52 protein-coding genes, 11 tRNA genes, 1 rRNA gene, 1 riboswitch and 1 other annotated feature (1 of these 66 running past the window's edge) are annotated in these 57,179 nt (G+C 45.2%); of the genes, 47 read left to right on the top strand and 17 right to left on the bottom strand.

What is annotated here, in order from left to right; all coding sequences use genetic code 11:
- Window positions 1–14: 14 nt before the first annotated feature.
- The 10 genes from rrf (at window position 15) to CZ502_RS01000 (ending at window position 1,027) form a co-directional block, all read left to right on the top strand.
- Window positions 15–131: ribosomal RNA gene (gene rrf, locus CZ502_RS00955) — 5S ribosomal RNA — on the top strand.
- Window positions 132–183: 52 nt separating this feature from the next.
- Window positions 184–275: transfer RNA gene (locus CZ502_RS00960), tRNA-Ser, on the top strand.
- A 7-nt stretch (window positions 276–282) separates the two neighbouring features.
- Window positions 283–354: transfer RNA gene (locus CZ502_RS00965), tRNA-Glu, on the top strand.
- Between the two features lie 7 nt (window positions 355–361).
- Window positions 362–434: transfer RNA gene (locus tag CZ502_RS00970), tRNA-Val, on the top strand.
- A 55-nt stretch (window positions 435–489) separates the two neighbouring features.
- Window positions 490–562: transfer RNA gene (locus tag CZ502_RS00975), tRNA-Phe, on the top strand.
- A 5-nt stretch (window positions 563–567) separates the two neighbouring features.
- A tRNA-Tyr gene (locus CZ502_RS00980) sits at window positions 568–650 on the top strand.
- Window positions 651–656: 6 nt separating this feature from the next.
- Window positions 657–727 (top strand) — tRNA-Trp (locus CZ502_RS00985).
- 17 nt (window positions 728–744) lie between these two features.
- Window positions 745–819: transfer RNA gene (locus CZ502_RS00990), tRNA-His, on the top strand.
- 36 nt (window positions 820–855) lie between these two features.
- Window positions 856–926: transfer RNA gene (locus CZ502_RS00995), tRNA-Cys, on the top strand.
- Window positions 927–942: 16 nt separating this feature from the next.
- Window positions 943–1,027 (top strand) — tRNA-Leu (locus CZ502_RS01000).
- Window positions 1,028–1,639: 612 nt separating this feature from the next.
- Here the strand turns inward: CZ502_RS01000 and CZ502_RS01005 are convergent.
- The 3 genes from CZ502_RS01005 to CZ502_RS01015 form a co-directional block, all read right to left on the bottom strand.
- Complete coding sequence (locus CZ502_RS01005; RefSeq protein ID WP_076459252.1) at window positions 1,640–3,007, bottom strand: APC family permease; 1,368 nt, start codon at window positions 3,005–3,007, stop codon at window positions 1,640–1,642.
- Entirely contained in the window at window positions 3,000–4,112 is a 1,113-nt protein-coding gene (ald, locus tag CZ502_RS01010) for an alanine dehydrogenase (protein WP_076459253.1), read from the bottom strand. The genes CZ502_RS01005 and ald overlap by 8 nt, the downstream gene beginning before the upstream one ends.
- 357 nt (window positions 4,113–4,469) lie before the next feature.
- Window positions 4,470–5,879, bottom strand: a complete 1,410-nt coding sequence (locus CZ502_RS01015; protein WP_076459254.1) for a DHA2 family efflux MFS transporter permease subunit — start codon at window positions 5,877–5,879, stop codon at window positions 4,470–4,472.
- A gap of 349 nt (window positions 5,880–6,228) precedes the next feature.
- On the opposite strand from CZ502_RS01015, the gene nrdD reads away from it, so the two are divergent.
- The 3 genes from nrdD to apf (CZ502_RS01030) all read left to right on the top strand — a co-directional run bounded on the left by nrdD (window position 6,229) and on the right by apf (CZ502_RS01030) (window position 10,185).
- Complete coding sequence (gene nrdD / locus CZ502_RS01020) at window positions 6,229–8,463, top strand: anaerobic ribonucleoside-triphosphate reductase (RefSeq protein ID WP_076459255.1); 2,235 nt, start codon at window positions 6,229–6,231, stop codon at window positions 8,461–8,463.
- 55 nt (window positions 8,464–8,518) lie between these two features.
- Complete coding sequence (nrdG, locus tag CZ502_RS01025) at window positions 8,519–9,097, top strand: anaerobic ribonucleoside-triphosphate reductase activating protein (protein ID WP_076459256.1); 579 nt, start codon at window positions 8,519–8,521, stop codon at window positions 9,095–9,097.
- Between the two features lie 377 nt (window positions 9,098–9,474).
- Window positions 9,475–10,185, top strand: coding sequence for an aggregation-promoting factor (gene apf / locus CZ502_RS01030; protein ID WP_076459257.1), 711 nt, complete (start codon window positions 9,475–9,477; stop codon window positions 10,183–10,185).
- 310 nt (window positions 10,186–10,495) lie between these two features.
- Here the strand turns inward: apf (CZ502_RS01030) and CZ502_RS01035 are convergent, their stop codons facing one another.
- Window positions 10,496–12,199 (bottom strand): phosphoenolpyruvate carboxykinase (ATP), encoded by a 1,704-nt coding sequence (locus CZ502_RS01035; RefSeq protein WP_076459258.1) that lies wholly within the window; start codon window positions 12,197–12,199, stop codon window positions 10,496–10,498.
- A 171-nt stretch (window positions 12,200–12,370) separates the two neighbouring features.
- On the opposite strand from CZ502_RS01035, the gene CZ502_RS01040 reads away from it, so the two are divergent.
- The 4 genes from CZ502_RS01040 (at window position 12,371) to preA (ending at window position 16,862) form a co-directional block, all read left to right on the top strand.
- Window positions 12,371–12,874 carry an acyl-CoA thioesterase gene (locus CZ502_RS01040; protein ID WP_076459259.1) on the top strand — a complete coding sequence of 168 codons (504 nt, stop codon included), beginning with the start codon at window positions 12,371–12,373 and terminating at the stop codon, window positions 12,872–12,874.
- Window positions 12,875–13,005: 131 nt separating this feature from the next.
- Entirely contained in the window at window positions 13,006–13,671 is a 666-nt protein-coding gene (gene apf, locus CZ502_RS01045) for an aggregation-promoting factor (protein ID WP_076459260.1), read from the top strand.
- A gap of 658 nt (window positions 13,672–14,329) precedes the next feature.
- A complete protein-coding gene (locus CZ502_RS01050) occupies window positions 14,330–15,571 on the top strand; it encodes an FAD-dependent oxidoreductase (RefSeq protein WP_076459261.1) in 1,242 nt (413 codons plus the stop codon).
- A complete protein-coding gene (gene preA, locus CZ502_RS01055) occupies window positions 15,564–16,862 on the top strand; it encodes an NAD-dependent dihydropyrimidine dehydrogenase subunit PreA (RefSeq protein ID WP_076459262.1) in 1,299 nt (432 codons plus the stop codon). The genes CZ502_RS01050 and preA overlap by 8 nt, the downstream gene beginning before the upstream one ends.
- Before the next feature lie 259 nt (window positions 16,863–17,121).
- Here the strand turns inward: preA and CZ502_RS01060 are convergent, their stop codons facing one another.
- Entirely contained in the window at window positions 17,122–17,970 is an 849-nt protein-coding gene (locus tag CZ502_RS01060) for an aldo/keto reductase (protein WP_076459263.1), read from the bottom strand.
- 152 nt (window positions 17,971–18,122) lie between these two features.
- On the opposite strand from CZ502_RS01060, the gene CZ502_RS01065 reads away from it, so the two are divergent.
- From CZ502_RS01065 to CZ502_RS01075, 3 genes are all read left to right on the top strand, one after another.
- Complete coding sequence (locus CZ502_RS01065) at window positions 18,123–18,551, top strand: Hsp20/alpha crystallin family protein (RefSeq protein WP_076459264.1); 429 nt, start codon at window positions 18,123–18,125, stop codon at window positions 18,549–18,551.
- 133 nt (window positions 18,552–18,684) lie between these two features.
- Entirely contained in the window at window positions 18,685–20,199 is a 1,515-nt protein-coding gene (locus CZ502_RS01070) for a Y-family DNA polymerase (RefSeq protein WP_076459265.1), read from the top strand.
- Complete coding sequence (locus CZ502_RS01075) at window positions 20,199–20,630, top strand: hypothetical protein (RefSeq protein ID WP_076459266.1); 432 nt, start codon at window positions 20,199–20,201, stop codon at window positions 20,628–20,630. The genes CZ502_RS01070 and CZ502_RS01075 overlap by 1 nt, the downstream gene beginning before the upstream one ends.
- 21 nt (window positions 20,631–20,651) lie before the next feature.
- Here CZ502_RS01075 and CZ502_RS01080 read toward each other — a convergent pair whose 3' ends face one another.
- From CZ502_RS01080 to CZ502_RS01085, 3 genes are all read right to left on the bottom strand, one after another.
- Window positions 20,652–21,176, bottom strand: coding sequence for an HdeD family acid-resistance protein (locus CZ502_RS01080; protein WP_076459267.1), 525 nt, complete (start codon window positions 21,174–21,176; stop codon window positions 20,652–20,654).
- A 145-nt stretch (window positions 21,177–21,321) separates the two neighbouring features.
- Window positions 21,322–21,489 (bottom strand): hypothetical protein, encoded by a 168-nt coding sequence (locus CZ502_RS10740; RefSeq protein ID WP_200804207.1) that lies wholly within the window; start codon window positions 21,487–21,489, stop codon window positions 21,322–21,324.
- A gap of 11 nt (window positions 21,490–21,500) precedes the next feature.
- Window positions 21,501–22,067: a VanZ family protein gene (locus CZ502_RS01085; protein WP_076459268.1), complete on the bottom strand. Its 567-nt coding sequence runs from the start codon at window positions 22,065–22,067 to the stop codon at window positions 21,501–21,503.
- A gap of 142 nt (window positions 22,068–22,209) precedes the next feature.
- On the opposite strand from CZ502_RS01085, the gene CZ502_RS01090 reads away from it, so the two are divergent.
- On the top strand, window positions 22,210–23,544 hold the full coding sequence (locus tag CZ502_RS01090; RefSeq protein WP_076459269.1) for an amino acid permease: 1,335 nt from the start codon (window positions 22,210–22,212) through the stop codon (window positions 23,542–23,544).
- A gap of 63 nt (window positions 23,545–23,607) precedes the next feature.
- On the opposite strand, the gene CZ502_RS01095 is transcribed toward CZ502_RS01090, so the two are convergent.
- On the bottom strand, window positions 23,608–24,063 hold the full coding sequence (locus CZ502_RS01095; protein WP_076459270.1) for a Fur family transcriptional regulator: 456 nt from the start codon (window positions 24,061–24,063) through the stop codon (window positions 23,608–23,610).
- A gap of 125 nt (window positions 24,064–24,188) precedes the next feature.
- On the opposite strand from CZ502_RS01095, the gene CZ502_RS01100 reads away from it, so the two are divergent.
- The 6 genes from CZ502_RS01100 to CZ502_RS01125 all read left to right on the top strand — a co-directional run bounded on the left by CZ502_RS01100 (window position 24,189) and on the right by CZ502_RS01125 (window position 32,625).
- On the top strand, window positions 24,189–25,628 hold the full coding sequence (locus tag CZ502_RS01100) for an MFS transporter (RefSeq protein WP_076459271.1): 1,440 nt from the start codon (window positions 24,189–24,191) through the stop codon (window positions 25,626–25,628).
- 112 nt (window positions 25,629–25,740) lie between these two features.
- Window positions 25,741–26,274: a DNA-3-methyladenine glycosylase I gene (locus CZ502_RS01105; RefSeq protein WP_076459272.1), complete on the top strand. Its 534-nt coding sequence runs from the start codon at window positions 25,741–25,743 to the stop codon at window positions 26,272–26,274.
- Window positions 26,275–26,343: 69 nt separating this feature from the next.
- Window positions 26,344–26,450: riboswitch (SMK box riboswitch) on the top strand.
- The gene (metK, locus tag CZ502_RS01110) at window positions 26,448–27,635 is read left to right on the top strand and encodes a methionine adenosyltransferase (protein ID WP_076459273.1); all 1,188 of its coding nucleotides are present in this window, start codon (window positions 26,448–26,450) and stop codon (window positions 27,633–27,635) included. (Overlaps the previous riboswitch by 3 nt.)
- A 50-nt stretch (window positions 27,636–27,685) precedes the next feature.
- Window positions 27,686–27,893, top strand: a binding site (T-box leader).
- Window positions 27,894–27,959: 66 nt separating this feature from the next.
- The gene (gene leuS / locus CZ502_RS01115; protein ID WP_076459274.1) at window positions 27,960–30,380 is read left to right on the top strand and encodes a leucine--tRNA ligase; all 2,421 of its coding nucleotides are present in this window, start codon (window positions 27,960–27,962) and stop codon (window positions 30,378–30,380) included.
- Between the two features lie 221 nt (window positions 30,381–30,601).
- Window positions 30,602–30,865, top strand: a complete 264-nt coding sequence (locus tag CZ502_RS01120; protein WP_076459275.1) for a type II toxin-antitoxin system HicB family antitoxin — start codon at window positions 30,602–30,604, stop codon at window positions 30,863–30,865.
- Window positions 30,866–30,975: 110 nt separating this feature from the next.
- Window positions 30,976–32,625, top strand: coding sequence for a putative polysaccharide biosynthesis protein (locus tag CZ502_RS01125; protein ID WP_076459276.1), 1,650 nt, complete (start codon window positions 30,976–30,978; stop codon window positions 32,623–32,625).
- Window positions 32,626–32,663: 38 nt separating this feature from the next.
- Here the strand turns inward: CZ502_RS01125 and CZ502_RS01130 are convergent, their stop codons facing one another.
- A complete protein-coding gene (locus tag CZ502_RS01130) occupies window positions 32,664–33,524 on the bottom strand; it encodes an NAD(P)H-hydrate dehydratase (protein WP_076459277.1) in 861 nt (286 codons plus the stop codon).
- An 87-nt stretch (window positions 33,525–33,611) separates the two neighbouring features.
- On the opposite strand from CZ502_RS01130, the gene pepV reads away from it, so the two are divergent.
- The 3 genes from pepV to CZ502_RS01145 all read left to right on the top strand — a co-directional run bounded on the left by pepV (window position 33,612) and on the right by CZ502_RS01145 (window position 36,805).
- Window positions 33,612–35,015 (top strand): dipeptidase PepV, encoded by a 1,404-nt coding sequence (gene pepV / locus CZ502_RS01135; protein WP_076459278.1) that lies wholly within the window; start codon window positions 33,612–33,614, stop codon window positions 35,013–35,015.
- A gap of 43 nt (window positions 35,016–35,058) precedes the next feature.
- A complete protein-coding gene (locus tag CZ502_RS01140; RefSeq protein ID WP_083673293.1) occupies window positions 35,059–35,571 on the top strand; it encodes a universal stress protein in 513 nt (170 codons plus the stop codon).
- A 106-nt stretch (window positions 35,572–35,677) separates the two neighbouring features.
- Complete coding sequence (locus CZ502_RS01145; RefSeq protein WP_076459280.1) at window positions 35,678–36,805, top strand: glycoside hydrolase family 73 protein; 1,128 nt, start codon at window positions 35,678–35,680, stop codon at window positions 36,803–36,805.
- A 50-nt stretch (window positions 36,806–36,855) separates the two neighbouring features.
- Here CZ502_RS01145 and CZ502_RS01150 read toward each other — a convergent pair whose 3' ends face one another.
- Entirely contained in the window at window positions 36,856–37,488 is a 633-nt protein-coding gene (locus CZ502_RS01150) for a deoxynucleoside kinase (RefSeq protein WP_076459281.1), read from the bottom strand.
- A gap of 183 nt (window positions 37,489–37,671) precedes the next feature.
- On the opposite strand from CZ502_RS01150, the gene CZ502_RS01155 reads away from it, so the two are divergent.
- From CZ502_RS01155 to CZ502_RS01180, 6 genes are all read left to right on the top strand, one after another.
- Complete coding sequence (locus tag CZ502_RS01155) at window positions 37,672–38,280, top strand: hypothetical protein (protein WP_076459282.1); 609 nt, start codon at window positions 37,672–37,674, stop codon at window positions 38,278–38,280.
- A gap of 81 nt (window positions 38,281–38,361) precedes the next feature.
- Window positions 38,362–39,378 (top strand): ribose utilization transcriptional repressor RbsR, encoded by a 1,017-nt coding sequence (rbsR, locus tag CZ502_RS01160; protein ID WP_076459283.1) that lies wholly within the window; start codon window positions 38,362–38,364, stop codon window positions 39,376–39,378.
- 55 nt (window positions 39,379–39,433) lie between these two features.
- Window positions 39,434–40,354, top strand: a complete 921-nt coding sequence (gene rbsK, locus CZ502_RS01165) for a ribokinase (protein ID WP_076459284.1) — start codon at window positions 39,434–39,436, stop codon at window positions 40,352–40,354.
- 115 nt (window positions 40,355–40,469) lie between these two features.
- Window positions 40,470–40,703, top strand: a complete 234-nt coding sequence (locus CZ502_RS01170; RefSeq protein ID WP_076459285.1) for a hypothetical protein — start codon at window positions 40,470–40,472, stop codon at window positions 40,701–40,703.
- Window positions 40,687–41,364, top strand: a complete 678-nt coding sequence (locus tag CZ502_RS01175) for a type II CAAX endopeptidase family protein (protein WP_076459286.1) — start codon at window positions 40,687–40,689, stop codon at window positions 41,362–41,364. The genes CZ502_RS01170 and CZ502_RS01175 overlap by 17 nt, the downstream gene beginning before the upstream one ends.
- 372 nt (window positions 41,365–41,736) lie before the next feature.
- Complete coding sequence (locus CZ502_RS01180) at window positions 41,737–42,015, top strand: YbjQ family protein (protein WP_076459287.1); 279 nt, start codon at window positions 41,737–41,739, stop codon at window positions 42,013–42,015.
- 24 nt (window positions 42,016–42,039) lie between these two features.
- Here CZ502_RS01180 and CZ502_RS01185 read toward each other — a convergent pair whose 3' ends face one another.
- Entirely contained in the window at window positions 42,040–42,756 is a 717-nt protein-coding gene (locus tag CZ502_RS01185) for an ion transporter (protein WP_076459288.1), read from the bottom strand.
- Window positions 42,757–42,891: 135 nt separating this feature from the next.
- Here CZ502_RS01185 and CZ502_RS01190 point away from each other — a divergent pair.
- The 3 genes from CZ502_RS01190 to CZ502_RS01200 all read left to right on the top strand — a co-directional run bounded on the left by CZ502_RS01190 (window position 42,892) and on the right by CZ502_RS01200 (window position 44,070).
- A tRNA-Leu gene (locus CZ502_RS01190) sits at window positions 42,892–42,975 on the top strand.
- Between the two features lie 92 nt (window positions 42,976–43,067).
- On the top strand, window positions 43,068–43,466 hold the full coding sequence (locus tag CZ502_RS01195; RefSeq protein ID WP_076459289.1) for an ASCH domain-containing protein: 399 nt from the start codon (window positions 43,068–43,070) through the stop codon (window positions 43,464–43,466).
- A gap of 19 nt (window positions 43,467–43,485) precedes the next feature.
- A complete protein-coding gene (locus CZ502_RS01200; RefSeq protein WP_076459290.1) occupies window positions 43,486–44,070 on the top strand; it encodes a non-canonical purine NTP pyrophosphatase in 585 nt (194 codons plus the stop codon).
- A gap of 40 nt (window positions 44,071–44,110) precedes the next feature.
- Here the strand turns inward: CZ502_RS01200 and CZ502_RS01205 are convergent, their stop codons facing one another.
- Window positions 44,111–44,446 carry a hypothetical protein gene (locus CZ502_RS01205; protein ID WP_076459291.1) on the bottom strand — a complete coding sequence of 112 codons (336 nt, stop codon included), beginning with the start codon at window positions 44,444–44,446 and terminating at the stop codon, window positions 44,111–44,113.
- Window positions 44,447–44,588: 142 nt separating this feature from the next.
- On the opposite strand from CZ502_RS01205, the gene CZ502_RS01210 reads away from it, so the two are divergent.
- Window positions 44,589–44,891 carry a hypothetical protein gene (locus CZ502_RS01210; protein WP_076459292.1) on the top strand — a complete coding sequence of 101 codons (303 nt, stop codon included), beginning with the start codon at window positions 44,589–44,591 and terminating at the stop codon, window positions 44,889–44,891.
- A gap of 43 nt (window positions 44,892–44,934) precedes the next feature.
- Window positions 44,935–45,005 (top strand) — tRNA-Gly (locus tag CZ502_RS01215).
- 43 nt (window positions 45,006–45,048) lie between these two features.
- Here CZ502_RS01215 and CZ502_RS01220 read toward each other — a convergent pair.
- The gene (locus CZ502_RS01220; protein ID WP_076459293.1) at window positions 45,049–45,987 is read right to left on the bottom strand and encodes an L-lactate dehydrogenase; all 939 of its coding nucleotides are present in this window, start codon (window positions 45,985–45,987) and stop codon (window positions 45,049–45,051) included.
- A 2-nt stretch (window positions 45,988–45,989) separates the two neighbouring features.
- Window positions 45,990–46,817, bottom strand: coding sequence for a bifunctional hydroxymethylpyrimidine kinase/phosphomethylpyrimidine kinase (gene thiD / locus CZ502_RS01225; RefSeq protein ID WP_076459294.1), 828 nt, complete (start codon window positions 46,815–46,817; stop codon window positions 45,990–45,992).
- Window positions 46,818–47,150: 333 nt separating this feature from the next.
- Between thiD and argS the strand changes: the two genes are divergently transcribed.
- From argS to CZ502_RS01255, 6 genes are all read left to right on the top strand, one after another.
- Window positions 47,151–48,839, top strand: coding sequence for an arginine--tRNA ligase (gene argS / locus CZ502_RS01230; protein ID WP_076459295.1), 1,689 nt, complete (start codon window positions 47,151–47,153; stop codon window positions 48,837–48,839).
- 147 nt (window positions 48,840–48,986) lie between these two features.
- The gene (locus CZ502_RS01235; RefSeq protein WP_076459296.1) at window positions 48,987–51,152 is read left to right on the top strand and encodes a PBP1A family penicillin-binding protein; all 2,166 of its coding nucleotides are present in this window, start codon (window positions 48,987–48,989) and stop codon (window positions 51,150–51,152) included.
- Between the two features lie 48 nt (window positions 51,153–51,200).
- A complete protein-coding gene (locus tag CZ502_RS01240) occupies window positions 51,201–51,572 on the top strand; it encodes a YlbF family regulator (RefSeq protein ID WP_076459297.1) in 372 nt (123 codons plus the stop codon).
- Window positions 51,573–51,665: 93 nt separating this feature from the next.
- On the top strand, window positions 51,666–52,868 hold the full coding sequence (locus CZ502_RS01245; protein ID WP_076459298.1) for a metallophosphoesterase family protein: 1,203 nt from the start codon (window positions 51,666–51,668) through the stop codon (window positions 52,866–52,868).
- Window positions 52,858–55,323 (top strand): ATP-binding protein, encoded by a 2,466-nt coding sequence (locus CZ502_RS01250; RefSeq protein ID WP_076459299.1) that lies wholly within the window; start codon window positions 52,858–52,860, stop codon window positions 55,321–55,323. Before CZ502_RS01245 ends, CZ502_RS01250 begins: the two co-directional genes overlap by 11 nt.
- Window positions 55,324–55,434: 111 nt before the next feature.
- Window positions 55,435–56,373, top strand: a complete 939-nt coding sequence (locus tag CZ502_RS01255; RefSeq protein WP_076459300.1) for a peptidylprolyl isomerase — start codon at window positions 55,435–55,437, stop codon at window positions 56,371–56,373.
- Window positions 56,374–56,616: 243 nt separating this feature from the next.
- Here CZ502_RS01255 and CZ502_RS01260 read toward each other — a convergent pair whose 3' ends face one another.
- Together CZ502_RS01260 and CZ502_RS01265 are read right to left on the bottom strand one after the other, a co-directional pair.
- Window positions 56,617–56,844 carry a hypothetical protein gene (locus tag CZ502_RS01260; RefSeq protein ID WP_076459301.1) on the bottom strand — a complete coding sequence of 76 codons (228 nt, stop codon included), beginning with the start codon at window positions 56,842–56,844 and terminating at the stop codon, window positions 56,617–56,619.
- A 1-nt stretch (window position 56,845) separates the two neighbouring features.
- A protein-coding gene (locus CZ502_RS01265; protein WP_200804208.1) for an HIT family protein crosses the window boundary here: on the bottom strand, window positions 56,846–57,179 show its 3' portion. Its footprint extends 101 nt past the window's final position; 334 of the gene's 435 nt are visible here — the last part of the coding sequence; the start codon falls outside the window, past its right edge — the gene reads right to left on this strand; the stop codon is at window positions 56,846–56,848.

Raw genomic sequence — 57,179 nt, forward strand, 5'->3', positions numbered from 1 at the left:
GAGAGGACAAGTAGTGTGGTGATGATGGCTTGAAGGATACACCTGTTCCCATGCCGAACACAGAAGTTAAGCTTCAACACGCCGAAAGTAGTTGGGGGATCGCTCCCTGCGAGGATAGGACGTTGCCGCGCGAATAACAAGCTTTGGCACCTGGTTCATATTATGTGCCAGGGCTTGGATACTGGAGAGTTGTCCGAGCTGGCCGAAGGAGCATCATTGGAAATGATGTATACGGGTTAAAGCCTGTATCAAGGGTTCGAATCCCTTACTCTCCGCTTCTATGACCCGTTAGTCAAGTGGTTAAGACACCAGCCTTTCACGCTGGTATCGTGGGTTCGAATCCCGCACGGGTCACTTTTTTGGAGGATTAGCTCAGTTGGGAGAGCATCTGCCTTACAAGCAGAGGGTCACAGGTTCGAGCCCTGTATCCTCCATCGCAGCGCCATTATTGTTATGGTTGTTGCAATTTAATTACCCATGAAACACGATGGCTCGGTAGCTCAGTTGGTAGAGCAACGGATTGAAGCTCCGTGTGTCGGCGGTTCGATTCCGTCCCGCGCCATTTATGGGGGAGTAGCGAAGTCTGGCTAAACGCGACGGTCTGTAAAACCGTTCCTTCGGGTTCGGTGGTTCGAATCCACTCTCCCCCACTTTATAGGGATATAGTTAAACGGTATAACTACGGTCTCCAAAACCGTCATTGTGGGTTCGATTCCTACTATCCCTGCTTAACTGAATATTTTGGCGGTATTGGTGAAGTTTGGTTAACACACCGGTTTGTGGGTCCGGCACGCGTGGGTTCAAATCCCACATACCGCCCTTTAATTAAGTTAATATACTTAATTGTAACTATTTGGTGGTATAGCCAAGTGGTAAGGCAGAGGTCTGCAAAACCTTTATCATCGGTTCAAATCCGATTACCACCTTTTAGTTAGCTGTTATGCCTCTGTGGCGGAATTGGCAGACGCGCTGGACTCAAAATCCAGTTCCCGTTGAGGGAGTGTGGGTTCGACCCCCACCGGAGGCATATTACAAAATAGTCAGCTAAGCTAATGAACAAACTCTAATCCTTGCTATAACAGGGGTTGGAGTTTGTTTTTTTATTTTAAGTTTTCGGTTGATTTTAGTTTTTGTGCATCACTTTTTGAATGTAAGGTAAGCAGTCAATATCCATACGTGTTGAAAAATAAGGATCATGAGCACCGGTATTTTTGTACTTCATGATCATAAGCAGTCAATATCCATACGGCTAGTCTAGCTGGCAAAGATCACCTATACTGAGAGGATCAAATCAGTGAGGAGACTTTTCTTATGGAAGAACAACGTGAAATTATTACTCCACTTTTCAAAAGCAAGTCAAGCAATTTAAAAAAGCATGCATTTGTGACCCGGCCAGCAGTTAAAGTCCAACTTAATATGATCTAATTAACTAGCTTTAAGGTAGTCGACGAGAATAACGAAAAGGACAGGATCATTTATAAATTAGTACGCTAGCCACTCTGTATTAACTAAATATTATGCCATAAATCACCTTTGCCAATATAAAACCGGGTGATGAACCAGTTGCTAGTTCATCACCCGGCGACCTTATTTAACTCGAAGAGGTTGATTCATAGTTCTTTAGTAGGGCTAATCGTTACTAAACAATGACGTGGTGCCGTGAGTAGACGACGTAGATCAAGCAACCAAAAATTAGCCAGGCAATATAGGAAAGCCATGCTTCTCTTGAGATGGTAATCAAGAGGACAACACAGATAACCATTGCAAGGATTGGAATTGTCTTTCCACCGGGGACAATAAATGGTCGCGGTAGGTCTGGATATTGTTTTCTTAACAAGATTACCGTTACGGCAACCAGGAAGAAGACAAGAAGCGAACCAACATTTGCGATTAATGCCAGGTAGTGGAGGTCAAATTCACCAGCAAGAAAGGCTGCCAAGCAACCGTTCAATAACAGGGCACGGTTAGGACTACCACTTCGTTTGTTGATCTTTGACCAGGAAGATGGTAGGAAACCACCACGGCTCATCGCTTTCATAATGTTTGACCCTGCGTAAATAAAGGCATAAACAACAGCGATGATCCCTAAAATGGCACCTGCAGAGACAATTTGTGAAACCATCTTATGACCATGAACAATTAGGACATAGGACATAGCTTCCGATACATCAAGCTTTGGATACTTGACCGTGCCAGTCATTAGCAAACCAACGATGATATACAAGCTGGTTGATAGGAGCAACGAATAGACAATTGCCCGTGGAATATTGTGCTGAACATTTTTAGCATCTTCTGCAGAAGTTGCTAAGGCGTCAAACCCAAGGAAGGAGAAGAAGACTGCTCCTGCTCCGGTTACAACGCCTTGGGCACCGTATGGGAAGAATGGGTGCCAGTTAGCAGGGTTAACGTCGCGGACACTGACAACGATGAAAAGGATAATTACTGCTAGCTTGACACAGACCAGACAGTCGTTAACAAACTTACTCTGGCCAGTCCCTTGCATTAACAGCAGGGTAATTAGTAACACCATAATCACTGCCGGTAAGTTAACAATCCCGCCTTTTCCTGCTGGAACTAAGAGGTTATTGGGGAGGTGGATATTAAGTTCGTACAAAAATGATTTTACATATCCAGTCCACCCATTGGCAACAGTAGCAGTTGTGGCAACATATACTCCGAGGAGCGTCCAGCCAGTAAAGAAGGCTGGTAGCCGGCCGATTGAGACCCAGCTATAAATATAAGCACCCCCGGAGTTCGGAATACTCGTTGTCAATTCTGCGTAACATAAACCGATTAAGCAACTTGCCGTCGCAGCAATTAAGAACGAGAGCGTAACTGCCGGCCCAGCATCCTGGGCAGCAACAATTCCAGTTAATACGAGAATCCCCGTCCCGATAATCGCCCCGACACCTAAAATCGTTAGATCAAACAGGCCGAGGGTTCGATCTTTTTCAGCCTTTTGTGCGTTTCGCAAGACCAGGCTAGGGTCTATTCGATTTTTACCCAATTAACTCGTCCAAGGAAGTGTAATCTAACTTAAGGCTATCGGCCACCGCCTTGGAAGTCATTTTCCCGTTGTAAGTGTTAATTCCAGTTGCAATTTCATTATCAGCCTTAGCAGCAGCATCGATTCCCATGTTGGCAATCTTCAATGCAGGGGCTGTAGTTGCGCTAGTCAATGCTTCAGTCGATGTCCGCGGTACCGCGCCAGGGATATTAGCAACGGTATAGTGGACAACGCCGTGCGATACATAGATTGGGTCATCGTGAGTTGTTGCGTGGGTGGTAGTTTCGAAAATCCCCCCTTGGTCGATTGGAACATCAACGACCACGGAGCCATCTTCCATACTGTCAATCATTTCAGTCGTAACAAGGGTAGGCGCCTTTGCACCAGGAATCAAAACGGCACCGATTACTAAGTCAGATTCCTTAACTGCTTGAGCAATGTTATGTGGTGTCGACATCAACGTTTGTACCTTGCCATCAAAGATGTTGTCGATGTATTCAAGACGAGCGGCATTGATATCCAAGATCGTTACTTGGGCACCGAGGCCAACGGCAATCTTTGCGGCGTTGAACCCGACAGTACCACCACCGATTACGGCAACCTTCCCGCGAGCAACGCCGGTAGTCCCGGAGAGCAGGAGGCCTTTTCCGCCGTGGGGTCCTTCAAGGAAATGGGTACCAACTTGAGCAGCCATTCGGCCAGCAATTTCACTCATTGGGGCCAGTAATGGTAGGTCACCGTTACGGCCAACCATTGTTTCGTAGGCAACACCAATAACCTTCTTTTCGAGCATTGCTGCCGTTAACTTCGGATCAGCAGCCAGGTGAAGGTAAGTGTAAATAATCATTCCTGGACGGAAGAAGTGGTATTCGGCTTCAAGTGGTTCTTTAACCTTGATTACCATTTCGGCTTGCCATGCTTCATCGACCGAACCGATCTTGGCACCGACCGCGGTATATTCGTCATCTGCAAAACCACTTCCGACACCGGCGTCATGTTCGACGATTACGTCATGACCACCAGAAATTAAACTAGCAACCATACTTGGAGTCGCACCGACACGCTCTTCTTGGTTCTTGATTTCCTTTGGAATACCGATTAACATAACTAAGATGCTCCTTTCGTTAGGCGTCTCCCTTTTGCCATCTTTAAGATAATATAACTTTGTGAATTTCACAAGCCCATTAATAGTAAGTGCTTCCATAATTGGCGTGTCTCTACCTATTTAAATTGCTCGGGAGTAATCATTTCACAAGCGAGGAGTTTGTGAATTCACCTTAGCGAAGGCGACCATCTTTCTCGATTCGCCATTCCATCACGAACGAGTTATTTAAGTATTGATGTCTTGTCTTGCGACTATATCGACGAAGTGGTTCTTTAAATAGAAACTGATTAACGAAGCCGCCTATTGACAATAAAAAAGCCGTCACCCATTAAGGTAACGGCTTTTTTTTATTAGTGATTAATCAAGCTTTTCATTACGCTGATCTTGCATTTTAAAGGTTAATAAGATTGCAATTACAATTAACACGATTGCAAAGTAAATTCCGTAATGGAAACCATTGGTAAAGCGAACGGCTGAAGAGCCAGTAGCAGCTTTACTACCTAAGGCCAAGCAGCTCGTAGCAAGGGCAGTTGATAGGGCACCGACTACTTGTTGCATGGTGTTCATGATGGTACTACCATCACCTGACTCCATTCCTGACAAGGCATTTAGGGCACTTGTTTGTGAAGGGGACATTGCAAGAGGACAACCGATCATTAAAATGATGTGTGCAATTACAACGTAAACGATTGAACTTTCCGCACTCGTGAAGGCTAACATTAAGCCACCGACTAGCGCGATGATAAAACCAAGCATCGCTGGTCGTTTTGCCCCGACACTATCGTATAGGCGGCCGGCAAAGGCAGAAGTGATTGCGTTAATCACCCCACCTGGCAACATTACCAACCCGGTTAAGGCAACAGGTAAGAGCAACCCATTTTGGTAGTACATTGGTAATAGGTACATTGTGGAAAGGATGATCCCAAAATCAAGCATCACAAGTGAAGAGCCAACTGCAAATGCTGGAATCTTGAAGATTTTTAGGTTTAGAATTGGCGTTGCAATATTTAATTGCCGGTGAACGTACAGAATTAAGACTACAATCCCGATAATCAAGGCACCTAAAACTGGTACTGATAACCAGCCGTCACGGCTTGAAAGGGAAGCCCCGATAACAATTCCTGAACAACCAACGGCTGATTCAATGATCGAAAGAACATCGACGTGCGGCCGGGTAACGTCCCCCACGTTCTCCAGTGATGTAATGGCGAAAATCAACGCGATGGCGAGGAAGGGAACAAATAACCAGAAGATCCACCGCCAAGAAAGCTTGGCCAGTACCAGCCCGGTTAGGGTAGGACCGATTGCGGGGGCAAACATAATGACGAGGGCACACATTCCCATTACCGCCCCGATTTTCTTTGGTGAGAAAATTTGCATAACGACCGCGAACATTAATGGAAGAATTAAGCCAGTACCAATCCCCTGGATCATCCGCCCAACCAAAAGAATTGCAAAGCTACCTGCCATTGCGGAGATACATGCACCAACAATGAAGTCGATTAGGGCAAAAATAATCACCTGGCGAGTAGTAAACCATTTAGTAATGATACTTGATAGCGGGAGAATAATCCCGATAATTAACATGTAACCAGTAACCAGCCATTGAACGGTTGCAGTATTAATTTGAAATGCGGCCATCAATTTTGGCAGGGCGATGTTTAGTGATGTTTCACTAAACATGCCGACAAAGGCACCGAGTAACATGCTGACCATCGCTAGTTTTGGATGGGCAACATGCTTACGGGCCTGCATTTTATTATCCATATATAAACACTCCTTCTTTCTTATACACAATTGCTTAGTTTAGCAAAATCGCGAGCCCTTCATAAGTTATTTTTTAAATAAATAATAATCTTAATTTAAACACTTAATAATATTAAGCAGGACCGCAAAATCGGTGATTTGAGCTGGCATTAAAAGATTGCCAGTGGTCGATTCTTACATATAAAAGAATAAATTTTATAAAAGGAGATAATGCTGTAGAGGTCGATAGGGTAAAGATGGAACTGATTCCAACAAACCACAATATATAGTATTTTTAAAGTCAACCCTTTCTATAAGTTGTATTTTGAGCTATGATTAAATACGTTAAATTCGAGAGGGGAAATGAAAGATGAAAGTGCAACTAATCAACGAAAATGATCTTAACACCTTAGCTGACCTTCAGGTTATTAAGCGTGACGGGACGGTTACGCCTTTTTACTCATATAAGATCAACCTAGTATTAAAATCATTGGGTGCTGATGATGCGACTAAGCGTGCGGTATACATGGCATTGCTGGACGGTTTAATAAAGCAGTCAGCAGTTGATACGACGATGATCGCGGATCTTTTTGCGGCGGGCTTAAAGCAGGCCGGTCATGAGGAACTTGCACAAATCTTTCGCGATTACCGGCGGCGGGATGAGGAATCATTTGCGGAAGCGACGAATCCCCAGCATAAGCTAGAGCAGCTATTTGACCGTAATTCGCGGGTGGTTCATGAGAATGCTAATAAGGATAGCCATGTTTTCAACACCCAGCGGGACTTAGAAGCCGGGGTAGTGAGTCGTGCCCTTGGTTTGCGGATGCTTCCTGGCATCGTTGCCAAAGCGCATTTGCGGGGAGACATTCACTGGCATGACCTTGATTATTCACCAGTTACGCCAGAGACCAATTGCTGCTTAATTGACTTTGACGAGATGCTCAAGCACGGCTTTAAGATTGGTAATGCCTGGGTGGCTTCACCGCGGTCTATCCAGACTGCCACTGCCCAGATGTCGCAAATCATTGCGAATGTTGCCTCTTTACAGTACGGTGGTTGTTCTGCTAACCGGGTGGACCAGTTACTTGAACCATACGCAAAGCTCAACTATGAAAAGCACCTGGAAGATGCTAAAAAGTGGATTGCTCCTGATAAGCAAGACGAGTTTGCAAGGGAAAAGACCAAGAAGGATATCTATGATGCGATGCAGGCCTTAGAATATGAGATCAACACCTTGTACTCCAGCCAGGGACAGACCCCATTTACCACTGTGAACTTTGGCCTAGGAATCAGCTGGATCTCACGGGAAATTCAAAAGGCAATCTTGCAGATCCGGATTAAGGGATTAGGCAAGGAACACCGGACGGCAATTTTCCCTAAGTTGATCTTTACCGTTAAGCGGGGACTAAATTTAGCGCCAGAAGACCCTAATTACGATATCAAACAACTAGCACTTGAATGTTCTACTAAGCGGATGTACCCCGACTTATTGATGTACGATAAGATTAAGGAAATTACGGGGAGCTTTAAGACACCGATGGGCTGCCGGTCGTTCTTGCAGGGCTGGACGGACCCGGAGACCGGCAAAGAAGTTAATTCTGGCCGGATGAACCTGGGAGTAGTAACGGTCAACCTGCCACGGATTGCCCTCGAAGCTAGTGGTAATAAGCAACTCTTCTGGGAAATTTTCCAGGAAAAGATGAATATTTGTAAGATTGCCTTAGACTACCGGATTAAGCGGACAAAGGAAGCTAGGCCGGAAAACGCCCCATTGTTATACATGTATGGTGCGTTCGGTAAACGGTTAAAGAAGGACGATAGTGTTGATGAAGTCTTTAAGAATAGCCGGGCAACCGTCTCCCTTGGTTACATTGGCTTGTATGAAGTTTGTTCCACATTTTATGGCCCTAACTGGGAACATAATAAGGAAGCCCATGACTTCGCCCTTTCAATTACCAAGGCAATGCACGACCTTTGTGCCAAGTGGGAAGACGAAGAAGGTTACCACTTTAGTCTATACTCAACGCCTGCGGAATCACTGACTGATACATTCTGCCAGGACGATTTGAAGAAGTTTGGGCGGATCGAGGATGTTACTGATAAGGAATACTATACTAATAGCTTCCATTATGATGTTCGGAAGCACCCGACCCCATTTGAGAAGTTAACGTTTGAAGAGGACTTCCCACAGTATGCTGCCGGGGGCTTTATCCACTATTGTGAATACCCCAACCTGCGGCAGAACCCGAAGGCGCTTGAAGCAGTCTGGGATTGGGCTTATGACCATGTTGGCTATCTCGGCACAAACACTTCGATTGACCAATGCTTTAAGTGCGGATTCAAGGGCGAATTTGAAGCAACTGCCCAGGGCTTTAAGTGTCCACAGTGTGGCAACCATGATCCGGCAACCTGCGACGTGGTTAAGCGGACTTGTGGCTACCTTGGTAACCCCCAACAGCGGCCAATGGTTCATGGACGGCATGAGGAAATCATCCACCGGGCCAAGCACATGGATCCGGGGATGATTAGGAATGCCGCCGCCTTTGAACGAGACCGGCAGCTGGATGCGAAGGCGCACGCCAACATTACTGGCGACCAGATTTAGTGAAGTTATTTAAGGAGATGACAATGAGCGTCCCCTTTTGTTATGGAGGGAAATCATGCCAAAACAACGTTTACCAAAAAATCCCCAGCCAAAAGAGTGGTTGGCCAAGGATCATTCGTTACAATACATTGCGGACTACAAGCCATTTAATTTTGTGGATGGTGAGGGGGTCCGGTGCAGTATTTATGTTAGTGGTTGTTTGTTTAACTGTCCGGGTTGTTACAACAAGGCGGCACAAAACTTCCACTATGGTCAGCCGTATACCCAGGAGTTAGAAGACCAAATAATTACTGATCTTTCGCAGTCCTATGTTCAGGGACTGACCCTTCTTGGTGGGGAGCCCTTCTTAAATACCCAGGTTTGTTTGAAGTTAGTGCGGCGTATCCGCCAAGAGTTTGGCGATGACAAAGACATTTGGTCGTGGACAGGTTACACTTGGGAAGAATTAATGAAGGAATCTGCGGATAAGAAGGAATTACTGCAAAATCTTGATATCCTGGTCGATGGTCGCTTCCTTCTTGCTAAAAAGGACCTGACGTTGCAATTCCGCGGAAGTTCAAACCAACGGATCATCGATGTGCAAAAATCGCTAGCGGAGAATGATGTTGTAATCTGGGATAAGCTTGTCCACTAGCAGCTTTTCATTACAGAAAGGTTACAAAAAAGAAGCAGAATCATGAAAGAAGACCGTAAATTGGCCCACGCAGGGTTTAATTTACGGTCTTCTTTGTTCTTATATTACAAGTTTCGGTAATTGTGCGGGGAAAGTTCGTGGTCCCGAAATTGCCCTAAGGTCGGCAATGCAAACGGGTGTTTCTTAGTTAAGTTACTTTCTTTATTACAATCTGTTACGTTTAAGGCGGGAAATGATATTTACGGGTAACCACCGTGTAATTTTCAAGGAGTATATTAATAACTGTTGATTGAGTTGATTAATCAACGCCTTAACAAACAAGATAATAATTAATTAACTAAAATATGAATTTATAAAAAAGGATGGGACTTATCTCTATGAAGTTATCGAAGAACATCGCTAAAGTTACCGCTGCAGTAGCAGGTGCCGTTGCAATGGGAACCATTGCTACTGCAACTACTGCTAACGCCGACACAATTTACACGGTGCAAAGCGGTGACACATTATCAGGAATCTCATATAAGTTAGGCCATGATTTAACTTATGTTGATTCATTAGCTTCTAACAACCAAATTGCCAACAAGAACTTAATCTTCGTTGGTCAAAAGTTAGTGATTAAGGACGACGGTGAAGTTGCCCCAGCGACTGCCCAACAAGCAGCCACTCTACCAGCAACCAGTGCTGCCGGACAAGAATCAGCTGCTAGTCAAACAAGCCAGGCACCAGCAGTCAGCCAAGCACCACAATCATCAGCTAGCCAAACTGGTGCTAACCAGGCCCAAGCAGTAGCCCCAGCGGCTGCTAGCCAAGCCACGACACAAACGACAGCCCCAGCTACTTCTAACTACACTTCTGCAGTAAGCGGTGGTGAAGCAGCAGCGAAGGCATGGATCGCCGGTCGCGAATCTGGTGGCAACTATGGTGCCCGGAATGGCCAATACGTTGGTAAGTACCAGTTGTCAGCATCATACCTTAACGGTGACTACTCTGCTGCCAACCAGGAACGGGTAGCGGACCAATACGTACAAAGTCGCTATGGTTCATGGAGTGCTGCCCAATCATTCTGGCAATCACATGGTTGGTACTAAAATTTAATGAAAAATACGAAGGGAGAAAAAAGTCCAAAATCTTGATTTTGGACTTTGTCTTTCGACGCGAAGCTAGCCTTTAGGGAACCCCCGCGAGGATGGCTAGGTGTTCTGGGCGTTGATTTATCAACGTTCAGACTAGCTTCGCGTCGCAGCCCGGCTACCGCGCTGTAACATTAATATTTTTTAAAATAGTAAAGAGGCTGAGTTTATTCCCAGCCTCTTTTTGCTTTAAACTAGCACTTGCTAGCAAAATCAGCAGCGGAGATTTTAAAATAGAAAAGGGGCCACATTAGCAGCCTCTTCATAATTATTTGTCATTCATTAACAAGTCAAGTAATTCAGTTGCGGATTCCTTCAAGGCATCCTTGGACTTGTCATTACCCAGGTGGGTATAAATTTCACCAACGTAAACGCCCTTGTCGAATAGGTTAGTAAATACCTTATCAATAACGGGCTTCGTCTTTTCTGGTTCTTGAACAGGGCCAAATGGGTTGGCGAAGAAGGTGGTACTCATACCTACTTCATCGGTTGTCCCGAGGGCCTTCCGCTTACCAGCAACAAAGACTTCTTCCGCTTCTTCCTTGGTGGCAAAGCGGTGGATCCCAACTTCATCGCTGTAATTGTTAGCATACAGCCACATGTCAACTGGGTGGTGTTCAATAACCCGGTCGTAGGTGTCAGCGGGGATAATAACCCGGGCGTTCTTACGTTCAGGGTTCAGGTAAACACCCCGGTCCATGTTATTGAAGGCTACTGCACTAGAAAGGTCATCAAGACGGACAAATGCCCCGGTTTCTGTCCCTTGAGCATATAGTTCACCGTTATCTGCAATCGTGAAGCTTCCCATATCGTCAAAGATCGTTTCCATTTCAACAATCTTATCATCGGCAAGTTCTTGCAGGGCTTCAATTGATTCTGACTTTCCGGCACCGGAGTCACCGAAGAAGACAACGTTCTTTTCCGTCCCGTTAGTGAAACGGATCCGCAGCATGGAACCGTGGATTGGTAAGTGACCGTTGTAAATTTGGTGAAGGTTGTGGACAGTTAAGCACATCTTCTTCATGTAGCCAAAGTAAGTGGTCTTGTCAGTGTATGGAACTTCCCCGATCCAGATATCATTAGCTTCGTCGTGGTAGTAGTGAGAAACCATGCCTTCAGTCTTTTCCAGACCAAAGAAGATGATTAAGTCTGGCTTTTGGTCCTTGTAGTCTTCAGGGGATGCCAATTCAAACAGGTTGGAGAGGGCAATTCCGTTAACAAGGTAATCAACGTTAAAGTAGATAAAGGCTAAGCTTTCACCAATCCGGGCAGGGTAGCAGTACCACTGGCCCTTTTCACCGTGGAATCGCTTGACGGGGTTCTCATTAACTGCGGAGAAGACACCTTCCCGCTTGTTACTCTTGGTGTGCATCATCATTGGTGGCCGTAACATCACGGTGTCAATAAATTGGATGTCTTTTAATTGTTCGTAGCCGGCAGGAATCTTCCAGTCTTCGTTTTGAACGAGCATTGAAGCATTAGTCGCAGCGTTAACTTGCCGGTATGTCCGGTTAGTAAAGCCCTGGAGCTTTTCTTCGATGATCCGGTAAGTCTTCCGCACTAATTCATTAAAGCTAGTATCGACGGTCTTGAATTCACTACCAACGATTTTGTTGTCATTATAATTGAGAACAGAGACCCGGAGAAGGGAACGGTAGAATGAGTAGAGGTCTTCGAAACTTGCGAGGATATCTTTTGGATCAAAGTCATCGTAAGCACTGGCATCGTTGACCAGAATCTTTTTAAGGGTTTCTACGTATTCTTCGGGGCTAGCATTGTCAAACGCATCTTCATCGGTATCATGGTTTAATGAGCCGAGGTACAGCTTGACAATACTTAACACTTCGTCACTGTTAATTAAAGAATAGATGTCTGTAAAGTAATCTTGACTCAGATTAAGGGTTGCAACTCCCCGGTCGAGGTTTACATATAGGGAGTCAGTTTTAATAATCTGACTGTCTTTGCTTGTCATATAGTTCTCAATCCTTTCTTATATCCGTTGGCTTTTATTATAGTCTATTTTAAAAGAAAAATGAAAAGAAAATTAAAAAGATATTATATCCATTTCAAAGCATATCTAAATGCGAATAAATCCTTATATGGTAAAATGCTATTAGATTAATAATGTAAGGGGTTTAATACTATGGATATTAAATGTAATGATACGCTATCGGTATCAATGCACCGGGTGTTCAATGCGCATTTAAATGAGCATGGGACAGTCTTTGGTGGTGAGATTTTGAAAATCGTTGATGGGGAAGCGTCAGTAACTGCAATGCGGGTTGCCCGGACAACCGTTGTTACTGCGGCGATGGACCACGTGCAATTTTTACACCCCTTCAGACTACAAGATTCAATGTGCATGGAATCCTATGTCACAGGGGTCGGGACCCGTTCGCTGGAGGTGTTTGTGAAGGTCATTGGCGAGCACCTGATGACTAATGAACGTTTTCTAGGCTTTACTTGCTTCTTAACCTTTGTGATTGAAGACCCACAGAAAAAGCTCAAATATGACCGGGTGGTTCCACAAACGAAGGAGCAAGCGTCACTACTGGCAGGGTATGAGAAGCGCCGGCAACAACGGCGGCAAAACATTGCCCACCAACAGGAAATATTGGAATCAATCACCGTCGATAAGCCGTGGTAATTATTACAGTTTATTACAGACATGACGAAAAATGATAAGTGCTGGTAACCCATCCGTAACGGTAATCTTGTATAGTATTAATCGTTGAAAGAGAAAAACGATTAATTAAGAAAAGGATGGATTAATTTATAATGAAGTTATCTAAGAAAGCAGCCAAGATTACAGCAGCGATTACCGGTGCAGTTGCACTGGGGACAGTTGCTACTGCAACCACTGCCAACGCCGATACTGTCTATACGGTGCAAGCGGGCGACACCCTTTCTGGAATTTCTTACAAATTAGGTCATGACTTAAGCTTTGTGGATACCTTAGCAAACCACAACCAAATTGCTGATAAAAACGTAATCTACGTTGGCCAGCAATTAGTAATTAAGGATGATGGTGAAGTCGCTCCGGCAACTGCCGAACAAGCAGCTACTTTACCAGCTGCCGTTACTAATGAGCAGCAAACAGCGCCAGCAGCTAGCCAGGCACCGGTTGCTAATGCCCAAAGCACTACCCAACAAGGCACTTACACTGCGCCAGCACCGCAGCCACAACAAAGCACCCCAAGTTATTCTTCTGGTGTTGCTGGTAACGATGCTGCTGCTAAGGCATGGATTGCTGGCCGGGAATCCGGTGGTAACTACGGTGCACGTAACGGCCAATACATTGGTAAGTACCAATTATCAGCATCATACTTAAATGGTGACTACTCTGCTGCCAACCAAGAACGGGTAGCAGACCAATATGTTGCTAACCGCTATGGTTCATGGAGTGCTGCCCAAGCATTCTGGCAATCACACGGTTGGTACTAAGAACTAGCAAAAGCTGAAGATAGATAATCAACCACTAACGGTCGGGAAAGATTCCCGGTCGTTTTTTATTTGGCTGGAAAAGAGGGACAAGGATAGCAAAATTAAGTAAGAAAACTGTGAGAATTGCGGTGCCTAATGGCTTTTAACTTATTCTAGGTAAGCTGGATGGGCTGGGGATAATAATTTGTAAAAAAGGAATATTATTAATCAAAAATTATCTTAGCGCGATGTTTACCCCGATAATCCACCAAAGTAGATCGGTTATCCGGTGACTAGCGGACTGGAGCGGTGAGAACCGTGTTGCTGGGGGCTTCTCGCTGAATCAAAGGAAAAACCGTTAGTGCGATGTGGAAATACAGGTTATCTGTTACGGCAAGTGATTAATATTCCTCTTAAGAATAATACTAATCGCTTATGAAAACGCATTCATAAAGTGATTGTGAACGGAATAACAAAAACGGTGAAAGATAGATGGAATAGAACTATTCCAAAAGTATATAACCAGCTATTAATATTAATGATAAATGGTTGAGAATAGCTGAAATATTGCCACTTGTACTATAAAAATTTAAATTGTACTATTGGAGTGTAGAAAAAGTGATATTCATCACTAAGTTGTTAATTATGAAGTAAGCATAACTTAGAGGAGGTTACCTTGATGACTTCAAAGTATGAAACAGAGCCAAAGGGCTACACAATGTCAACGGTAATGCAAGAAGCTGCACGTTGCCTTTTGTGTCATGACGCCCCATGCTCACAAGCATGTCCAGCCCACACTAACCCAGCAGAGTTTATCCGTAGTGTTCGTTTCCGTAACATTAAAGGTGCGGCGGAGACTATCCGGGAAAACAATGCGCTAGGCTCAATTTGTGCCCGTGTATGTCCTACCGAGCGGTACTGTGAATCAGCATGTACCCGGGCAAAGATTGACGGGCCAATTGATATTGGTGGGATTCAGCGCTACGTTACCGATATGGAACGTAAGCTCAACATGAAGATTTTGAAGGCTGGCAAGCCAAACGGCATGAGCGTTGCAATTGTTGGTAGTGGTCCTTCTGCTTTACAAGCTGCGACGACCTTACTTGAAAAGGGTTATGCTGTTGATATTTACGAAAAGAATGCCAAGGCCGGTGGTTACCTAACTTATGGGATTCCAGAATATCGTTTGCCGCAAGAAATCGTGGATTATGAAGTACAACGGATTGTTGACCTTGGTGCCAAGATTACTTACAACACCACTGTTGGTAAGGACATCACGATGGATGAATTAAAGGCAAACCACAATGCCGTGATTGTTGCCATTGGGACTAGTGATGCCAAGATGTTGCCAATGTTTGAACACAACATTTGCACTGAATCTGCTATCTCATTCCTCGCCCGTGCTAAGGAAGCGAAGGGCAAGCTTGATGACTTACCTGATAATGTTCTTGTTATTGGTGGTGGGGATGTTGCAATGGACGTTGTTACAACCCTCAAGAAACTTGATGTGCCTTACGTAACCGATGTTGTTTATGAACAATTTGCAGAATTCAAGGCTTCCAAGAAGGAACTTGCAGGGGCACAAAAAGAAGGAGTTACCATCATCGATGGCTACGAACCGAAGGAAGTACACCAAAACCGGGCTACTTTCGCCCACCGGAAGATTGACAGTGAAATTACCATTACTGCCGATAAGATTATCCTCGCCGTTGGACAAAAAGCTGATGCGGAAGGCTTGGATATTGATATTCAGCACAATGAAATTCCATTCCGTGACGCTCGTTTCCACACTAAGGATCCAAAGGTATTTGCTACCGGTGATATCGTTGACGGTGACAAGACGGTTGTCGTTGCGGTTCAAAAAGGTAAGGAAGTTGCGGAAGAGATTGACCGGGTGTTAGGAGGACAAGATAATGATTAAGAAAGACTTATCAGTAGACTTTTTAGGAGTTCATTTTGAAAACCCATTCTGCTTGTCATCTTCACCAGTTGGCAACTGTTATGAGATGTGTAAGAATGCGTACGACGCTGGGTGGGGTGGAATTGTTTATAAGACTCTTTCACCAGAACACTTCAAGATTGATGAAGTTTCACCACGGTTTGATGAATTAACCAAGGAAGACACACCATTTGTCGCCTTCAAGAACATGGAGCAATTGTCTGAACACCCATTAGAACAAGACTTAGCTGACATGCGGCGCTTGAAGAAGGAATACCCTAACAAGGTTTTGATTGCTTCGATCATGGGGGAAACCTTTGATGATTGGACATATCTGGCTAAGCGGGTAACAGAAGCTGGCGCTGACATGATCGAATTAAACTTCTCATGTCCGCAAATGACTTCCCACACGATGGGTTCAGATGTTGGGACCAACGCTGAATTATGTAAGAACAACTGTATCGCGGTTAAGAAGGGGACTGACTTACCAGTCCTTGCCAAGATGACCCCTAATATCACGACGATGGTGCCGGTTGTAAAGGCTTGTCTTGAAGGTGGCGCTGACGGTTTCTCCTCAATTAACACCGTGAAGTCTGTTACTGACGTGGACCTTGAAAAGAAGGTTGCTTTACCAAACATTGATGGTAAGTCATCCGTTTCTGGTTTATCAGGGAAGGCTGTTAAGCCAATTGCCTTGCGGTTCTTACAACAATTACGGACTGCCTCAGGGCTTGAACAATTACCAATCTCAGGTATCGGTGGGATCGAAACCTGGGAAGATGCGGCTGAATTTATCTTGATGGGTGCTACAACCCTCCAAGTTACGACCGCTATTATGCAGTATGGTTACCGGATCATTGATGACTTGACCAATGGGTTGATGCACTACATGGACGAACAAAATGTTGACCACTTGCAAGACCTCGTTGGCCTCGCAAACAAGAACATTATCCCAACTAACGAATTAAACCGGAACTACAAGGTTTACCCGAAGATTGACTGGGATAAGTGTATCGGTTGTGGACGTTGTTTCGTATCATGTCAAGATGGTGCTCACCAAGCTTTAACGTGGGATGATGAAAAACGCCTGCCTGTCTTTAACAAGGACAAGTGTGTCGGCTGTCAGTTATGTGCCCTTGTTTGCCCAGTTGGCGCAATCAAGCTCGGGGTAGTTGAAATGAAGCCAGGCCGGGAAGGTGACCCAAGTAAGATTGATGTTGCCTCACAACGGCTGCACACCTACCACCCCGAAGAAGCAAAAGCGGGAAATTAACAGGATAACAATCTAAATAAAAAGAGGCTGGGAATTAACTCAGCCTCTTCGCTATTTTAAAGATATTAATGTTACAGCGCGGTAGCTGGGCTGCGACGCGAAGCTAGTCTGAACGTTGATAAATCAACGCCCAGAACGCCTAGCCATCCTCCCAAATAGGCTAGCTTCGCGTCGGCGGGGGTTCCCTAAAGGCTAGCTTCGCGTCGAAAAACAAAGTTCAAAATCTTGATTTTGGACTTTTGTCTCACGCTCTTTTTATTTAAATCACTGCTAATGGTTCCTTTTTAGTTGGTGTTGGGAATTCCTTTTGCAATGCTAAAATTTCATCATCGCTTAGGTCAATTTCACCAGCGTTGAAATTAGCCATTGCGTGCTCTGGATTACCACTCTTTGGAATCGCTAGGACGTTCTCAATTCGCAGGACCCAGGCTAACATGATCTGTTGGACACCTACTTGGTGATTTGCGGCGATTTCCTTGATGACCGGGTTGGTATAAAGGGTGCCAGAAAGAGTATCTGCTTCAGCCAGTGGTGAATATGCAATCAGCGGTAGTTGGTGCTGTTTCATTAGTGGGAGCAGGTCATATTCAATTCCGCGGCGGTCAAGGTTGTAGAGATCTTCATTAGCAACACAGTTAGTACCATCTTGGAGCTTCCACAGTTCTTCCATATCAGCAACATCGAAGTTTGATACTCCCCAAGCCTTAATCTTGCCCGCCTTTTTAACCCGTTCAAGTTCATTAACGGTTTCTGCCAGCGGAATACTTCCCCGCCAGTGAAGCAGGTAAAGGTCAAAGTAATCAGTGCCTACAGCTTTAAGACTTTGATCGAGACTGTGTTCCAATTTAGCTTTTCCAGCATTAGAAGGAAGGACCTTATCAATCAGGAAAAGGTCATGCCGGTCAAACGGCTTGATTGCTTCGCCAACGAGCCGTTCTGACCGGCCGTTGCCATACATTTCAGCAGTGTCGATCGCCCGTGCACCAGCGTTGATTTCGTCTTGAATCGCTTTGATTTCTGCCGAACGCTTCACTGCGACATCCCCCATGTTCCAGGTGCCGATCCCGATTGCTGGCATTGTAATGTTATTAATTGTTACTTTTTTCATTCCGATGGCTCCTTTCAATGCGTCTGCGCTTCTCTTTTATTATATCGTTTTTAATGAAAATTTTTAGCAAAAAAATTAGCACTCCCCTTGCACGAGTGCTAAAAATGATTACAATAGAAGGTGAATCAAGGAAATGAAAGGAAGCATTATTTATGGCTAACGAATTACAAAACCGTAACTTATTTGATAATTTGATGAACATGCGTAATTGGATGAATGATGACTTCTTCTCTGATTTGACTCCAGCAGCCGACCACATGAAGACAGACGTTGCTGAAAATGATAAGAACTACAGCGTTAAGATTGACATGCCGGGCTTTGATAAGAAGGATATTCATATTAGCTATGCCAATAATATCTTGACAGTTACCGGAAAGCGGGACACTGTTGATGACGAAGCTGATAGGGATGGCAATATTCTTCACAGCGAGCGGCGCTATGGTCAAATGAGCCGGCAATACCGCTTGCCTGATGTTGAGCGGAAGAACATTAAGGCCCACTATGATAACGGGGTCTTAGCAATTACGCTACCAAAGCGGGTAGAGAGCGTTGAAGACGACGGTCATATTGAAATTGACTAATTTAGCAGAAACAAGGATTGAAGAGCCGTGAAAGTTCACGGTTCTTTTTTATCGTTTTCACAGAACAAACGTTTGATTAACCTGTTAGATTAAAGTATAATGATGCTACTAATTAATCGGAAGGGGCGTCACCATGTCAGCAGAAAAAACTTATTTAGCGATTGATCTAAAGTCATTTTACGCTTCGGTTGAGTGCGCAGCACGAAATTTGGACCCGCTAAATGCTAACTTGGTAGTAGCAGACCAGACGCGGACGAATAAGACAATTTGCCTGGCGGTTTCACCCGCGCTAAAGCAGTTTGGCGTTCCTGGGCGGCCACGGTTGTATGAAGTGGAGCAACGAGTGGCCCAACTTAACCGTGCACGAGCTAAAAAGGCATCCTACCACCACCTTGCTAAACATGGCTCAATTTTTCGTGGCAAATTGTTGAAATCGCCCAACCTGCCAATTGAGTATCGGGTAGCCAAGCCACGGATGAATTTTTACCTACAAAAGAGCGCAGAGATATATGAGATCTACCTGCGTTACCTTCCGCCGTCGAAAATTCACGTTTATTCAATTGACGAGGTAATGATGGATGTCACCGATTATTTACGTGAATACCAGGTGACAGCGCGGGCACTGGCAAAGGAGATAATTCAAACAATCAGTGCGGAGACACGGATCACTGCCACGGCGGGAATTGGGACGAACTTATACCTAGCCAAAGTTGCGATGGATATCGTGGCCAAGCGAATTCCGGGAGACGAGGATGGTGTCCGGATTGCAGCGATGGACGAAATGACCTACCGCAAGTATCTCTGGGCCCACCAACCATTAACAGATTTTTGGCGGGTCGGCCGGGGATACGCAAAACGACTTGAAAAGTTAGGGTTGTCGACGATGGGCGACATTGCCCGTTGTTCGATGGGAACATTGTCTGACAAGCTGAATGAAGAAGTATTATACCGCGAGTTTGGTAAAAATGCAGAGATCCTGATTGACCATGCCTGGGGGTACGAGTCAGCGACGATTGAAGATATTAAAAACTATCGCTCCGCGGAGCACGGAATTTATTCGGGCCAGGTGTTGATGAAGCCGTATACGTATTCTCAAGCACGGCTAGTTGTGAAAGAGATGGTCAACTCCTTGGCCTTGCAGTTAACTAAGCGGCAAGTGGTGACGGACCAAGTCGGGCTGACGATTGCTTATGATATTTCTAACGTCACGAAGGGGTATGGCGGCGCAACAACGACGGATTTTTATGGTCGCCGAGTGCCAAAGCCACTGCATAAAACGCTGCGCTTTGACCTCCCCACGGCTTCCTTTACAGAATTAAGTCACTACTTTCTACAGCTATATGATGGGCAAGTGAATCGTCGGTTGACTATCCGTAAGATTACGGTTATTGCTAACCACCTTGTTTCTGCTGAGGAGGCCCAGCAGGTTGCTCATAGTGAGCAGCTTGACTTGTTTTCCGACCCAACGCGCCATGAGCGTCAGCTGTCAGTAAAGAAAGCGATCCAGGAAAAAGACCAACGAATTCAGCAGTTGATTCTCAATCTGCAAAAGAATTTTGGGAAGAACGTAATCATTCGCGCGGCTGATCTTAAGCAGGGGGCCACGTTAAAGGAACGGAACAACCAGATTGGGGGGCACCAGGCCTAATGAAGGATAAGGAACGAATCGAACAGGCGTTATTTAGTGACACTTCGCGTTATGATGACATAATGGCTGCCCCACGGCATGTTTCGCGGGCGCACTTACCAATGCCGCGGGAAGACCGGGCGGCCCAATTTGCCCCATTTGCAGCATTAACCGGTTATCATAAGCTACTGGCAGAAACAGCGAGCCGCTACCAACGGAAGCATTATTTGAACCAGGCAGAGAAAAGGGTAATTGAAAAGCAGGTTGCTGAGATGCAAGACCACCTCCCACTTGAAGTTAAACTAGAGTATTTTGATGGGCAAAGTGGCTATTACCAGGAATATTCTGGTGAACTACGGCACGTTGACCGTGACCGCCATAAACTAGTCTTTACTGATGGGCTGGCAGTTGCGGTTGCTAACCTAAGAAAAATAAGGGTTCAAGAATCGTAAAAATTCTTGAACCCTTATTTTTTAGAATGCTTGGATAACTTTCATTACCCCAAAGATAATTAAGAATGCTGAGATCAACCAAACAACAGTCATTGCTGAAAGCAGTGGACTGAAGAGAAGGACTACCCCCAGGATCAAACTGATGATTGATAAAATCAAGATGAACCAGTAGTAGCCACGGTGGAAGGCCTTGAAGAACTTAGCACTCATCAATTCAATGATTGAGTCAATGATGAACCAGATGGCGAATAGGATTGCGATAAAGATAACGCCCAAGTCTGGTTGAAAAATGAAGATAACCCCAAGAATAATATCTAAAATTGCTGAAAAAATAAGCCAACCAGATTTTTCATTGAGCAGTTGGTTAATCCGTTGCCGGAACCATAACTCGTAAATCCCCCGAAAGATAAATGAAATCCCGGTGACAATTGCTAAGAAATGCAAGGTCTTGTCGGGATGCTTGATTGAAGCAAAGCCGGCAATCAAGAAAAGAAGGCCAACAATCAGACTAAACCAATCGAAACGCTTCTTTGTTCCTTCAAACATATATAAATTCCTCCTTAATCAGTGCTCCTTATTTTAAAGGTACTAGCTAATAATAACACAATCAGCGCTAAAAAAAGCAAAGGTGGGGAAATAAGCTAATTGCTGAGCTTGATTCCTCACCCTTGCTAAATTATTACCCGGGAAATTAAATGTGTTCTTTGATTCCGTTTGGAAAATCTTTGTCAATTTCCTTTAGAATCGGTAATAGTGAATTGACGTATTCGTGATAAGCGGCAATTGGTTTTAAATCCTTTGCCCGCGCCTGTAGTAATGTTAAGGCAATATCATGTGCCCGCTGTTCATTTGAAATCATCTTTTACCACCTCAATTACATAGTTTATCAGATTTCTCCTTTTTGAGCATGAATTGTTTAATCACCTGGTGGAGAATTGTCTGATCAAGGATAATCATCAAGGCAAAGCCAATCATTGTTCCCAGCGTGTTGCTGATTAAATCATCGACATCTGCGACTCGGCCGATGTGGAAAATGATGTCGCAGACAAACTGGTTAACTTCGATAAATAGGCTGAAGCAAAAACCAATCAGGCTAGCTTTAGCAAATGAAATTTCGTGGTTTGCTAAGTATAGATAAATGCCAAGCGGGAAGGTCATGATGATATTGAGGAAGAATTCTTGGCTGAATCCCTGGAGGGGGATTAGGTTATAGGGGGCACCGTGAAAATAGAAAAGCAACTTATCCGCCGAGGAAAAGTTGAACATTGTTGGGGTTAAGCATAGCCAGTTGATGGCGATGATATAGCAAAAGAAGGTCGCAATGGTAACCCGTTGGGCCGGTGCAGAAAAGCGGGACCATAGGCGGTTGTGGGTGATGAGGAGGGTATTAGCAAAAAAATAGACAAAAAATGGTATCCAGTGAGTTAAAAGTCGCAAAAGTTAGCACTCCTTATTTGCAAAAAGGTATACAATATAATTTCGATGCAATTATATATCATAGTTGAATTATTAATTAATGACTAGGGCTAATCTCCGACATTAAGAAAATGTTCAACTATTTTAACAGGAGAAAGAGATTATGGCAGAAAAACAAAGAAGACTGAAGAGTCGTCACATTCAGTTGTTAGCACTTGGTGGAACGATTGGGACCGGTCTATTCTTGGGGGCAGGGAAAGCAATCCACGTAGCTGGCCCGGCCATTTTGTTTGCGTATCTGATTACCGGAATTGTTTGCTTTGGGATCATGCGAGCGTTAGGCGAACTGCTACTGTCGGACTTGCATTACCAGTCGTTTATGGACGCAATTCAAGACTACCTCGGCAAGCGGGTTAGCTTCGTGGTAGGCTGGGCTTATTGGGCCTGCTGGTTAGCATTAGCGATGGCTGAAGTTACCGCGATCGGTCTTTATTTTCAGCTATGGCTACCACACGTTCCGCAGTGGGTGCCAGGTTTATTAACCCTGGTGGTATTACTATGTTTAAATTTGATGACTGTTAGTACTTTTGGTGAGCTGGAATTTTGGTTTGCGTTAATTAAGGTATTAGCAATAATCATTTTAATCGCTGTTGGGATTATCATGGTGGTTGTTCGCTTCCATTCAGCTAGCGGTTACCTAGCGACGCCAACGAACCTAGTAAGATACGGTGGCTTTTTTGCTACGGGCGTTAAAGGGTTTATGCTATCGTTTCAGATGGTGGTCTTTGCCTTTGTCGGGATTGAAATGGTCGGCGTCACAGCAGCAGAAGCGGAAAAGCCGAAGCTAGTTATCCCCAAAGCAATTAACGGCATTCCCTTACTGATAATGCTTTTTTACCTAGGGGCATTGGCGGTAATCATGTGCATTTACCCCTGGACGAAGTTATCGCCGAACAACAGTCCATTTGTCCTTGTCTTTCGGGATATCGGTTTACCAGGAGCGGCTAGTATTGTAAACTTTATCGTGATTACAGCTGCGGCTTCAGCTTGCAATAGCTCTCTCTATACGACCGGGCGGATGTTGGCAGAATTAACAGCCAATGCCCACCGGCCGGCAATCCGGCAAATCAGTAAGCTATCAAAACACGCCGTACCAGCAACGGCAGTTATCATTTCCGCCTTAATTATTGGGATTGCAGCAGTCTTAAACTTAGTAATGCCAGCGGGGGTGTTCACCTTTGTTTCAAGCATTGCGACGACGAGCTTCTTATTTATCTGGGCGGCAATTATCTTTGCTCACTTGCGTTATCTTAAGGGGCGGCCAGGTGAGCGACCATTTAAAATGCCAGGAGCGCCAGTTAGCGATTACCTGATTTTGTTATTCTTGGCAGTTATCTTTGGTGTCCTCTGTATGGAAACCCAAACCTTGACCGCGCTACTGCTGACCCTATGCTGGTTCGCGGTTCTTGCCATTGTATCCATAACCCAGCGTAGCTAAAAACTGCTAATTTAGATCAAAGAAGCGACCATGGAGAAATTTCCACGGCCGCTTCTTTATTGGTTAACGATTTAAATGTAATTTGCGCTGACAATCCGGACAGAGCCCATGGACTTCGATGTTGTTACCAGTCACGAGGTAGCCTGTCTTTTCACGGGTCATGACTTCCATCTCTTTGGTGATTTCAGTGAAATGGTCATCAAAGACATCGGAAATCTTGCCGCAGTTGTCGCAGACGACATGGTAATGAGGGTGGCCAAAGTAGTCAAAGTGGGTACTCCCGTCACCATTCTTAAGTTCAATTACCAGGTTGTAATCGACTAAGAGCTTTAGGGTATTGTAAACAGTTGCCATACTGATATTATCAACGCTGTCTTTTAAATCTTCATAAATCATTTCGACACTAGGGTGCGTGTGGTGGTTGATCAGGTAGTTAAGGATGACCTTCCGCTGGGGAGTTAGCCGGACCTTGTTCTTCCGTAGCTGTTCAAGCGCACGATCAAATTCTGCCTCTGCCATAAGCCGTCTCCTTCCTTTTTAAAATTGTTATAATCTAATAGTATTATATCATTTACAACCGTGATTTCAAAACCTATAATGAGTAACGCATAGATAATAACAGTTCTAAAGAGGGAGAGACGAATATGGAACAAAATATTGACCAACACGGTAAAACTTATAGCCGTTTTTGGTTTATCTTCACGTTACTTGTGGGGACGTTTACGATGTCAATTAGTCAGTCGTCGCTGTCAACGGCGTACCCAACATTAATGAACGCGTTTGGCATTTCAGCATCAACTGTTCAGTGGTTAACGACTGGTTTTATGCTGGTGATGTGCGTCAGTATGCCGATTAGCCCGTGGATGCTAAACAATTTGAGCTTTAAGACGATGTTTGTCGGTGCGTTAGCACTTTTTGATATTGGGTCGTTAATGATAATTTTGACCCCGTCGTCATGGGGGACGAGTGGCTTCTGGTTTATGATGATCGGTCGAGCAATGGAAGCATTTGCTGTGGGGGTTTTATTCCCGTCCTACCAGACCGTCTTGCTAGAGATCACCCCTAAGTCCAACCGGGGGACGACGATGGGTATCGCCGGGCTGGTAATGGGCTCGGCGCTTGCTTGTGGGCCAATCGTTTCTGGAATTGTCCTTAAGTTCTTCGACTGGAAGAGCTTGTTTATCCTATTTATGATTATCATCACCCTGATAATTGTAATGGCTGCTAGTGGCTTAATTCGGGACGTTATGCAGCGCCATGAAAATAATCTGGACTGGCTTTCCGTTATCTTATTAGTGGGCTTGATCGGGATTATGTATGTCGTTGACCAGACGGGGAAAAAGAATCCCGACTGGTTGACCAATGGGGTTATCCTATTGGTTAGCGTCATCGCAGTTATTTGGTTCTGTGTCCGCCAGCTTCACCTAAAGCAGCCCCTGTTGGAATTGCGGGTAATGAAGACCTTTAACTACGATTTAGCAATCCTTCTTACCTCAATTTCATACATTGCCTTGATTGTTACCACGATCATTTTCCCACTGTACTATCAGGGGGTCTTGAAGGTAAGCCCGTTTGTGTCGGGGATGTCACTAGTTCCCGGAGCCGTATTTTTAAGTATTTTAAACCCACTGTCAGGAAAATTAGCTGATAAAATCGGCTTTAAGCCAACGATGCTTGTTGGGATGGTAATGATTATTGTCGGCTGGACTGCTGGTACGTTAATGCTTAGTCACCTGAGCTTAGTAGCGATGATCCTATGTGCAATGGTCATCGAAGGGGGGAATGCCTTCGTAATGATGCCGGCCGTTACCCTTGGTGCGAATGCATTGCCGGACGAATTGGTTCCACACGGGACGGCCGTTATTACGACTGTTCGGCAGGTCCTCGGCTCGGCGGGGGTAACAATCTCCACATTGATTTTGACGGTTGCCACAGCTAACGCTATCGCCGGTGGGGCAAGTCAACAGGCTGCTTCACTGCACGGCTACCAACTGGTGTTTGGCGGAATGATTATCGTTGAAATTATTGGCTTAATCTTAGCCCTAATGCTAAAAAATACGAAAAAAGAAAGTGCAAAAGCATAAAAAATACGTATATATTAAATAGGGGCCTGGTGGCAATCTAAAAGATATGTACGAATTGGCCCGGCGGTAGATAGTTTGTTTACTGCCGGGCTTTTATTAAGGAGTGAAGCTAATGATGAAAAGACCAGCGTGGGCAGAAAAGACGCCGTTAATGCAAGACTATTACGACCACTACTGGGGGATTCCGGTTCATGATGACCGCCAGCTATTTGAGATGTTATCGCTCGAGTTGTTCCAGGCGGGGTTAACCTGGCAAACGATCTGGCAGCGCCGGGCGGCCTTTCTCACCGCTTTTGCTAATTTTGATATCGGAACGGTCGCTGCTTTTGGGGCCGCAGATATTGAGCGCTTATGTGAGAACAAGGAGATCATTCGCAATCGCCAAAAGATCAACGCAGTGGTTAATAACGCCCAGGTAATCATCCGGATTAGGGAAAATAAAATGTCGTTTGATGAGTACATTTGGCAATTTGTTGATTACACCCCCCAACGCCTGATTTTAAAAGCTGGTGAGAAGTTACCGGCGCAGACGACAGCGTCACAGGCGATGGCCAAGCAATTGAAAAAAGATGGCTTTAAATTTATGGGGCCGACGATTGCCTACTCTTTTATGACGGCCGTTGGCTTAGTTAACGCGCGTCTTTAAGGGAAAGTTTAGTTAGTGAAGTGGTTGGTCATTGATTGTTAGGCGAAAATTATGCTATGATGGTTCTCGTTATGAAGCAAATTCCCGATAGGATTCACGTCTAAACGTGAAGATGCCTTGTAACCGCAACTACGAACTCAAAAAGTTTCAATAGAATATGGGGGAATTAGAAAATGGCAGAACGACATTTATTTACATCCGAATCAGTTTCAGAAGGGCACCCAGATAAGATCGCGGACCAAATTAGTGATGCAATCTTAGATGCCCTTTTAGAAAAAGATCCAGACTCACGGGTTGCTGTAGAAACATCGGTAACGACCGGCTTGGTATTAGTCTTTGGTGAAGTTTCCACGAAGGCTTACGTAAACATCCAACAAATCGTGCGTGACACGATTCGCCAAATTGGTTACACCGATGGTAAGTATGGCTTTGACGCTGACAATTGCGCTGTGATTACCGCCATTGATGAACAATCAGCTGATATTGCACAAGGGGTTGATGACTCCTTAGAGACCCGTGAAGGGGACGCAGATCCGCTTGACCAGATTGGCGCAGGTGACCAAGGACTGATGTTTGGTTATGCAACTGATGAGACACCAGAATACATGCCACTTACACTGGTATTGAGTCACAAGTTGATGCGGAAAATCGCCCAATTGCGAAAGGATGGGACGATTTCATACCTGCGTCCTGACGCTAAGGCAGAAGTTACCGTGGAATATGACGAAAATGATAAGCCATTGCGCGTTGATACAGTTGTATTGAGTACCCAACATGATCCGGAAGTATCATTAGACCAGATCAAAAAGGACGTGATGGAGCAAGTTATCAAGGCGGTTATCCCAGCCGAATACCTTGATGACAAGACCAAGTACTTTATTAACCCCACGGGTCGTTTTGTAATCGGTGGACCACAAGGGGATGCTGGTTTGACCGGTCGGAAGATCATCGTTGACACTTACGGTGGTGCTGCTCACCACGGTGGTGGGGCCTTCTCTGGTAAGGACGCGACAAAGGTTGACCGTTCAGCCTCATACGCTGCCCGTTACATTGCCAAGAACTTGGTTGCTGCTGGCTACGCGAAGAAGGCAGAAATCCAAGTTGCTTATGCGATTGGGGTTGCTGAGCCGGTATCAATCATGGTCAACACCTTTGGCACCGGTACTAAGAGTGAAGAAGAGTTAATTGCTGCCGTTCGCCAGGTATTTGATTTGCGGCCAGCAGGAATTATTAAGATGCTTGATTTAAAGCGGCCAATTTATAAGCAGACGGCTGCATATGGTCACTTTGGCCGCACAGACATCGACCTTCCGTGGGAACATCTTGATAAGGTCGATGAATTAAAGAAAATCTTAGGTTAATTTAATTAACGCTTGCAATCTAGAATTGAGGTTGCTAGAATAGGCGTTAAATATTTGATCGTAATAGAAATAGTAGCTGTTAACCCAGTGTGCAGAGATCTTGTGGCGGTGCAAACAAGAGACTGGTTAGTAGTGAACTCATCTAGGATGATTGCCATTGAATTGAGTAGGTGGTGACGTCTTACCGCGTTAAGGTATCAAGTGCCATGATATCTCATGGAACACGGGTGGTACCGCGGATTAGATTTCGTCTCGTAGAATTATTTCTACGGGACTTTTTTATTACGATTTATGCAAGTGATTTAAGGATAAGGAGCGAAAATAATGGCTTACGATCATACGACGATTGAAAATAGATGGCAAAAATTCTGGAAAAAGAATAAGACTTTTAAGGCCGACCTTAACAAGGACCAAAAGAAGTACTATGCCTTAGACATGTTCCCATACCCTTCTGGACAAGGCCTTCACGTCGGTCACCCGGAAGGTTATACCGCCACCGATGTAATGTCACGGATGAAGCGGATGCAAGGTTACAATGTTTTACACCCGATGGGTTGGGATGCCTTCGGTTTACCTGCAGAACAATATGCTTTGAAGACGGGAAACAACCCCAAGAGTTTTACTAACAAGAATATTGACCACTTCCGCAAGCAAATCCAGTCATTAGGCTTCTCCTATGATTGGGACCGCGAAGTTAACACGACAGACCCTGAGTACTACAAGTGGACGCAGTGGATCTTTGAACAACTCTATAAAAAGGGATTAGCCTACGAAAGTGAAATTATGGTTAACTGGGCACCTGACTTTATGGGCGGGACAGTTGTTGCCAACGAAGAAGTTGAAGACGGGAAGACTAAACGGGGCGGTTACCCGGTTTATCGTAAGCCAATGAAGCAATGGGTCTTAAAGATCACTGCTTACGCTGACCGCTTGATTGATGACCTTGACCTGGTTGATTGGCCAGAAAGCGTTAAGGAAATGCAACGTAACTGGATTGGTCGTTCTGAAGGGGCCGCTGTCTTCTTCCCAGTTGCTGGTGATGAAGATACGAAGATTGAAGTCTTCACGACCCGTGCTGATACCTTGTTTGGGGCTTCATACGTTGTCTTAGCCCCTGAACAAGACCTAGTTGACCAATTGACGACCCCTGAACATCAAGAAGAAGTGGCTAAGTACAAGGAAGAAGCTTCCCGGCGTTCAGACCTGGAACGGACCGACCTCAATAAGGATAAGACTGGTGTCTTCACTGGTTCTTACGTGATTAACCCAGTTAATGGTGAGAAGCTCCCAATCTGGATTAGTGACTACGTGCTTGCTTCATACGGGACTGGTGCCGTGATGGCCGTTCCATCAGGTGACCAACGGGACTATGACTTTGCCAAGAAGTTTGACTTGCCAATTAAGCCCGTGATTGAAGGGACTGACCTTGACAAGGGTGCCTTTGATGGTGACGGAAAGCACATCAATTCTGGTTTCCTTGATGGCTTAAACAATGCTGATGCGAAGAAGAAAATGATCGACTGGCTTGATGAACACAATGCTGGTCACAAGAAGGTTAACTACCGCTTGCGGGACTGGATCTTCAGCCGGCAACGTTACTGGGGTGAACCAATTCCAGTTATTCACTGGGATGATGGGACGACTTCATTAGTTCCGGAAGACGAATTACCATTGCAACTACCAGACACTGATAACATTGAACCATCAGGGACTGGTGAAAGCCCACTTGCAAATGTTGAAGACTGGGTAAATGTTTACGACGAAAACGGCCGTCACGGTCTGCGGGAAACCAACACGATGCCACAATGGGCCGGCTCATCATGGTACTGGTTGCGTTACACTGATCCGCACAATGATAAGGCCTTTGCTTCTAAGGAAGCCTTAGACTACTGGTCACCAGTTGACCTTTATGTTGGGGGCGCAGAACACGCGGTCTTACACTTGCTGTACGCTCGTTTCTGGCATAAGGTCCTCTACGACCTGGGCCTTGTTCCGACAAAGGAACCATTCATGAAACTAGTTAACCAGGGGATGATCCTCGGGGCAAACCATGAAAAGATGTCGAAGTCAAAGGGGAACGTTGTTAACCCTGATGAAATCGTCGATAAGTATGGTGCTGATACTCTGCGGCTCTATGAAATGTTCATGGGTCCACTGACCGAATCAGTTCCGTGGGATGAAAAGGGCCTTCATGGTTCATACAAGTGGATCCAACGGGTATGGCGGTTGTTAATGGATGATAACAACCACCTTCGTGACCGGATTTCAAACTATAACGATGGTAAGCTGACAAAGGTTTACAATGAAACAGTAAAGAAGGTTACCGAAGACTTTGAACGGATGCACTTTAACACGGCCATTTCCCAATTGATGGTCTTTGTCAACGAAGCATATAAGGTTGATGACCTGCCCGTTGAATACATGGAAGGCTTCGTAAAGATGATTTCACCAATCATGCCCCACATGGCAGAAGAATTGTGGAGCCAATTTGGCATTAGTGACACAATCGCTTACCAACCATGGCCAGAGTATGATCCACAGGCACTGGTTGAAAGCAACGTTGAAATGATCGTTCAGGTTAACGGCAAAGTGCGGGCAAAGGTTAAGATGGCTAAGGATACTGACCGTGAAGAAGCACAAAAGATTGCCTTGGCAAACGAGCATGTGCAAAAGTTCACCGAAGGAAAAGACATCAAGAAGGTCATCGTTGTTCCAAATAAGATTGTTAACATTGTTGCTAAGTAAGCAGTAAAAATTGATTGCTGAATTAAGGGTTAAATAATAGTGAGGCTGGGAAGAAACTTTGGTTCTCCTCAGCCTCTAGTTTTATCTCCGAATATTACACAGTAATCGCTGGAAAATGCGCGCCCTCAAAGGTAACTATGGACAAATGTCGTCCGATACCGTGCCACGTCCGTCCTCGATTACCCACCGGGGCGCCGAAAAACTTTTTTGGAGGTAGTTAAATGGAAATCGTAAAGTACCCCGCCTTTTTTACCCCAACCGCAAGTGAAATCCAAGTTGACTTTCCTGACTTGCCGGAAGCGTTCACCCAGGGGAAAACGATGGAAGAGGCGTTAGATTTTGCTAAGCTGGGCCTAGCAATTACTATCAATGATAAGCTTGGTCACTTTGAACCAGCCCCCGTCGCTAGTGATCTTAAAAAGCTTAGAGAAGAAAATCCAACTAAAATTATTAAGATGGTAACGGTTGACCTCGACCAATACTAAGTTAAGGAAAACTTAAAAAGTTTAAATCAAATTGCACGGGCGCTTTATTCACGATAAAATGATTAGGATTGTTTATACGAATAAGAAAAAAGGTAGGGTTATCACAAATCATGGATGAAAACAAGACAAGTGATTTGAATAGTACCGTTACCAATAAGGATTCAAAATCAAAAATGATTACCGGGTCCGCTTGGATGACCGCTGGTAGTATCACTTCACGAATCTTAGGCGCTATTTATATCATTCCCTGGGTTACCTGGCTGGGAGCTTACAGTAATGAAGCCAATGCCTTGTATGCTCAAGGGTACAATATCTATAACCTGTTTTTGGTGATTGCAACGGCGGGAATACCATCGGCAATCTCTAAACTGGTGGCCCACTATAATGGGATCAACCAGTATGGTGTTAGTCGCCGGCTATACCATTCGGGGATGTACGTGGCGATGGCGATGGGGATTATCTGTACCACGGTGATGATGTTTGGGGCTCGGCTGATGGATAACGGGGACCCCAACATGATCCCGGTCATTCGCTCACTGGCCTGGGCAATCCTAATTATTCCGGGAATGTCGATTACCCGCGGCTTTTTACAGGGATATAACTGGATGGCCCCCTCGGCAATCTCCCAGTTCATCGAACAACTTTTCCGGGTGATTTACATGTTAGCGGCGACTTATTTTGTCATGAAGATTCAAAAGGGGAGCTGGGTAACCGCTGTTTCGCAGTCAACCTTTGCTGCCTTTATCGGGGCGATTGGTGCCGTCCTTGTCCTGGGGATTGCCTGGATGCGGCACCAGCGGGAGATGAATATGCTGGTCGCCCAGGGAGAGGTTAATGAGGAGGTTTCGACGCGGTCATTAATTTTTAAGATTATTTACCAATCGATTCCGTTCATCATTATTGAATCAGGGGTCACAATCTTCCAATTGATTGACCAGTATACTTTTAAGCGGATGATGCCACTTGTCGGTCACTTTACTAAGTACCAGATGGACGTCACCTACGCTCTGTTTGCGTTTAACGCTAATAAGCTCTACATGATCGTTATTTCGCTAGCGTCGGCATTAGCTGCAACGGTTATTCCATTGCTGGCAACCGCACGGGCGCAAAATGACCAGGAGGATATGCGGAAACAAATCCAAAACGTTCTTTTACTGTTTTACTTTGTGATGATTCCGGCAGCCCTTGGCTTATCAGCCGTTGCCCAGCAAATTTACACGGTCTTTTACCGTTATGATGCGGCGGGAGTCGTTGTCTTACAGTTTGCGGCCTTTATTTCAATTCCCCTGGGCCTTTACACTGTCGCTGCGGCGATGATGCAGGGGATCTCAGAAAATAAGCGAATGATGAAGTTTTTGGGGATTGGGCTGCTTGTCAAGCTAATTATTCAGTTCCCATGTATTTGGGCCTTCCAGGGGTTGGGTCCCCTGATTGCGACGGGGATTGCAATGTTTGTAATTAATTACTTGATTTTGCACTCCTTTAACATGGAATTTACCCTGCGCTTTGATAAGATGGCAGTTCCGACTAACCAGATCCTGGCATATTCACTGGTCATGTTTGTCGGGACAAAGCTAGTGATGCTGCTAATTGGCCACTTTGTGAGTCCGTATGGCCGTTATACTGCTTTCTTTTCATTGATTCCTGGCGTGATTGTTGGGGTGGTAATTTACCTCTACCTAATTCTTAAATCCCGCTTGGCGGACCGCTTGCTCGGCCCCCGGGTGGAGCGCTTGCGGACAATAATGCATATTAAGTAAAAAAACAAGGTCGAGAAAATTTTCTCTGACCTTGTTTTTTAATTTAAGAAGCCAATTTGGTGTTCGACGTCTGCCTTTTCCATCTTCTTCATGAAAGCCGGGAGGGCACGACTGATCTGGTGTGGTAAGACGATGTACTGGGTTTCAGCAATCTTTTCGGCAATTGCACTGTGCGCGTAGACTGCTGCTAACACTGCCTTTTCTGGGATCTTGCTAAATTCGGCAGTAAAGCCACCGACCATCCCAGCAAGGGTGTCACCCATGCCACCAACTGCTTGAGCGGGGGTCCCAATCGGTAGCTGGTAGACCTGGTCGTTGGTATAAATTTCGGTGTGGTGCTTCTTTAAGACAACCGTTGCCCCGAGCTCTTTTTGCACCGTAATATTATTTTCGACGGTTTGTTCACCCATCTTAATGCCTGATAGCCGTTGCCATTCCATCTCGTGGGGGGTATAGATGATGTTCCCGGCAGGTTGCTTGAGTCCTTCCCTTGCCATCAAAGTGATTGCAGAACCATCAATGATGACATTTTGCTGTTCGTTAGTGTTTGCAAAAACGTTTTCGAGAATTTGCAGGCTAATCCCGTCATCGCCGAGGCCAGGGCCAACGACAACACTTGTCGCTGCACTGACTAATGGTGCTACTTGTTGTTCAGCGGTGAAGTCAGCAAACATTGCTTCTGGTAGTTGTGAATGTAAAGCGCTAGCGTTGCTTTTATCTGTTGCCGTGGTGACGAGGCCGGCGCCGGCGCATACCGCGGCCGTCGAGGCCATGATGATGGCTCCACCAAAATTCCGGTTACCGCCAACTAATGTTACTTTTCCATAAGTTCCCTTGAAACTGTTGTCCGGCCGGGGAGTAATGACTTCTTTTAAGATTTTATCTGTGAGCTTTTCCACGTTAAAGACTCCTTATTATTTTATTTAATGGTCACTTTAATGGTATCATTAATTCTAAGTGAAGTAGAAACAAATGGAGGGATAAACTTGACTGATTGGTTAAAGGCTGCAGAAGCCCAAAAAGAAAATTATTTAAACGACTTAATTGCACTGATGAAGATTCCGAGTGTTCGTGATGACTCAGCAGCTAGTGATGAATACCCCCTTGGCCCTCGTCCCGCTCAAGCATTAAAGGCATTTTTAGAAATGGCGGAACAAGACGGGTTTAAGACAAAAAACATTGATAACCTCGTTGGTTATGCTGAATGGGGCGAAGGGGATGAGACCCTCGCAATTCTTGCCCACTTGGATGTGATGCCAGCAGGAAAGGGCTGGGATACTGACCCGTTTGACCCGGTAATTAAGGACGGTAACTTGTATGGTCGGGGTGCTTCTGATGATAAGGGCCCAGGAATGGCGGCCTACTACGCTTTGAAGTACTTGAAGGACCAGGGCGTTAAGTTTAATAAGAAGGTTCGCTTTATCGTCGGAACTGATGAGGAAAGCGATTGGACGGGGATGCACCGTTACTTTGAAGTTGAACCGGCACCGACTTTTGGTTTCTCACCGGATGCGGAGTTCCCGGTAATCAATGGTGAAAAGGGACAGGTTTCCTTACTACTCGATGTGCCAGCAGGCAACGGCGATGCTGCCTTGCAGTTGCTAAGCTTTAAGTCGGGATTACGGTTTAACATGGTTCCGCGCGAAGCTGAAGCCGTAGTTAAGACAGATGATGCTGACCAATTAGCCGCGGATTTTGCGAAGTATATTGAAGCTAACCCGGTTACGGGGACGGCAGAAGAAACTGCTCAGGGCTTGCAACTCACGGTGATCGGTAAGGCGGCGCACGGAATGGAACCAGAACAAGGAATTAATGCTGGTACTTATCTAGCAAAGTTCCTTAACCAGTATTCGTTTGCTGGTGGTGCAAAGAGCTTTATTAAGTTCTTAGCAGAATACCTTCACCTCGACACTCGGATGCAAGGCTTTGACAGTGCATACACTGATTCAGTGATGGGTGAATTGACGATGAACTGCGGGATCTTAAACTTTGATGCAGAAGCCGGCGGCAACATTGATATGAATTTCCGTTTTCCAAAGGGAATCACCCCGGATGAACTAGAAGCAAATGTTAAGCAGGTCGCGGAAAAGTTGAATATCAACGTTAAACAAGGTTCTTCGCAAGCGCCACACTATGTTGACCCTGAGGACCCAATCGTTAAAACACTGATGAATGCTTATATTGACCAAACTGGCGATCAAAATGCTAAGCCAGAAGTAGTCGGTGGTGGTACTTATGGCCGCCTGATGAAGCGGGGCGTTGCCTTTGGGGCGTTGATGCCGGCAACACCAAATACAATGCACCAGGCCAACGAATTCCAGCCAGTTGATGACTTAATCAAGTCGATGGCAATTTACATGGAAGCAATTAATGGGCTGGTAACGGACTAATAAGCGGTTGCATGTCTATTTTATGGTAAAATAAAGGTAGGATATGGAGGTGTTAAGGATGAGTTATCAAAAGATCTTAGTTGGTATTGATGGTTCTAAGCAGTCAGCAATGGCCTTTGAAAAGGCGGTTGAGGTTGCAAAGCAAAATAAGGCGAAGCTATATCTCCTTAGTGTAATTAACGGTGAACGTTATCCAACGACTAGCCCTGGTGGCTATGGCTTTGTCAGTCACAGTGTTTATGATTCGGCAGTTGAGACGATGAATGCTAAGTTAACGGACTACAAAAAGAAGGCGATTGCCGCGGGAGTTAGTGATGTTGAGACGACCGTTGAGATTGGTAATGCGAAGGTTGAATTAGCTGAACGATTCCCGAAAGAAAATAACATTGATCTGATTGTTATGGGGGCCACGGGATTAAACGTTGTTGGCCGGTTGATTGTTGGTTCAACGGCGGCATACACCATCCGGGAGGCACCTTGTGATGTAACCGTAGTCAAGACGGATCAAGATAATAAGAAGCTTGAGATTAAAGAATCTAGTTATCCGGAAATCTAGTTTTAAAGGACTGGGGAAGTTTTTCTCCAGTTTTTTTATTTTTAAAAGTGCAATTTCGCAAATTTTACGTATATAAATAATAGGGAGTTTGCGAAGGAGCGAAAAAATGATAAAGAAAAAAGTAATTGTCGGAACAATCATTATGCTGGCCTCAACTAGTAATAGTATTACAGCGATGGCTGATAATACGGTTCAAGAGCAGGCACGCGAGGATGCAAAAGCATTAGTACTAGGTCAGCAGCAAATTGACGAGGAGCAGTTGCACCGTAGAAGTCCAGACTATGTTAATGCCTTTCTCGCTGCATTTGAAGAAGAGGCGCAGTGCTTTGCGGCTGCTTTTCAACAAGGGCTAGCAGATGCAAAGCAACGACAGGTTCATAAGTATTCGAGCGCAATTGCTTGTGCAGGTTATCAACGGGGCTATGACCAGGGACAACGGTTAATGGCTGCACTGGCGCCAGATAAAGGGGCCGTACAAGCGCCAAGCAACATTTTACCAGTGGCCCCTCCTGATCCTACTGGTCAGCCACCGCTGTTAGATGATCAACAGACTTATCCAGTCCAGACCCCGACAGGTCGCCAGGCAGCATTTATTAACCGCCTAGCAGGGGCAGCACAACAGATTGGTAAAGAGTACGATCTATTCCCGTCAATTATTATTGCGCAAGCCGCTCTTGAAAGTGACTGGGGGACCAGCACATTAGGCCGAGCACCATACTTTAATATTTTTGGGGTTAAGGGTTACTTTGCTGGGCGGACGGTCAACCAGCCAACGAGCGAGTATGATGCAACTGGTAAAAAGTATCAGATAAGCAGTAATTTCCGCCGCTATTCGAGCGATTACGAGGCACTGAAAGACTATGCAGAAACATTACAAGCTCCCTTATATAATGGTGTCCACCGACGAATGGCAAAGGACTACCGGGCCGCTACCCGGGCATTGGTGGGGAAGTATGCGACTGATCCGCACTATAACCAAAAGCTTAACCAGCTAATTGATAGTTATCAGTTAACAAAGTATGACCATCCAGACCAGCCGGGAACAAAAAAGGCACAATGGGCAGAGAAAACGGTCCAGCCGCCGTTATCGACAGAAGATGACATTGTTAATCATTCAGAAAAAGTTGTCAAGGAAAAGCACGGAACGAGTCCGTGGATTAAGTGTTTACCGGTTGTCGGTGGGGTGGGTTCGGTTGGGATTATTGAAGTGATTAAGCGGTTATTGTTAAGATGATTAATATTTAAAATATAAAAACGACCAGGAAAATCCCAGTCGTTTGTCGATTAGCGTAAGGTCTTTAATCGTTCGTCGATCATTGCTAAAACAGTGTCGACATTTTGGGGGTTCTCAAGGTCGTAAGTCTCAAGATCAATCTTCATCTTTGGACTTGCATCGTAGTCCTTGTACCATTGCTTGTAGGCACTCCACATCTTGTAGTAGTAATCCTTAAGCTCAGGATTTGTGTCGATTTGTTCGTAATCCCGTCCCCGTTTTTTGATCCGGTAAAGGATTGTTTCGAAGTCGGTCTCAGAATAAACCATTAAGTCCGGTGCCCGCTTCGGCAGTTGCTGGAGATCGTTCATCATGTTGTCCAGTAACTTGAGGTAGACTTCAAGTTCGGTATCACTAATGTTCCCTTCAGCGTTGTTTTCCCGAGTAAATAATGCATCCTCATAGATCGAGCGGTCGAGCACATTATTATCATCAGTTAGTGCCTGCTTGATCATTGAGAAACGCTTATTTAGAAAGTAGATTTGAAGTAAGAACCCGTATTGCTTCGGATTCTTATAGTAGAGCGGTAAAACTGGATTTTCACCGACTGGTTCAAAAAATGCTTTTGTATGTAAGTGTTCAGCAATTTTTCCGGTTAGGGTAGTCTTGCCGACACCGATCATCCCTGCTGTAATAATCACCATAATGGCCCCTCTTTACTTTTTTGTCACAGAGACCATCTTACTACAAAATATTGGGGAATAACATACCTATTTTCCCAGATTTGGTGGTTGCTACTTTTATTTCGGAAGTAAAATGGTATCATTTTGCGGATCAGAACGATTATAATAAATAAAAAGATAATTTTAAAATTTAAGGATAGTAGCATGAAAAAAGAACAAGAAAAAGACATTCGCGTCCAGTTGACGATTGCTAAGCAGCAGGGAACGTTGATTGAGGTTCATAACTTGCCAGATGACGAGTACTTTAACGTTGGCTTTGTCGTTGCCCTTGACCCCGTTTTTTGTTTAATGATCAGCATTGATTGGGATGGTAAAATCAATGGTTTAATCGCTATTCGGATTAGCAGTATTTACGATACGCAACGACGGAGCGATTATTTGACGACGATTTCGGAAAAGACAAAGGTCGCTCATGATTATCATTACTTTGACATTTGGCAGGTTCAGCAATTTTTAGATGACCACCCCCAATTGATGGTGGGTGATCTCCTGGACAACGTCTTGCAAGATTCGTTTACCAACCAACTGCCGGTGGTCATTGGAACGCAGAAATACAAGGGGAAGGATGATTTTGAAGGGTTGCTTACCCGGCTAGATAAGATTCAGCTAACCCTGCATTACTTTAACGATCATGACCTGTCTTCACTATGGGAGTACCGAGTTTTACGGGCACAAATTGACTATGTCCGGGTAAGGGGGACCCAGATGGCGACGAGTAAACAAATCCTTCAAGATATTTTTAATGAAATGTGATTGCAAAGAGGGACGTTTTAGTTTATGGTATGTAAAAGGAAAAGTTCAAGTAAAACTGTTTACTAAAGGGGCCTGGTCAAGATGAAAAAGAAATTTACGATTCGTGATTTAGCAAAAGAGGCAGGGGTTTCCGTAACGACTGTTTCCCAGATTCTTAATAATAAGGGTGACCGTTTTAGCAAGGCGACCCAGGAAAAGGTGCTGGCTTTACGGGATAAGTACAAGTACGTTCCTGACTTCAATGCCCGTAACTTAATCTTGCGAAGTGCTAAGACGATCGGCGTATTGGTACCCAACATTGCTAATCCGTTCTTTGGTACCTTTATCGAAGGGGTGCAAAGTGTCGCCAGAAAGGAAAAATTTATCCCCCTTGTCTTTAGTGCAAACCGTGATCCTAATTTGGAGAAGTACTACCTTTCGCAGATGATTGAGCGGTCAATCAGTGGCTTGGTAATTGCGAGTGCGACGATGACGACGGATACGATTAATGAGGTAATTTCTTTTAATGACATTCCATATATCCTTTTTGATCAAAACCATACTCAACAGGGGGATCGTGTGCAAACCAGCGACTTTTTAGGTGGTCAACTAGCGGCTAACCACTTGTTAGATTTAGGCCACCGTCATATTGCTATTTTGACATCAGATAACCCCTCAGAAAATTTGAATCACCGGATGAATGGGTTTAAAAAAGCAATTGCGGACCACCAATTAAACTTTGATGAAGTTAGGGATGTTATCCAAGCCCCATTAACAACAACTGGTGGCTACCAGGCAACTGACCAAGTGTTAAAGACCGGTGCCTCGGCGGTTTTTGCGGCTAATGATGAGATGGCGATTGGTCTGTTGCGGGGATTGCATGAGCGCGGCGTGAAAGTTCCTGCAGAGATTTCCGTAATGGGTTACGATAACATTTACCTTGATGACTATGTATATCCCCGGTTGACGACAGTTCAACAACCAATCTTTGACTTGGGGGTTGGGGCAACCGAGATGTTGATTGAATTGATCAATAGTGATAATAACGAAGACCATGTCCAAAGTTTCCCAGTAAAATTAATTAAACGAGACAGTACAGCTCCCTATAAGGGGAACTAATATGGTATTATATTATTATCAAATAACGACGATCATTTAAGGAGGAATCGGATAGATGACAAATCGTGTAACAATCGTTGGGAGTTTAAATGTTGATACTACAATGCGGATTAAGCGGATGCCATTGCCCGGAGAAACAATTTCTGCTTTAGATAAGACCAATGCTGCGGGTGGTAAAGGTGCCAACCAAGCAGTTGCGGCCGCTCGGTCTGGTGCTGCGACAGCGTTTGTCGGCCAAGTTGGTGATGATGCCAATGGTAAGATGATGATTAAGTCATTAAATGAAGACAAGGTTGACACGACAGGGATTAACGTTGACGGTAAGGCAGGGACTGGTTCAGCAGCTATCTTGCTTGACGATGATGGTCAAAACAGTATCTTAGTATACGGTGGTGCTAATCAAGAATTAAGTGTTAAAGAAGTCGAAGCTGCCAAGGAACAAATTGCTAATGCCGACTTCGTAATTGCCCAGTTTGAGACCCCGCAAGATGCCACCTTACGGGCTTTCCAAATTGCGAAGGAAAACGGTGTAAAGACAATCTTAAATCCAGCACCAGCTCACGAAATTAACCCTGAGTTATTAAAGTTGACTGACTTGATTATTCCTAATGAAACGGAAAGTGCATCATTAACCGGGATCATCATTACCGATGAGACTTCAATGTTAATGTCCGCTGCGAAATTTGCCCAGATGGGTGTTCGCAACTTAATCATCACGGTTGGTGCTAAGGGAGCCTTCTACTGCACTCAAGATGGTTACAACTTTGTTCCAGCATTTAAGGTTAAAGCAGTTGATACTACCGCTGCCGGTGATACTTTTATCGGTGCTTTATCTTCTCAATTAAAGCCGGACATGAGCAACATTGAAAAGGCCTTATCTTACGCCCAGCGGGCCAGTTCATTAGCTGTTCAAAAGCTTGGGGCAATGCCATCAATTCCAACTCATGATGAAGTAATTGCTGCTTCCAAAAACTAATTAACTAACTTCAAAATCGCAATGAGCTAGGAGACCGGTCGACGGTTATCAGCTTTCATTGCGGTTTTTGCGTTTATTTAGTAAACTATGAAAAAAACAGTGGAGGTTTTGGTACGTGAAAGCAGAATTTATTCTAAAAGTAACTATTCCACCGCTTATCATCTTTGCGGTTCTCGTCTGGCTGACGATTGCAAATTATATCTCTGGCTGGACAATGTACGTCTTATGGATCATTGGTTTTATCGTCGCCAACGTTATTGTGACAAAGGTGTCAACCAAGTGGAGTATCCAACGAGTACGCGAAAAAAGGGCAAAAGAGGAACAGCAGAAGAATGAAAATAATCAATAAAAGTTCTTGGCTGTACCGGGTGCTAGTAATCGCCTTATTTTTTATCGCAATTCAAGTTCCGCCGGTTGCCGTCCAGTTGGCGAACCACTATTCTGCCAACGAGGTAATTGTAGCTGCGTTTGTCGCGTTGTTCTTAGGATTAATGTTAGCGATTATTTGGTTAGCTAGCCATACCTACCAGGAGTACAACCAACTAGGGAAACCAGCAGGGATTAAACTACGGTGGATTATCGGGGGCTTTTTAGTAATTATCCTCGGTACTGATATATTAAGTGTTCTTAATAAGGTGATTTATCACCAGACAGAGACGGCTAATAATGCGGCACTCGGCAATCTGCTGGGGCATAACCAGCTTGTAACAATCGCCTTTATGTTTTCCGCAATTGTCCTCAGTCCCATCGCGGAAGAGTTCATCTTTCGCGGTAGCCTTACCAATATGTTCTTCAAAGTGACGAATATTTGGCCAAAAGTGTTCCTATCAGGGCTGGTCTTTTCGGCGGGGCACATGAGTACAAACCCCGTTAGTTTCCTGATCTATGCATTCATGGGGATGACATTGGCCTACGTCTATTTGCAAACACGTGATATTCGCAATTCAATGGCGATCCATATGCTGAATAACTTGATAGCGATGTTTGTATTATTTACACAAATAAGTTAGAAAAGGTTCTTGTAATCGCTTTCAAAAAATGGTATATTATTAGTGAGGAAGGATAGCGAATGAGGACATGATGAGTCATGAGGATCCTCCTACTAGGTTAAGCGCCGAAGAGAGTTATAGAGTAGGCTAGAAGCAACATAAGAGTGACTAGAAACCTCGAGTTAAGTAATCTTTGTAATATCAAGCATGGAGTCACCAGGGTGCACTTAACCAGTAGTTTAATATAAATGCGACTTTGCGGAAGTTTAGAATCAAAAGTAGTTAATCATAATTAGTTCCAGAGCAAAGTGGCAAGATTCCTTCCGTAAGAAAAGAGACTGGAAATCCACCAGTCTCTTTGTTATTTTAAAGTGAAGAGGGGAGGAGGAAAAGATGTTTTTATCAACCGAAGGATTTCCGCAAGCACACCAAATTTTAGGGATTGTAAATGCGACGAGTCATTTAGCGATGCCGAGTGAAGCAATTGATTCATTTGAATCGATGGATCAGTTGTTTAGTGACGTGCAAGAAAAGATGAAATTAAGGGCAAGTGAAAAGGGCGCTGACGGAATTGTTGAAGTCCGTTTTACTACTGATGTCGCTAATATGCAGGTTGCACCAAAATTCTTAGTTTTAACGGGATACGGTACAATGATTAAGTTTATCAAATAAAAAGATTGGAGCCCGTGAAAAGCTTCAATCTTTTTTTGCGGTTTGTTCTGCTGTTAATTTCTTTATTTCTTCTTTTAATTCTGCATTTGATTCTTCAAGCTTGGTCAATTTATCAAGAACCTCTTGCATCCGGTCGCTTGTATGGTCCTGGATAAAGAAGTTTGTAATCGAGCTGGTCAAGACCCCAACAAAGCCAATCCCGATGAACATTAACAGGATGGCGGCGAGTTTACCAATGAAGGTGTGGGGGGAGATGTCACCGTAGCCGATTGTCGTGGCGGTTGCGATTGCCCACCATAAGGAATGACCAAAGGTAGCGTGTTCACTGATTGAATACATCGATGCTGAGACGACAAGGATGCAGAGGCTGGTGTACATCACGTAGATAAGCCCACTTGTCTGTAAGAGGCGGTTTAATTTACCGGTAAGCCCAATCAGGCGCACAATCCGGAGAACACTGACAAATCGTGCAATCCGGGCCATCCGGAAGATTCCCAAAGTGGTGCTGACCGGAATAATAGAAATCAAATCAAAAATATTATTCTTAAAAAAAGTTTTTTTATCCTTAGCAAGGTAAAAGCGAACAAAGTAATCGATTGTAAAGACGATTAGGATCGCATTATTCAGTAGTTCTGGATATCCCTTGTTGAGGTTGATTATGGACCCGTAGTCAAGGATAATCAACAGGATTGAAATGATCGCCAAGATGACCATACATGCTTCGTAGATTTTCTTTTTCATTTGTATCAATGTCCCCGATTTTTGTTAATCTTAATTAAAGTATAATAAGGATTTAAATTGATCGCAATTAGTGGGTGAAAAATACTTGTAATTTTGTCAACTTTCGGTATACTTAATAGTGTTGTAAATATCTATGCCCAAGTGGCGGAATTGGCAGACGCGCAACGTTCAGGTCGTTGTATGGGTTTCCATGTACAGGTTCGAATCCTGCCTTGGGCATTTTGAAAGCTCGGTAATCGTTGATTTACCGGGCTTTTTGCTTATTCTATACATCAAATTGACCACCAATAATCAAGAAATGGAGGGATATGATGCGAGCCCTATCGATTCATCCGGAATATGCGATGGCAATTTTAACCGGAACAAAGACAGAGGAATATCGTACATGGACGACGAAACACCGTGGCGACTTATTGATCTGTAACTCAGCAAAGAAGACACATGGTGCAGTGGCAGGATATGCCTTATGTGTCGCCAAAATTACGGGGATCCGAGAAATTAATGATGCTGGTGGCGACTACTATGGCTGGCAAATTGCCCCTTTTGGTCCGCATGGTTCTTATTGGATTGAACCACTGGCGGTAAAGGGTCAATTACGGCTCTTTAACGTTGATGACGATTTGATCCATCCCGCACCATTTACGGATATCCAATCGCCCGCTGCCAAAAAGTGGTATCAAGAAAAAATTAGCCCTTTAATTTATCCATAGGGAGAGAAGGCAGACATTGATGGAGAAACAGTTTATCATTGCGACCCATAACCAGAAAAAGGGGCAAGAAATTATTGATATTCTTAATTATTACGGACAAGCAGGGGTCCTTTACACTGACAAGATTGCCCAGGTAAATTTTCCAGTAGAGACAACGACCAGTTACTTAACCAATGCCACGGTTAAGGCAGAATTTATTAGCCAACGCCTGCCCAGTTTACCAGTCATTGCTGATGATTCGGGCCTTGAACTAGCCGCTTACCCCCACCATTATGGCGTACAGACTGCCCGGGAGTTAAGAGCAGAGTTGCCGACGGGGAACTTAAACACGTACTTGATTGACCTGGTCCGGGACAAAGACCGCCAGTTCACGATGAAGACCACCGTTGTTTTGGCCCGTGGTGGTCAACTAGTTAACGTTGGTCATGGTCAATTAGAAGGAGAAATTGCCATGAGTGAGCGGGGCAATAATTCAACGGGCTTTGATCGGATTTTTATTCCCACTGGTCAAGAAAAGACCCTGGCAGAAATGGACCGGGCAGGACGATTTTCTTACCTTCATCGCGCGCGGGCAGTTAAAGATCTCCTGACTAAGCTCAACTAAAAAGACCTCACAAGCAGTAAAACTTGTGAGGCATAATTATTTATAACCAACAATAGCCGATGACCAGGATAATGACCAAGCAGGCAAATAGTAAATGGGTTAGGTGGGGGTTACCAAAAGTCTCTCTCTTCAACCGGAAGGCCGTCTCTAACAAGATGTAGACAATTATTAGCAATAAAATCCAGAGAAGGTCACCTAATCCGTGAAGTGAAAATCGTAATATTAAGTGAATAACTGAAGCCGTTAACAGGATAAAATAAAGAATCCGGCTGATTACGAGCCAATCAGTTACCTTTTTCTCAATTTTAGCATGGAGGCCAGCGGTAGTAGTGACCAGCAATAAAAGAATTATGGCGGTCACTGTTATTTTTATCATGCGGATAAACTCCTTTCGGCTTTGATTTTAGCATGCTTAGGGCCAACTGACCATATTCTTTTGGGTTGAAATAACGGGAAAAAAAGTGTAAAGTACGTATATTGCTTGCAAAGTTAACAGAAATTAAAAGAGGTGAAATTTAGTGGCAGATTTTGAAATTGGGGATGTCGTTGAAGGAAAGAAGTTTGGACCATTAGAACACGACTTTTCCGGTGTTGTCGAAAAAGTCTACACAAATTCCATTATGGTTTCAATTCAAGACTTTGATCCCGCAGATAAGAGTGGCGTCAATGAATTAAATGGCCGGGCAGTTATCCGTCAAAAAGAAGCAAAGATGATTAAGGCGGTTCCTCGTGAGGAAAAGGCTGATGAGGACGATGATAGCCAGGACGAAAAAAAGGCAAAAAAATCAAAAAATCAGCAAAAAAAGATGACAAATAGTTAAAAAGGGTATATACTAACTAAGTGTTATGACTTAGCTAGTTAATGCGGGTATAGTTTAGTGGTAAAACTTAACCTTCCCAAGGTTGCGTCGCGAGTTCGATTCTCGTTACCCGCTTATAAAAAAGACTACGGAATTTCCGTAGTCTTTTTTTATATCTTTAATAGTTAATATTAGCAAGGACTTCCTGCATGGCCGTGGCTGATTGCTGCATCTTTGCACGTTCGCTTGCGGAGAGTGGGTATTCAATTACCTGGCCGATTCCCTGGCTGTTGATGACCGCCGGTGAACCGAGGTAGAGGTTGTCAATCCCATACTCCCCGTCAAGTGGTGCGGAGACGGGCAACACGACATTGCGGTTTTCAATGATCGCGCTAGTAATGTACGCAAGACACTTGCCAATTCCATAGAAGGTAGCGCCTTTGTTAGCGATGATCTTGCCACCAGCTTGGTGAACGGCTTCCTCAATTCTCGTCTTATCCTCGCTTGAAAGGGTGGTCCGGGCAGTCAATGGCTTGCCGTTAATGGTAATTTCATCAAAGGCCGCAAATGAAGTATCCCCGTGTTCACCCAGAATCTGAGCGTCGATTGCGTTGACGGATAGGTGGAGCTTCTTGCTCAAGAGGACGCGGAGACGCATCGAATCAAGGGATGTCCCGGTACCAATGACTCGTTCTCGCGGAAAATTACTGATCCGCTGGACAAGGGTTGTCAAGATGTCCACCGGGTTGCTTGAGATAACGAAGACCCCGCTAAAGCCACTGGCAGTAACTTGACTGACGATATCATGCATAATTGCGGCATTCTTATTAACAAGGTCAAGACGGGATTCACCGGGCTTACGGGGCACTCCAGCGGTGATTACCGCGACATCTGCATCCGCTGTATCATCATAAGTCCCTGCATAGATTTTAACGGGACTAGTCAACGGGGTGATGTCAGCTAAATCATCCGCATCCCCAGTGGCCTTTGTCGCATGGCGATCAATAATTACGAGTTCGTCAATTTCATGGGTTGATTGCAAAAGGGAGAAGGCAAAGGCTGAGCCCACTGCCCCATCCCCGATTAGAGCAACTTTATGCCGATACGTATCGAGCATTGTTAAAGATCTCCTTCGGTTAATTCTTTTTGTGCTTCCCAATGATTAATCGGACCAAACTTATGACCAACGGTTAACGGGCTAGCAATCGCTGCATAGACCGCATTCTTAGCCTTGGTAACTGCTGTTTTAACATCATTGCCCTTCGCCAGTTCGGCAGCAATAATTGCCGAGAAACTATCGCCCGTTCCGTTGAGACGGTTGGTCTTAACGTACGGTTTTGAGAGCCAGAAACTATTGCCGTCTTCTAGCAGGACAAAGTCGTCCACACTCGCTTGGTCGTCACTATTATGGGCACCCTTAATAATAACATTTTTTGCCCCCATTTTTTGTAATTTATGGGCAGCGGCAACCCGTTCTTCCCTATTATCCATCGTGAAACCCGTTAGCTTTTGCGCCTCGTAAAAATTAGGGGTAATCACCTTGGCGAGGGGGATAATTCGTTTCCGGAAAAGTTCATAGGCGGATTGTTCGAGCAGCATTGCTCCGTGCTTGGTGATAATGACGGGGTCGACTACGAGGGGACCGAAGTCTGCTGATGAGTAATTATCAGCAACAGCATTGATCACGTCATCGTTTGCCAGCATGCCCGTTTTGGCAGCCTTGATATTAAAATCTTCCCGCAAGACCCTGAATTGTTCCGCAATAAATTCCTTGGGCATGACTTGTGATGCGGTAATTCCATATGAATTTCCCGAAACAGCAGCGGTAAGAATGCCGTGACCGTATACCCCGTCAGCAAAGAAAGCGTGGAGGTCAGCCGGCATCCCGGCACTACCATCTGAATCGTGACCGGCAATCGTTACGGCTTGAATTGTTGATTTTTTCATAATTAACTCATCAACCTTTCATTATTATTTAATGGTTAACATTGTAACATATTCTTAAGGGGCGGGAAGGCGATAAGGCTTGTAATTGGGTGATTTTTTGTTATAATGATTGAGTGAATTTGTACCTGGGTAGTAGTAGCTAGGCGACCTCATAAGCGACCCTATGGTGGTGAGAGTTAGGGGCTGGTGGCCTAGTGAAGGCGTGACTTGGGTTATCAGTATAGATAGTAAATAAGTGGAATTCTAATTCAATTAGAGTGGTACCGCGGGAACTCTCGTCTCTAGTAAGTATTATGCTTATTAGGGCTTTTTTTATACGTAAGGAGGATATACATGAGTGACAAGCAACAAGTAGTCGCAGCCTTAGCGAAGGCGTTGCCGGAGATGGCTGCTAAGGACATCGCCGATAAGATTGAACGGCCAAAGGATGGGAATAATGGTGATTTTGCATTCCCAACTTTCTTCTTAGCAAAGACTTTCCACAAGGCCCCCCAGCTGATTGCCAGTGAATTGGTTGAACAAGTTGACCAGACTGGCTTTGAAAAGGTGGTTGTGGCAGGACCATACATTAACTTTTTCCTTGATAAGGCCCAGGTCGGCGCAAACATCTTAAAGGCGATCTTAAACGACCCAGAACACTATGGTGAATTAGATATGGGGCACCAGGCCAACGTTACGATTGACTACTCATCACCAAACATCGCTAAGCCAATGGGGATGGGTCACCTGCGTTCAACGATGATTGGGGAAGCAGTTGCCCGGATTTTAGAGAAGGTAAACTACAACCTAATCCGGATTGACTATCTTGGTGACTGGGGAACCCAGTTTGGTAAGCTGATGGCGGCCTATAAAATGTGGGGAAGCGAAGAAGAAGTTAAAAAAGACCCAATCAATACCCTTCTCAAGTATTACGTCCGGATCAATACTGAAGCGGATGAACACCCAGAATATACTGAAGAGGGGCGGGCGTGGTTTGCCAAGCTCGAACATGGTGACAAGGAAGCATGGCGTTTATGGCACTGGTTCCGGTCAGTTTCCCTCGAACGGTTCCAACGGGTTTACAAGATGCTTGATGTTAACTTTGACTCGTTTAATGGGGAAGCCTTCAGTGCCCAGAAGATGGAAGAGCCAATCCAGTTGCTGAGGGATAAGCACCTGTTGAAGTCAAGCCGGGGAGCCCAGATTGTTGACCTCGATGCTTATCAGCTGACGCCACCACTGATTATTAAGAGTAACGGGACAACAACTTACATCACCCGTGACTTGGCAACCGCCCTTTACCGAAAGCGGATGTACGGCCATGCTAAGTCATTATATGTTGTTGGTGCTGAACAAGAAAATTACTACAAGCAGTTACGGGCCGTCCTTAAGGAAATGGGCTTCAACTGGTGGGATCAGCTTGAGCATATTTCCTTCGGGTTAATGAACTTGAATGGGCAAAAGATGTCAACCCGGAAAGGGAACGTTGTTTCACTTGAAGACGTGCTAAACGATTCCATCAAGTTGGCCCGGCAACAAATTGCAGAAAAGAACCCGGACCTTGAAAATGCCGATGAAGTTGCTAAGCAAGTTGGTGTCGGTGCGGTTATCTTCCATGACTTGAAGAATTACCGGCGGAACGCGGTTAACTTCAAGCTTGAAGATGTTGTTAAGTTTGAAGGGGAGACCGGTCCGTATGTTCAATACGCACGGGCTCGTGCTGAGAGTATTTTGCGCAAGGGTGGCATCCGGGACTTTAGCGATGTTGATCTTTCGCTTGTTAGTGGTGAAGCCTGGGAATTAATTAGCTTCTTAGGCCAATACAGCGAAGCAATTAAGCGGGCAGCATTAAATTATGACCCGTCAGTGGTTGCAAAGTATGCCCTTGAACTTGCCAAGAAGTTTAACCAATACTACGCCCACACCCGGATCCTCGAAGAAAATGAAGCACAACCTGCCCGCTTAGCGCTTACGCAGGCGGTGAGTGATGTCCTTAAGTCTGCATTAGCCTTGCTTGATATTAAGGCACCAGATGAGATGTAGTAGGCAATTAATTCAAGAAGTTGGGAAAACTTTCTTTTCCAGCTTCTTTTTTAATTTATCGTAAAACTCCTTGCGGTTTAGGCTTGAGACGGGCCGAATGTGATAAAATAATTGTCAGCTTTTTGAATTGAAAATGGAGACTTATGAATGAAGCATGAACCACAACCTAATTCTGATTTAAAAGAGCGACTAGTAAAGTGGCTAAAAGAGTCATGGCAAAAAATAAAGGTGTTCGTGAAGCATTACTGGGCACTGTTCGTTGCTGCGTTGAAGAAGTTTTGGCATCGTTACCAGCTGACTCGCTGGATAATTGTAATTTTGCTGGGGGTGTTTTTAATCACCAGTATTCACCTAACAATCGTGGCTAAAACGGCAGATGTGAAGAATCTCAAAAACCGTCTGCAGCGCTCAACGATGATTTATGACCGGAACAACCAAGAAGCCGGCAGCCTGTATGCACAAAAGGGAACCTATGTTGACCTTGATAATATTTCGTCCAATGTCCCCGCCGCGGTCCTTTCGACGGAAGACCGGAACTTTTACCGGGAACACGGCTTTTCTGTTAAGGGGCTTGGCCGGGCTGGCTTTTTACTAGTTCGTAATAAGCTCTTGCACCGTAACTATATCTCTGGTGGGGGAAGTACGTTGACGCAGCAATTGGTCAAAAACGCCTTCTTAACGCAACAGCAGACCTTTACCCGTAAAGCGCGTGAAATTTTTATTGCGATTGAGGTTGAAAACCAGTATAGCAAGAATGAAATTTTGACGATGTACCTCAATAACGCGTACTTTGGGCATGGTGTCTGGGGTGTTCAGGACGCGGCCAAACGCTACTTTAGTAGGAATGCCAGTGAATTGACGGTCCCGCAGGCGGCAACACTAGCGGGGATGCTGACTTCACCGGGAATTTATGACCCGATTGACCACCCAACGGCAACTAAGCAGCGCCGTAATACGGTTTTACAGTTGATGGTTGAGAATAAGAAATTGACCCAGGCGGCGGCAGACCGTTATAAGCAAACCCCGTTAAATATTACTAACGGCTATGTTCCTAACGACAGCTATAAGTATCCGTACTTCTTTGATGCGGTAATTGCCGAGGCAGAGAGTCGCTACCATCTTTCAGAAAAAGATATTATGAATAATGGTTATAAGATTTACACGACCCTTGACCAGAACCAGCAGCGGTCGATGCAGCAAACTTATGACGACGATGATAACTTCCCTCGCAATTCGGCTGATGGGACAATCGTCCAGTCTGCCTCGGTTGCGATGAACCCGAAAAATGGGGGAATCACTGCCGTTGTTGGTGGCCGGGGGAAGCACGTCTTCCGCGGCTTTAACCGGTCAACGCAGATGCGGCGGCAGCCGGGATCAACGATTAAGCCAATCGTGGTCTACACCCCAGCCCTAGAGCATGGCTACTTCTATGACTCAACCCTCCAGGACAAGAAACAGTCTTACGGGACAAATAACTACTCGCCAAAAAACTATGATGACACTTATAGTGGTAGTGTTCCAATGTATAAGGCCCTCTATGAAAGCCTGAATGCCCCCGCTGTTTGGCTGCTAAACAAGATTGGGGTCAATCGTGGTTATGAGATGGCAGAAAAGTTTGGTCTACCAGTCGAGAAGGGCGATAAGAACTTGGCACTTGCACTTGGTGGGATGACCAAGGGGGTATCGCCACAACAAATGGCGCGGGCATATGCGGTCTTTGCTAACGATGGGTTAATGCCGTCACCACATTACATCACCAAGATTGAGGATGCTTCAGGAAAAGTAATCGCCAAAAACGACGGTAACCGCAATAAGCGGGTCATCTCTAGCAAAACCGCGAAGGAGATGACTAGTATGCTAATTGGGGTCTTTGACCACGGGACCGGTGAGACTGCCAAGCCGAGCGGCTATACCCTGGCCGGGAAGACGGGGACGACTAATTCGGCGGTAAAGGGTGACACTTCTAATGACCGTGATAAGTGGATTGTCGGCTACACCCCAGATATCGTGGTCGCTACTTGGGAGGGCTATGACGATACGAACCAGAGTCATACCCTTAATGATATTTCCGAGCGGAGCATCAACTACCTGTATAAGAATGAAATGTCAGCAATCTTGCCAAATACAGCCGGCACGAAGTTTACGGTTCAAGATGCTCAGACCCGTGCCGAGAGCAAAGTGAAGAATAACGACAAGGGCTGGGGTTCGCTGCTAAAAGATGGTGGGAACCTAGTTGATAACTTTAACCAGTCGATCGACAATTTTGGTAACAAGGCAAGTCAGTGGTGGAACAATGTTCGCTCATTTTTCTAGGAAAGATATGATACAATAGGATAAGAATGAAAAAAAGGAGCAATTTCAATGGTTGTAAATATTTACGATACTGCAAATGAACTTAGTCGCCAATTACAAGAAACACAAGAATACCAAGGCTTAAAGACGGCTTTTGAAGCGTTAAAGGCTGATGGTGAGACATTCACCACCTTTAAGAAGTTCCAACAAGCCCAAGCAGATGCGCAACACAAGCAGATGCAAGGCCAACAACCAAGCGATGATGAGATTAAAAACATCCAAGAACTTGCCAAGCAAGTAAGTGGTAAGAAGGTTGTGCAAGACTTAATGAACCAAGAACGCCAAGTTGACAGTATGTTGCAACAACTCAACAAGACAATTACGAGTCCAATCCAAGACCTTTACAGCGAAGTAATGCCAAAGATGCCTGGACAAGAATAATTGTCACTAAGCACTGCTTATAAATAAGTGGCTGGATTTCCCTTAAAAGGAGTTCAGCCACTTATTGTTTATTTAAGAAAAGGAAGAATGTAAATGAAGTTCATTCATACCGGTGACCTTCACCTCGATAGTCCCTTTCGTGGACTATTGACAATGCCCCCGGCTTTGTGGAAGAAAATCCATGCCGCAACTTTTGCTGCCTTCAAGAAGATCGTGGATGATGCGATCACCGAGCAAGTTGATTTTGTGCTGATTGTTGGGGATGTGTACGACCGGGAACGGCAAAGCATCGCCGCTAAGGAGTTCTTTACCACCCAGTGCCAGCGACTAGCCGCAAACCAGATTCCGGTTTACCTCCTCTATGGTAACCATGACTACCAGTTGGTCAGTGCAGGAGAAGACTTGCCAACAAACGTCCATGTCTTGGGAAACCAGGTTAGTACGTTAAGATTAGAACTAGCTAATCACGAACGCGTTGCTATTTCTGGCTTTAGTTATGACCAACGCTGGATTGAAGAAGACGTAGTGGCCCGCTATCCCCAACGGCAGGACGATGCTAACTGGCATATTGGGATGCTCCATGGGGCGGTAAAAGAGCAGCGGGAGAACCACTACGCGCCCTTTACTACTGCTGAACTAGTGGCAAAAAAGTATGATTACTGGGCGCTCGGCCATATTCACAAACACCAGCTGTTAAATGAAAAGCCCCCAATTGTTTACTGCGGTGATCCGCAGGGGCGGCATCAAAATGAGGATGGCCAACATGGCTATTATCTAGTTGAGAGCCAGCAGGGGAAACTCGTCCCGACTTTTAAACCCGCAGGACAGGTCTTGTGGCAAAAGCTCACCATTACTGCGCCCAAAGTTGTGAAACTGAATGAGCTAGAGGAAGCGATTGTTGCAGCAGTGGCGAAGCAGGTATCGCCGGGAGACTTCGCCCTCGTTGCACTAACAATCAATGGAGTTGACCACTTGCCAGCCCGCTTACGGCACTTATTGGCAAACGGCGATGTCCTTGCTCATTTACAAAAGCGGCTGCTAATTAATGATGGTTGGTGGATTTTCCAAATCATTAATAAGACGATGCCGAATATGCCGACGATGACCGACCTTGACCAGCGATATTGGCAAGAAGCAGCGGCGAACGTCTTCACAACTAATGAGCTGCTGGGCTTGTCGTCTTCATTGACCGGGGAAAATTTTCTTGCGACTTATCTAGCAAGCCTAGACCCGGCGGATATGAAACGACAGGTTCTCCAGTTACTAGAACAAGGAGAGGTGCCAGATGATTATTAAAAAGGCCCATATTGACGGCTTTGGCAAATGGCGTGATCGTGACTTTATTTTTGCTCCTGGCCTGCAATTAATTTATGGACCAAATGAGGCGGGAAAGACAACTTTGATGAAGTTCTTAATCAGTATCTTGTTTGGCTTTGCCGATGGCCGGGGAAAAAATCGTTTTGAACAATATATTCCAAAAGACACCAGTAGCTATGGTGGAAGTATTTGGATAGAAGATGGCGGAAGTGTCCTGCGCATTGAGCGACACCGGGGAAAGAATGGTGGCCGGGTAACGGTGACTGATGACCTTGGCCATCGCGGTGGTGAAGAACGGCTCCAACAAATTTTACAAACGATGGACCGCCCGCTTTACCAGGCGCTTTTTAGCTTTGGGCAACGTGATTTAGCGGCAGTTGATGAACTTGACCGTGACCAGTGGCAACAGCAACTCCAACAGATCGGGGCGGTAGGGAGTAAGCGCTGGTCCCAGTTAGCAGACCAGTTGGCTGAGCAAGCGGAGCACCTATACAAGCCTCGTGGTCGCAAGTGGCCGCTAAATCAAGACCTTCGTCGCTACCAGCAGCTCACAATTAAAATCAACCAGGCACGCGGGAAATATGATGACTACCTTGCCCTTCGGCAGCAGCTGGCCCAGGCACGAGAGGATGAGCAAGTAGCGACCAGTCGTTTAACAGCAACCAAGCCCGCCCTGGCAAAGTTAGAACGCCTGCAACAACTTTGGCCGGTTTACCAGCAATGGCAAGCAAAGAAAACTCCCCGCAAACCGCTCCTTGCCCTGAGCGACCAGCAGGTAGTCAAAGCGCAGGAACTACAGGTGCGAATTCGGGAAGTCCACCAACAGCGTCTAGCAGCCCAGCAGCGCTTAGCTGTCCTGGATAATGGGAGTGGTCACTTGATTAACCTTAGTCAAGGCCGCCTATCAGCAGAATTAGCATTAAAAAAGCAGTTAATTCAACTCCAGGCCCAAAGCACCTTTCACCAGCAGCAAGTTGTGCGCGCCCAGAAATGGCGGGCAGAACAAGCGGCGTTGCGGGAGCAATATCAGGGGAAACTTCCCGCACCATTATCCCGGCACGCCCGGGGGCAGCTGGAAGAACTCATTGCTGAGAAGAGGGAGGGGAAGACGGGACCATCGCGCTACCACCTGTGGGGGATTTGCGGGGGCTTTTTGCTCTTTATCCTTGGCTTGCTGGTTAGCCGCACATTTTTGACGGTCGTTGGGGCAATTACCGTTTTCACAATTATGATGGCTAGCTACTACCAGTGGAACAGTGCGTCCTCCGCGGCAAAAAGCAGTGACCGGCTTGCCGCATTCGGGCAGGCACATGGTTTGCAAGGATTCCCACCATCCCAGTGGTTACCAATGCAAGCGGACTTACAGCGCAATGCGGAGCTAACGGACCAGCTTGACCAGGTACAACGGGCTGGTGATGAAATAACATCCCAGCTAGTTGCCATTAAACGACAGCTGCCACCAACGATCAATGGTGACGGGATTGGAGAACTAAACGCTCAGCTAGACCAACTAATTCAAACTCACCAACAACAGCTCCTAGAAAAAGAAACCGTGGCGCGCGAGGGAAGCAGTGTTAAGGACAACCTCAGTCGGCTGATTGATGAAGAGAATAAGTTGCAGCAAGAGAAAATGGCGCTTTTTGCGCAAGCCGGTGTTCATGATGATCATGAGTTTGCAAAGTACCTTGAAAAGCGGACCAGTCAGGCAACGCAAGCGGCGACGACGGCCGCTTATGGGCGACAACTTAGTGCCGCTGATCGTGCGGCCCTTGCTGAATTCACCAGTCAAGACCAGCTGACTAAACAGGTGGAACACTTGCAAAAGACGATTAAGCAGTTAAGCTTGCAGCAGGACACAGCCCGGGCGACGGTGCAGAAGTGTAAATTGAAGATTGCTAGCCTTGTTGAGGACGGGAGCTTGAGCCAGCTGGAGCAGGAGCGGGCAAACCTGGAAACGCAGATTGAAAACCAGGTGAAAAAGTGGCTCACTTACCAACTAGCAATAAAGTGGATAAACCAGGCGCTATCGCTAGCATCTTCTAACCGCTACCCGGCGATCATTAAGCAGGCAACTGATTATTTCAAAATTCTTACCGGTCAACACTACCAACGGATTAATTTGACCACCGCGGGAATCACTGTGTTGACTGCTGACCAGCAAGTCTTTGCTGTCGAAGAATTATCACAAGGAACAGCAGAGCAGCTCTACGTGGCTTTGCGGCTTGGCTTTGTCAGCGTGATGGGTGACCAGGTTAATTTCCCGGTGATTATTGATGATGGCTTTGTTAACTTTGATAATGTCCGTCGTCAGCGGATGATGGAGCTACTGGCGACAATTGCGAAGACAAACCAGGTGTTATACTTTACCGCTGATGATCGGATCAGTAAGCTGTCACCGACAGTCCTTAACTTAGCCAATGAAAATAATGAATAATTTATGAAGATGCGCTAAACATTTGGTGGGGACACTGGAATGAGAAAATAAGTGTGGTATATTGGATGAGTGAAGTTTTTCGAAAAATATAATAAGGGATGTGTAACATACATGAAGTCCAAAAAATTAATTGCAATTATTGCAACGGCAGCATTAATGTTGCCATTAGCTGCTTGTGGAAATAAGGCAGTTGCCACTACTAGTGGTGGTAAGATCACCGAAAGTGAATACTACAGCAGTATGAAGCAGACTAACCAGGGGAAGCAAGTCTTGCAACAAATGATCCTTGATAAGGTTCTGGAAAAGGAATACGGCAAGCAGGTTAGTGACAAGCAGGTCAACGCTCAATTTAACACTTACAAGAGTGAATACGGCTCACAATTTAATGCAATGCTGCAGAGCCAGGGGATGACGACCAAGTCATTGAAGGAACAGATCCGGTCTAATTTGTTGCTGACGGCGGCTGCTCGTGATTACTCCCACATTACAAGTAAGCAGATTAACAAGCAATGGACGAAGTATGAGCCAAAAGTGCAAACAGCAACAATTTTAGTTGGTAGTAAAGCTGATGCGGAAGACATCATTAGCCAATTGAATGATTCAAGCAACAAGTACAAGACATTTAAGAAGCTTGCTAAGTCCAAGTCAACTGATAGTCAGACGAAGAATAATGGTGGTAAGTTGCCAGCGTTTGACAATACCGATAACCAACTAGACTCATCCTTTAAGAAGGCCGCCTTCAAGCTTAAGACAGGTGAGTACACAACAACGCCTGTTAAGACGGATGACGGTTACCAAGTTATCTACATGATTGAACACCCAGCAAAGGGGAAGAAGAGTCAACACATCAATGACCTTAAGAACCAAATCGTCCAAGAAAACATGAACAACCAAAACTTCATGCACAAGGTTGTTTCAAATGTATTGAAGAAGGGGAATGTCTCAATTAAGGATAACGACCAAAAGAACATCCTTGATGAATACCTCAACTCCAACAGCACGACAAACGGCTCCCTTGGGCAAACCAGCTCAAGCAGCAGCGCTAAGTAAGCGCGGATAGCACGATAAAGTAACAAGAGGCTGGGAAGAAACATTGTTTCTTCCCAGCCTCTTGTTGTTGCTTTATCTCCGAATATTACACAGTAATCACGGGAACCAATAGGCTAGCTCCGCGTCGACAGCGAGCCCCTCAAGGGTAACTACGGGCAAACGTCGGCCCGTGCCGTGCTAACGTCCGTCCTAGGTTACCCCACCGGGGCTCCGAGAAGCTTTTTTCCAGCTTGCTTTTAATAATTACTTATTTTCCTTAGCATCAATCTTTAATACGTCAAGAATAATTTGAATACGGTTTAACCGCGGTGTCGTCTTAAACTGCCATTTTTTAATGTCGCGTTGGACACCGTCGCTGAACTGTTGAACACCCGTGAGTGCTTTTGTGAGCTTGGCCGTGTTATTTTTTAGACCGGTAATGGCGGTGCTAAGATTTTGCAACTCGGCTTTCATTTCAGTAAATGCTTGCATGTTACTCTTCCTTTAACTGGGCAATGATTGCCTCTTGGATTTGCTTGTACTTTGCTTCGTCATAATTGCCGGAGTTATCCTTAAAGATCATCTTGAAGTCATCATGGTCTGTGTACCGGGGGATTAGGTGGAAGTGGGAGTGGAAGACTGACTGGTAGGCCACTTCACCGTTATTGTTGACGACATTCATCCCCTTAATCGCAGGGTTAGATGCCTTCACTGCCCGGGCAATCTTGGGAATCCGAGAAAAGACTTCGGCAGCGAGGTCGGCATCGTAGGCAAATAGGTCTGGCACGTGTTTCTTAGGAATTACCAGGGTATGACCAGGAGTGCCC

Origin of the sequence: Limosilactobacillus caccae (assembly GCF_900156885.1) — a bacterium.
Lineage (GTDB): Bacteria > Bacillota > Bacilli > Lactobacillales > Lactobacillaceae > Limosilactobacillus > Limosilactobacillus caccae.

What these genes read in the sequence shown, in the direction of transcription:
- CZ502_RS01255 (WP_076459300.1), top strand. Translation starts at nt 55,435, where the DNA reads ATGAAGTCCAAAAAATTAATTGCAATTATTGCAACGGCAGCATTAATG.
- CZ502_RS01040 (WP_076459259.1), top strand. Translation starts at nt 12,371, where the DNA reads ATGGATATTAAATGTAATGATACGCTATCGGTATCAATGCACCGGGTG.
- CZ502_RS01235 (WP_076459296.1), top strand. Translation starts at nt 48,987, where the DNA reads ATGAAGCATGAACCACAACCTAATTCTGATTTAAAAGAGCGACTAGTA.
- CZ502_RS01075 (WP_076459266.1), top strand. Translation starts at nt 20,199, where the DNA reads ATGAAGGATAAGGAACGAATCGAACAGGCGTTATTTAGTGACACTTCG.
- leuS (WP_076459274.1), top strand. Translation starts at nt 27,960, where the DNA reads ATGGCTTACGATCATACGACGATTGAAAATAGATGGCAAAAATTCTGG.
- CZ502_RS01185 (WP_076459288.1), bottom strand. Translation starts at nt 42,756, where the DNA reads ATGAAAAAGAAAATCTACGAAGCATGTATGGTCATCTTGGCGATCATT.
- rbsK (WP_076459284.1), top strand. Translation starts at nt 39,434, where the DNA reads ATGACAAATCGTGTAACAATCGTTGGGAGTTTAAATGTTGATACTACA.
- CZ502_RS01220 (WP_076459293.1), bottom strand. Translation starts at nt 45,987, where the DNA reads ATGCTCGATACGTATCGGCATAAAGTTGCTCTAATCGGGGATGGGGCA.
- nrdG (WP_076459256.1), top strand. Translation starts at nt 8,519, where the DNA reads ATGCCAAAACAACGTTTACCAAAAAATCCCCAGCCAAAAGAGTGGTTG.
- CZ502_RS01250 (WP_076459299.1), top strand. Translation starts at nt 52,858, where the DNA reads ATGATTATTAAAAAGGCCCATATTGACGGCTTTGGCAAATGGCGTGAT.
- CZ502_RS01015 (WP_076459254.1), bottom strand. Translation starts at nt 5,879, where the DNA reads ATGGATAATAAAATGCAGGCCCGTAAGCATGTTGCCCATCCAAAACTA.
- CZ502_RS10740 (WP_200804207.1), bottom strand. Translation starts at nt 21,489, where the DNA reads ATGATTTCAAATGAACAGCGGGCACATGATATTGCCTTAACATTACTA.
- CZ502_RS01145 (WP_076459280.1), top strand. Translation starts at nt 35,678, where the DNA reads ATGATAAAGAAAAAAGTAATTGTCGGAACAATCATTATGCTGGCCTCA.
- CZ502_RS01070 (WP_076459265.1), top strand. Translation starts at nt 18,685, where the DNA reads ATGTCAGCAGAAAAAACTTATTTAGCGATTGATCTAAAGTCATTTTAC.
- CZ502_RS01080 (WP_076459267.1), bottom strand. Translation starts at nt 21,176, where the DNA reads ATGTTTGAAGGAACAAAGAAGCGTTTCGATTGGTTTAGTCTGATTGTT.
- CZ502_RS01150 (WP_076459281.1), bottom strand. Translation starts at nt 37,488, where the DNA reads ATGGTGATTATTACAGCAGGGATGATCGGTGTCGGCAAGACTACCCTA.
- CZ502_RS01240 (WP_076459297.1), top strand. Translation starts at nt 51,201, where the DNA reads ATGGTTGTAAATATTTACGATACTGCAAATGAACTTAGTCGCCAATTA.
- CZ502_RS01140 (WP_083673293.1), top strand. Translation starts at nt 35,059, where the DNA reads ATGGAGGTGTTAAGGATGAGTTATCAAAAGATCTTAGTTGGTATTGAT.
- thiD (WP_076459294.1), bottom strand. Translation starts at nt 46,817, where the DNA reads ATGAAAAAATCAACAATTCAAGCCGTAACGATTGCCGGTCACGATTCA.
- CZ502_RS01125 (WP_076459276.1), top strand. Translation starts at nt 30,976, where the DNA reads ATGGATGAAAACAAGACAAGTGATTTGAATAGTACCGTTACCAATAAG.
- CZ502_RS01050 (WP_076459261.1), top strand. Translation starts at nt 14,330, where the DNA reads ATGACTTCAAAGTATGAAACAGAGCCAAAGGGCTACACAATGTCAACG.
- CZ502_RS01200 (WP_076459290.1), top strand. Translation starts at nt 43,486, where the DNA reads ATGGAGAAACAGTTTATCATTGCGACCCATAACCAGAAAAAGGGGCAA.
- rbsR (WP_076459283.1), top strand. Translation starts at nt 38,362, where the DNA reads ATGAAAAAGAAATTTACGATTCGTGATTTAGCAAAAGAGGCAGGGGTT.
- ald (WP_076459253.1), bottom strand. Translation starts at nt 4,112, where the DNA reads ATGTTAATCGGTATTCCAAAGGAAATCAAGAACCAAGAAGAGCGTGTC.
- argS (WP_076459295.1), top strand. Translation starts at nt 47,151, where the DNA reads ATGAGTGACAAGCAACAAGTAGTCGCAGCCTTAGCGAAGGCGTTGCCG.
- CZ502_RS01095 (WP_076459270.1), bottom strand. Translation starts at nt 24,063, where the DNA reads ATGGCAGAGGCAGAATTTGATCGTGCGCTTGAACAGCTACGGAAGAAC.
- CZ502_RS01105 (WP_076459272.1), top strand. Translation starts at nt 25,741, where the DNA reads ATGATGAAAAGACCAGCGTGGGCAGAAAAGACGCCGTTAATGCAAGAC.
- CZ502_RS01155 (WP_076459282.1), top strand. Translation starts at nt 37,672, where the DNA reads ATGAAAAAAGAACAAGAAAAAGACATTCGCGTCCAGTTGACGATTGCT.
- nrdD (WP_076459255.1), top strand. Translation starts at nt 6,229, where the DNA reads ATGAAAGTGCAACTAATCAACGAAAATGATCTTAACACCTTAGCTGAC.
- CZ502_RS01260 (WP_076459301.1), bottom strand. Translation starts at nt 56,844, where the DNA reads ATGCAAGCATTTACTGAAATGAAAGCCGAGTTGCAAAATCTTAGCACC.
- apf (WP_076459260.1), top strand. Translation starts at nt 13,006, where the DNA reads ATGAAGTTATCTAAGAAAGCAGCCAAGATTACAGCAGCGATTACCGGT.
- CZ502_RS01205 (WP_076459291.1), bottom strand. Translation starts at nt 44,446, where the DNA reads ATGATAAAAATAACAGTGACCGCCATAATTCTTTTATTGCTGGTCACT.
- CZ502_RS01245 (WP_076459298.1), top strand. Translation starts at nt 51,666, where the DNA reads ATGAAGTTCATTCATACCGGTGACCTTCACCTCGATAGTCCCTTTCGT.
- CZ502_RS01060 (WP_076459263.1), bottom strand. Translation starts at nt 17,970, where the DNA reads ATGAAAAAAGTAACAATTAATAACATTACAATGCCAGCAATCGGGATC.
- metK (WP_076459273.1), top strand. Translation starts at nt 26,448, where the DNA reads ATGGCAGAACGACATTTATTTACATCCGAATCAGTTTCAGAAGGGCAC.
- CZ502_RS01175 (WP_076459286.1), top strand. Translation starts at nt 40,687, where the DNA reads ATGAAAATAATCAATAAAAGTTCTTGGCTGTACCGGGTGCTAGTAATC.
- CZ502_RS01100 (WP_076459271.1), top strand. Translation starts at nt 24,189, where the DNA reads ATGGAACAAAATATTGACCAACACGGTAAAACTTATAGCCGTTTTTGG.
- apf (WP_076459257.1), top strand. Translation starts at nt 9,475, where the DNA reads ATGAAGTTATCGAAGAACATCGCTAAAGTTACCGCTGCAGTAGCAGGT.
- CZ502_RS01035 (WP_076459258.1), bottom strand. Translation starts at nt 12,199, where the DNA reads ATGACAAGCAAAGACAGTCAGATTATTAAAACTGACTCCCTATATGTA.
- CZ502_RS01180 (WP_076459287.1), top strand. Translation starts at nt 41,737, where the DNA reads ATGTTTTTATCAACCGAAGGATTTCCGCAAGCACACCAAATTTTAGGG.
- CZ502_RS01090 (WP_076459269.1), top strand. Translation starts at nt 22,210, where the DNA reads ATGGCAGAAAAACAAAGAAGACTGAAGAGTCGTCACATTCAGTTGTTA.
- CZ502_RS01065 (WP_076459264.1), top strand. Translation starts at nt 18,123, where the DNA reads ATGGCTAACGAATTACAAAACCGTAACTTATTTGATAATTTGATGAAC.
- CZ502_RS01120 (WP_076459275.1), top strand. Translation starts at nt 30,602, where the DNA reads ATGGAAATCGTAAAGTACCCCGCCTTTTTTACCCCAACCGCAAGTGAA.
- CZ502_RS01195 (WP_076459289.1), top strand. Translation starts at nt 43,068, where the DNA reads ATGCGAGCCCTATCGATTCATCCGGAATATGCGATGGCAATTTTAACC.
- preA (WP_076459262.1), top strand. Translation starts at nt 15,564, where the DNA reads ATGATTAAGAAAGACTTATCAGTAGACTTTTTAGGAGTTCATTTTGAA.